Source organism: Mycobacterium simiae, assembly GCF_010727605.1.
Classification (GTDB): domain Bacteria; phylum Actinomycetota; class Actinomycetes; order Mycobacteriales; family Mycobacteriaceae; genus Mycobacterium; species Mycobacterium simiae.
This window is the reverse complement of record NZ_AP022568.1, coordinates 2,239,305-2,296,181: the sequence shown is the minus strand read 5'-3', so window position 1 is coordinate 2,296,181 and position 56,877 is coordinate 2,239,305. Positions and strand designations below refer to the sequence as shown.

Genomic DNA, 56,877 nt, shown 5'->3' with positions numbered 1-56,877 from the left:
CGCCGTCATCGACTCGGTGGACAAACTCGCCGACGGCGTCGACGATCTGCGGCGCCGCTGCGATGCGGCGGGCCGGGACTGGTCGGCAATCGACGTCACCTTCACCAACTTCGAGGGCGGCAGCCCGACCGAGGACGGGTTCAACGCCGACGCCTATCTCGACGGCCTGGACCGGTTGGCGAAACTCGGGGTCAGCTGGGTCAGCGTCCATCTGCCCGGCGACAGCATGGCCCACGCGCTGGAGACCCTGGACCGCTTCCGCACCCTGGTGATCGACGTGGTCTGATGGACTTCTCCCGCGTCGCGCTCTCGCTCGAAGAACAGGAGTTCTTCGACCAGACCCGGGCGTTCATCGCCGAACACGTCACCGACGAGGTGCGTCGGCGGGACCGCGAGACGGGTGAGAACTTCAGCGAGCCAGTACATTTGGCGCTCGGCGAGGCCGGCTATCTGACCTCGGATTTCCTGCTGGAGTCCGAAGGCGGATTCGATCCGGTGCGCCGGCGAATCTTTCACCTCGAGATCGGCAGGGCCCACACCCCCTGGTACCACTGGGGCACCACCGCCGTCGTTGCGCGGCTGGTCAAGCAGTTCGGGGCACCCGAGCTCGTCGACGCGGTGCTGCCGGGGGTGCTAGCCGGCGAGATCCGGCTGTGCCTGGGCTACACCGAGCCGGAGGGCGGCTCCGACGTCGCGACGTGCAAGACCCGGGCTGTCCGGGACGGTGACGGCTGGGTTATCAACGGCTCCAAGATGTTCACCTCCAACGCGCAGAACGCCCAGTATGTCTTCCTGCTCACCAACACCGACCCGCAGGGACGCAAGCACAAAAACCTGACCATGTTCCTGGTGCCGCTGGATGCGCCCGGTATCGAGATCCAGGCCATCCGCACGCTCGACGGCGACCGCACCAACATCGTCTACTACAGCGACGTGCGGGTGGACGACTGCTACCGGATCGGCGACGTCAACGGCGGCTGGTCGGTGATGCGGTTCGCCCTTGACGCCGAGCACGGTATTGTCGAACCGCAAACGCATGGGCTGCAGAACATTTCGATGATGTCCGAGCACGGCCAGCTGATGGCCGAGGCGGCCGACGGGGTCGCCGCGGCGCTGTCGGTACCCGACCACGACGGGCGACGCCCGATCGACGACGGGTCGACGAAGTACCGGCTGGGGCGCAGCCTGGCCCGCATCGAGGCGGCCCTGTCGACGCCCGGCGTGTACGGCCGGGTGGCGCTGATCCAGACGATGCGCGAGGCGTCCCTGGAATTGATGGATATGCTAGGCCCGACGTCGGTATTGCCTACCGGCACAACGGGTTCGGCCGATAATGGCACCATCGAGTTCATCTTCCGGCACGGCGTGCCTGCCGGGATCTACGGCGGCACCATGGAGGTGTTCCGCAACATGATCGCCCAGCACGAGCTGAAGCTCGGCCGCCCTAGTTACGGGGGCTAGCGGATTTCTGCCGCGAGACTGTAACTACTGACGGTGTTACTCGCGAAATGCGTCGCCAGTTGCAGCCTCGCGGTGTCAAGAAGCGGGTAGCTGCGCGATCACCTCGGCCTTGGACTCGTCGAAGCTCAGAAACCCTTTGATGGGAAGGCTTTCCGGCGGCGGGTCCGGGTAGCTCCAGGCGATGTCGGCAACCTCGCCCGCCGACCAGTACGTCGCGTAACCCTTGTAGTTGCAGTAGGTCGACGTCTGCGAGCGGCGCAGCAGGTCGGTGCGCACGCGGGACGGGTCGACATAGAGTCGCGGGGCCAGCGCGGTCTCGAACACGATGACGGTGTCGTCGGTATCGACCAGCGTGATGTCCCCGAGCCGGACCCGCAGGCGCCGCTTGGTCGGACGGCAGTCCACGCGGTGGTAGGGATTTGGCGGGTAGTGCACGAGCTCGCGGCCTTCCTCCAGCCAGGTGTCGACGGCATCCCACGGGACGTGAACAAAACCCGGTGCCGCCGGCTCGGGTTCGGCAGGGAGGTCGCCGATGTCCTCGGCGCGGAACAGGTAGGACAGGGGGCGGCCCTGTCGATGCACCATCAACACTCGCTCGGTATCGATCACCGGCTGACCGTCCCGCAGCGCCTGCACGCGCCGCGGGTGTGGCTCTATGTAGACCACCTCGCCGGGCAGCGGGGGAAAGAACCGCCCGGCCGGTTCGCGGCTGAGCGGGCCGCGTCCGGCCACCAAAGTCATGGTGCCCAGGTTAAGGCGTCACCCGCAGCCGCATCGGGGCCGCCCGCAAAATTTTCGAAAAATAAGGCCTCAAACGACATCCGCCGTTGCCGCCTCCTCGGTATTGGCAATGCGCAAATGCAACGTGGGCGCGCCATGGGTGAATGGGGCACATATTAACGGCTTGCAGCAAATAACAAAGCAACGCAATGCATTTGAGACAACGATAAGGAAACAGGCAGATCACAAAGCTTGACCTAAACGTGTCGTAAACGTGACAAACGACCCCCATTGTTATCGAAGCGAAATGAATGCAGTTAGCAATTCTTGACAATTACCCGGGGGGACGAATGACAGCACTGACCAGGCGCCGCCGCGCCGCCGTTGCGGCGACGGTGCCCGCGCTCGCGATGACACTGGGACTATCCGCGGTCGGGCTGGCCGGGCCGGCGCACGCCGACCCGCCCACCGGCTCGCTCACCGCGATCGGACAGTCGATCTGTCCGATGCTGGTGAAGCCGGGCGCCACCCTGGCGTCCATCGCCTCGCAGTTGTCGGGCAGCTCCGGTCTTCCGCCCGGCATCGTCAGCATGGTCGCCGGCATGGCGATTCAGTCGCAGTGCCCGGGGATGATCGCCTCACTCGCCAACGGCCAGATGCCGTTTGGGTTGCAGGGCCTGGGCGGCGCGCCGGGTCTCGGGGGCGTCCCGGGCTTGGGTGGTGCGCCGGGCCTGGGCGGCGCCCCGGGTCTGGGTGGCGTGCCGGGTCTGGGTGGCGCTCCGGGCTTCGGTGGCGCTCCCGGCCTGGGTGGTGCGCCGGGCTTCGGTGGCGCTCCCGGCCTGCCCGTCCTGAACCAGGCGCCGGCGCCGCTCGGGCCGTGGCCGGGCCTCTAGTCACCCCACTGGCCGCGCTGCACTGACCCGCAGCGCGGCGGCGGGGACGCCACGGGGTAGGAACGTAGCCATGGCAGGACCGGTAGCAGGCCTCAAGGTCGTCGAACTCGGAGTGTGGGTGGCCGGTCCGGCCGCCAGCGGCATCCTGGCCGACTGGGGTGCCGACGTCATCAAGATCGAGCCGCCGGCCGGGGATCCGGGGCGGATGTTCGGCCGGATGCTGGGCTGCGACCTCGGCGTCAATCCGCCGTTCGAAATGGACAACCGCAACAAGCGCAGCATCGTGCTGGACCTCACCGCCGACGAAGGCCGCGGCATCGCCCTCGAATTACTCGCCGAGGCGGACGTTTTCGTGACCAACGTCCGTCCCGGCGCGTTGCACCGCCTCGGCCTGGACTACGAATCACTGTCCGCGCACCACCCCCGCCTGGTCTACGGCCTGATCACCGGGTACGGCGAGACCGGCCCCGACGCCGAGCGCGCCGCGTATGACGTCGCTGCGTTCTGGTCGCGCGCCGGGCTAGCCCACCTGCTCACTCGGCCCGGCCAGCCGCCGCCGTTCCAGCGCGGCGGCATGGGCGACCACTCGGCCGGGATGACACTGGCGGCGGCGATCTGCGCGGCGCTGCTCGCCCGGGAACGCACCGGAACGGGGCAGCTGGTCACCACCTCCCTGTACCGCCAGGGCGCCTACACCGTGAGCTTCGACCTGAACACCTATCTGCTGACCGGCCAACCGATCGCGGTCGGAGAACGCGAGACGATGGGCAATCCATGCATGAACAACTATGCGGCGGGCGATGGTCGGCGATTCTGGATCGTCGGCCTGGAAGGTGACCGGCACTGGCCACCGCTGTGCCGCGTTGTCGGCCGGTCCGACTGGATCGACGACCCGCGATTCAGCGACGCGCGAGCCCGGTTTGCCAACGGCCCCGAGTTGATCGCCGAGTTGGATGCGATCTTTGCGACCCGGACCCTGGACGAATGGGCCGAGGCCTTCGCGGCAGAGCCGGATTTCTTCTGGTCGCCGATCAACTCGCTCGAAGACGTGGTGGCCGATGAGCAGTTTCACGCCGCGGGCGGCATCGTCGATGTGCCCGACGGTGCGGCCGGTGTCGCGATGGTCGCGACGCCGGCGGATTTCCACGGCACGCCATGGACGCCTCGCGCCGTGGCCCCGGAGTTGGGCCAGCACACCGCGGAAATATTGGCCGAACTCAAGGCTCGCCGGGGCCCCTGACCATTCGGCAGGACCTTTACAAAATACAGCGGGAGTGTCACGCTGTGCGATGAGCCGCGTTACCCGGTGTGTGAGGCGGCGCCTGCCCTTGAGAGCCATAACAAGCGCTGCAGCTGCCTTGGAGCCCACGCACTCCTCGGTGTGGCGGTGAGGAACGGATTCGATGGTCACTCCGACGTTCGACATCAGCCCGAGCAGACACCTCGGTGCCGCGCCGGCCGGCCGCGGTGAGTGTCTGCGCTATCGCCTGGACGTGGTCGCGGCCAGCGCCGTCGACGTCGCGCACTCGGCCGGGGGATGGCTCTACGACCGCAGCATGGCGGGCTGGGAGGTGACTGTGCTGTTGCCGGGCAGCTGCGACACCCGGCCGCTGCGCATCCTTGGGCTCGGGGTGGCCAACACCGAATCCGAGGACGAGGCGGCCGAGTCGGGCCGCGCGAGTCAGACCCTGGCCGTCAGTGCCGAGGCGTTCGCCGCGGACCCACGGGTACGCGACCGGGTTTTCGCTGCGCTGGACGACCGCCTTACCGAAGTCGCGCTGTGGGGTGACGGGTGGCCGTTGGGCGTCAATCGTGGCATGATCCGGGCCCCGCACGTGCTCAGCGCCGCGGCACAGAAATTCAAGAGCTACGCTCTCGCGGCGGCCGGGATCCCTTGCGCCCTGGTCGAACCCACCGAGACGCTGCTGTGTGAGGCGAGCTGCGCCGGCCCCGAGTCGGAGCCGTTCCGGCTGGACTGATGAAGAAGTACTATCGCCACACCCTGCTCTATCTGCACGAGACGATCTCCCTGGGCTCCGGGTCCAGCGACCGTTTCAGCGAGGTCTTCACCGACACTTACCAACCGATGATGGCTCAGCTCGGCGCGCGGCTGTTCGCGATCTGGGAAGCCACGGCGTACAACGGGCACTGGCCGCAGGTGACGATCATCTGGGAGATCGACGGGTTCGCCGACTACGCCAGGATCGGCGCGGCCCAGTCCCGCGGCGGGAGCCACGAATCCGCGGCCGGCAAATGGTCAACCTATCTGGCCGAGATCGGCGCCTCGGGTGAGGGACGGATCATGTACCCCGGCCCCAGCAACAAGACGCTGGCGCAGCTGCGCGAGACCAAATTCAGCGCGCCACTGGTCATTCAGGAGATCATGCAGACCAAGCCCGGCCGCCAAGACGACTACATCCGCGAACTGGAGCGGCTCTACGTACCGTGGTCGGAACGCACCGGGAAACGCTGGCTGGGTTCGTTCACCACCACGTTTCGCTATAACGAGGTCATCCACTACTGGGCGTTGGACGGCGGCTGGGATTGCTTCGCTGAGCACTACCCGTCGTGGAAGGAGAGCCCACCGGCCGAGATCGTCACCTGGATGAGCATGGCCCCCGCCCTGCGCGACGGCTGGGAAGACTCGATCCTGCAGGCCCTACCGCCTTCGCCGCTGCAGTGACCGCATCAACCTCGGAGGACCCGGCCTTCACCTACGATCCCTTCGACGCGGACGTGATGGCAAACCCGTTGCGGTACTACCGAATTCTGCGCGATCGGCATCCCGTCTACTACATGCCCCAGTGGGACACCTTCGCCGTGTCCCGGTTCGACGACATCTGGCAGGTGCTCGAGGTCAACGACGGAACCTTTGTGGCCTCGGAGGGAACGCTGCCACCGGCGGCGGTGCTGGCCAACCACAACAGCGGACCCGTCGAGGATCCACCCTTGCACCCCTTGCCATTTCACGCCGTGTTCGACACCGACCTGTACAGCGAGATCCGCCGATCACACTCGGCGCCGCTGCGGCCCCGCTCGGTGGCCGGACTGGAGGCCAGGATCCGGGAGCTGGCCAACGAGCGTCTCGATGAGTTGTTGCCCCGAGGGTCGTTCGACCTAACCCAGGACTACGGCGGCATCGTGGCGGCCTCCATGGTGTGCGACCTATTGGGCATCGCAACCGAACTCGCGCCGCAGGTGCTGGCCGCCGTCAACGCCGGGAGTCTGGCCGCGCCCGGCGAGGGCGTCGACACCGCGCAGGCCCGGCCGAATTACTTGGAATACCTGGTCCCGGTGGTACAGCGGCGCCGGGCCGACCAGTCCGGCCACCCGGTGCCGGTGGTGGACGGACTGCTGGGCTACCGATTGCCCGACGGCAGCACCCTGTCCGACGTCGAAGCCGCGACGCAGATGCTGTGCATCTTCATCGGCGGCACCGAAACGGTGCCCAAGATCGTCGCCCACGGGTTGTGGGAACTCAGTCAGCGGCCCGACCAGTTGACGACGGTGCGTGCCGATTCCGCCGCCAACGTGCCGGTGGCCCGCGAGGAGATGTTGCGATACTGCGCGCCCGCGCAGTGGTTCGCTCGAACGGCGCGACGGCCCTTCACCCTGCACGGTCAGACCATCCACCCGGGCCAACGCGTGATCACCCTGCTGGCCTCGGCCAACAGGGACGAGCGGGAGTACGAAAACCCCGACGAGTTCGTGTGGAATCGGCGCATCACTCGCTCGCTGGTCTTCGGCCGCGGCCAGCACTTCTGCATCGGCTTTCATTTGGCTCGACTGGAAGTGACTGTGTTGGTACAAGAATGGCTCAGACGGGTGCCCGACTTCGCGATCAACGGCGAGGCCGCCACTCGGCTGCCCTCCAGCTTCCAATGGGGATGGAACAACATCCCGGTGGAGGTCTGAGGTGTGGTCCTATCGGCTCATCGCGCCCTATCAGTTCGAGCGGACCTGCATCGCGGCCAAGACCGCCGAGCAGCTGGCCGACGGCCAGGTCCTGCTGCGGTTCTTGGCCGCCGGCGTGTGCGGCAGCGACCTGCCGGCCTTTCGCGGCGCCAAGGGCCGGCTGCCGGGCGACGACGGCCTGAGCGCCGCGGAGAAGGACGGCTTCCCCATCCACGAAGTGGCCGGCGAGGTAATCGCCAGCCGGCACCCCGAACACCGGCCCGGCGATCGCGTGGTGGGCTGGGCCTCCGGCTTCGACGGCCTGATGGAGCGGGTGATCAGCCACGGCGACGGCTTGGCCGGGTACGACCCGGCGCTCACGCCCGCGCGGGCGGTCGGGCTGCAGCCGCTGGCCTGCGCGCTCTTCGCCTGTGAGCAACTGCCCGATCTAGCCGGCCGGCACGTCGCCATCATCGGACTGGGCTCGATCGGACTGCTGTTCTCCTACCTGGCCAAGGCCGCCGGCGCCCGCCGCGTCACCGGGGTGGACCCCGTCGACCGGCAAAGCCTGGCAACAACATTCGGCGTCGACGAGATCATCCGGGCCAGCAGCGATCGATGGGTCAGTCAACTCTCGCCCAGCGACCGCGCCGATGTCGTCATTGAAGCCGTCGGACATCAGGTGGCCACGTTGGGTCATGCCATCAGTGCCGCCGCGCCGGGCGGCACCGTGTTCTACTTCGGGGTCGCCGACGACGAGGCGTATCCGATTAACATGCGTCTCATGCTGCGCAACAACTTGACCCTGAAATCCGGTGTGACACTTGACCGGCGACGGGTGCTCGCGGACGCCGGCAAATTCGCCGCCGACCATCCCGAGTTACTTGGCCGCTACCTCACTCACACCTTCGATGTCCACGATGTCCACGACGTCCAGGGCGCCTTCGAGCTGGCCTGCCGGCCGGTTCCCGAGCGGGTGAAGATCGCGATCGCGCAGTGAGCACCTTGCACGAAGCGCTGCACGCGGCCACCCCGATCTGGGGTGGCTGGATCACCGGGCCGGCGCTGATCGGGCCGGAGGAATTCGCCCGCGCCGGATACCATTACGTGGGATTCGATGCCCAGCACGGCTACCTCGACGACGCCGACATCGCCGGCCTGCTGCGGCGTCTCGAGCACATTCGGATCGCCACCGCGGTGCGCTTGCCCAACGCCGACTCCGCCCCGATCGGCCGGGTGCTCGACGCCGGCGCCGACGCGGTCTTCATCGCGATGATCGAATCGGCCGAACAGGCCGCGGCGGCCGTGGCCGCCACCCGCTACCCGCCGCGGGGCGTCCGCAGTTTCGGTCCGCTGCGCGCCGGCCTCGGCCTCGACCCTGCCGTCCACGAAACGACGGTGAGCGTGTTCGCGATGATCGAGACCGCGGCGGCATTCGACCAGCTCGCCGAGATCTGCGCGGTCGACGGCCTCGCCGGAATTTACGTCGGGCCTGCCGATTTGGCGATCTCGATGGGTCACCCGCCCGTCGGGTCCACCCGACACCCCGACGTGCTGGACGCCATCGTGGGTATCCATCGGGTCGCCACACAAGCCGGCCTGGTCACTGGCATTCACGCCAATGATGGCGAAACCGGCCACGCCATGGCGCAGCTGGGCTTCCAGATGATCACCCTGGCCGCGGAGTCGCAGGCCCTGCGTCGCGGGGCGATCGAGCACCTGCGCGAGGCAACCGGACAATGACCGACGACCACGCCGCGATCCGCGAACTGATCGCCGGCTACGCCCTCGCTCTCGATGCCGGCGACATCGACGAATGCCTGCAGCTGTTCACCGACGACGGTGAATTCGTGGTGTACGGACGCTCTTTCGCAGGCCACGAGGCTCTGGCCAAGATGTTCGGGGATGCACCCCGCGGGTTGCACATGACGGGAGTGTCGCGCATCGAGGTCGGCGGCGACACCGCGACCGCACGCACCCAGGTGCTGTTCGTCCGGGCCGGTGATCAGCAGCTGCGGCCGGCGCGGTACGACGATCGCCTCGTCCGCCGCGACGGGCGGTGGCGCTTTGCGCGCCGATGCTGCGAATTCATCACCAGCCACGGCCTGGCCGATAGTCCCGAGGTGTCGTCGTCATGAGCCAGCGCGTCGCACTCGTCACCGGCGCAGCGGGCGGGCAGGGCTGGGCCATCGCCAAACGCCTTCGCGCGGAAGGGTATTCCGTGACCGCTTGCGATGTGCGGGCTGACGACATCGCGGCCAAGGTCGTCGAGTTGGGCGATGACGAGGTCGTTGCGGCTGAACTCGACGTGACCGATCCCCAACAGTGGCAGCTCGTGGTCGACGAAACTGTGCACCGATTCGGTGTGCTGAGCGTGCTGGTCAACAACGCCGGAGTGTTGCACCGCGCCGCGCTCGCCGACGAGACGCCGGAAGACTTCGAAAGCGCTTGGCGGGTCAACTGTCTGGGTGCGTTCCTCGGTATGCGGGCCGCGCTCGCCGCGTTGCGAGCGGCCGAGAATCCCGCCATCGTCAACATCTGCAGCACCGGCGCGATCCGTCCCTTCCCCACGCACTGTGCCTACGGTTCCTCGAAGTGGGCGCTGCGCGGACTGAGCCAAACCGCGGCGGCCGAGCTGGGCCCGTCCGGTATCCGGGTCAACGCGGTGTTCCCTGGGCCGATTGCGACCTCGATGCTCGATGCGGCCACACAAGGCCGCCTGACCGCGACGGCGATGTTCGGGCGGCTGGGGCGGCCAGCCGAAATCGCCGACGCGGTCGCATTTTTGGTTTCCGAGGCGGCATCGTTCATTACCGGCTCGGAGCTGGTTGTCGACGGTGGGCAATGCCTACAGATTCGGTGAGGCCGGGATGAAAACGGACTTGTCCGTCGGCATCATCGGCGCCGGGCCCGGCGGCCTGGCGTTGGGAATCCTGTTGCGCAGAGCGGGGTTTCACGATTTCACTATCTTCGATCGGGAAGACGACGTCGGCGGAACATGGCGGATCAACACCTACCCCGGGCTGGCCTGCGACGTGAAGTCGCATCTGTATTCGTTCTCCTTCGACCTGAATCCGCATTGGTCGCGGCTGTGGTCGGGGCAGCCGGAAATCCTCGCCTATTTCGCGCGCTGCGCCGATAAACACGGGCTGCGTCCCCACCTGAAGATGCGGACCGAAATCCGGTCGGCGTGTTGGGAAGAACAGGCCCAGCGGTGGTGTCTGACTACGAGCGGCGGTGACGAACACCGTTTCGATGTCGTGGTGTCCGCCGTCGGTCTGTTCACCCGGCCGCTGTTCCCTGACCTCGTCGAGCAGGAGCCATTCACCGGTACCGTGATGCACTCGTCGCGCTGGGATCACTCGATCGACCTCACGGGCGCGCGGGTGGCCGTGTTGGGCACGGGATCTACCGCCTCGCAGCTTATTCCGGAGTTGGCGAAGGTGGCCGAGCGGGTGTACTCGGTGCAACGCTCGCCGACCTGGATCCTGCCCAAGCCGGACCGACGTTACACGCGGCGCGAGCGGTGGGTCTTCGCTCATTTGCCGCTGGCCAAGAAGCTGTACCGGACCCGACTGTGGTTGCGCAGCGAAGCGAACATCTCGGTGATCGAGCACGGCAGCCCGAAAACCCAAGATTTCACGGCGATCGCACTCGGCCTGCTGGAGCGGACTGTCGCCGACGAGGACCTGCGACAGAAACTGACGCCGGATCACCCGATGGGCTGCAAGCGGCTGGTGTTCTCTTCCGACTACCTGCCGGCACTGACCCGCCCCAACGTCGAGGTGGTGAGCAGTCCGGCTCGGTACCTGCGGGCCCGGTCCCTGGTAACCGAGGATGGCACCGAGCGCGAGGTCGACGTCGTGGTGTGCGCCACCGGCTACGCCGCGGCCGACTACCTCGGCCAGTTGGACGTCACCGGAGAGGGCGGCACCACACTGCGCGCGGTGTGGCAGCAGGGAGCACACGCCTACCTCGGGATGGCCGTACCCGGATTCCCTAACTTCTTCATGCTGTACGGGCCCAACACGAACGTCGGCTCCAACAGCGTGATCTTCATGCTCGAAGCCCAAGCGCGCTACATCGTGCGCGTGCTGAAATACCTGCGGCGCAAGGGGCAAACCTATGTCGCGGTGCGCCCGTCGGCGCTGGCGAGGTTCATCGCCAAAATCGACCAGTGGATGGTCGGGACCGTATGGACCACCCAATGCAGCAACTACTTTCGCGCCGCAAACGGCCGTGTGGTGACGCAGTGGCCGCGCAGCGCACGCAGCTTCTGGAAGCTGACCCGCCGGTTTGAGCCCGGCGACTTCATGTTCGGCAGCCGCCCGGCCCCGCTGGAATCCGCCGCCGCTGCCGACGGGCCGGCCCGATGAGCGAACTCGACGGCGCCGAACGTCTCCATCCGGCCCTGCGCGCGATCGCGACCACGCGCACCTTGTTTACCCGGGAAGCCATCGCGGTCATGCGCGCGCCGTTCGACCAACGCCGCGGCGACGCCGCCCATCCCATGCCGGGCGTGCGCATCAGCGACGACGACCTCGGCGGCGTGCCGGTCCGCAGCTATCGGGGTGGACGGTCGCTGGCACCGGTGGTGATTTATTGCCACGCAGGCGGATTCGCGCTGGGCAACCTCGACACCGATCACCGCCAGTGCGCCGAACTTGCGCGCCGCGGCCGCTGCACCGTGATATCGGTCGACTACCGGCTGGCGCCCGAACATCCGTATCCGGCTGCGCTGGACGACGCGATCGCGGTGCTGAGGTGGGTGGTCGACCACGCCGCCGCACTGGACGTCGATGCGACGCGGCTGGCCGTCGCGGGCAGCAGCGCGGGCGCCACGCTGGCGGCGTGCCTGGCCCAGCGCGCGACCGACGGCTCGGTGCCACCCGTGCTGTTTCAACTGCTGCACCAACCGGTGCTCGACGATCGCGCCACCGCATCGAAGGCCGAGTTTCGCACCAGCGCGGCATTCGATGGTGAGGCCGCCGAACTGATGTGGCGCCACTACCTGGCTGGCACGCCCGCGACCCCGGCCGCCGTGCCGGCGCGGCGCGGCGAATTAAGCGGTCTGCCAAGCGCGTTGATCACCTGCGCGGAGATCGATCCGTTTCGCGACGAGGCCGTCGGCTACGCGCTGCGGCTGCTGCATGCCGGGGTCGCCACCGAGCTGCATGTCTTTGCCGGCACCTGTCACGGCTTCGATTCGCTGCTGCCCGACTGGTCGACCGCCGAGCAATTGTTCGCGATGCAGGGCCGCGCCCTGGCGAGCGCCTTCTACAGCCACTAGTCCGCGGCGCCGGACGCCAGCCCTGCGAAACATGCTGGAATACCAGCATGGCTTCCGGCCCGTCGATCCCGCCCGCCCCCGACCAGCTCACCAGCCGCGACTTCCCGGTGCTGTGGCCGGTCAGCACCCGCTGGGCCGACAACGATATGTTCGGCCATCTCAACAACGCGGTGTACTACCAGCTGTTCGACACCGCCATCAATGCCTGGATCACGCTGGGCACCGGGCTCGACCCGACCACGATGGCGGCGCTGGGCGTCGTCGCCGAGTCGGGCTGCCGCTACTTCTCCGAACTGCAGTTTCCGCAGCGGCTCGAGGTCGGCCTGGCCGTGACGCGGCTGGGCCGCAGCAGCGTCACCTATCGCCTCGGTGTGTTCGCGGCCCAAGCCGAGGCGCAGGACGGCGCACCCGGTGCCCGAGCCAGACCGGTCACCGCGCTGGGGCATTGGGTGCACGTCTACGTCGACCGGACCAGTCGTAAATCGGTCCCGATCCCGGACCCCATCCGTTCGCTGCTGTCGACGGCCACCGTCGGCGAATCGGCCTAGCGGGCCCAGTTAGCGCCCTGCGCTGGGGCTTTCGCGTTCCCCGTTATGCTTTCGCGCATGCCCGTTTTGAGTAAGACCGTCGAGGTGGACGCGGACGCCAGCGCGGTCATGGCCATCGTCGCGGATTTCGAGCGGTATCCGGAGTGGAGTGACGGGGTGACGGGCTGCTGGGTGCTTGCTCGGTACGACGACGGCCGCCCCAGCCAACTGCGGCTGGACGCCGCCTACCAAGGATTCCAGGGCGTCTACATCCAGGCCGTCTACTACCCGGGCCCGAACCAGATTCAGACCGTCATGCAGCAAGGCGAGCTGTTCAAGAAACAGGAGCAGCTGTTCAGCGTCGTCGAACTCGGCGCCTCGAGCCTGTTGACCGTCGACATCGACGTCGAACCGTCGATGCCCGTCCCCGCACCGCTGGTCAAACAGATGCTCAACAACGTGCTGGACCACCTCGCCGACAACCTCAAACAACGCGCCGAGCAGCTGGCCGCAAGCTAAGGGCGGAGGTCGGGGTCAGCCGAATATCCCGGCCCCGTCCAGCATTTCGGTCAGCCGCCGGGCCGCGTCGGTGAACTGCCAAACCGTGTGCTCGATCACCGCCGGCGTATCCCGGCGGCGCAGCGCGTCGATCAGCTGCCGGTGATTGTCGACCGCGGCCACCCCCCATTGCGGATCGCCCGCGTAGACCAGCACCGGCATGTATCGCGCCGCGTTCAGCAGGAACCAGGCCAGCTTGATCCGCCCGCTGGCCTGGTTGAAGACCCGGTGGAAGGAGAACTCGAGGCCAGCGATCGTCTCGGGGTCACCGGACCCGACGGCCGCCGCCAGCGACTCGTTGATGCGTTCCAGCTCGTCGATCTCGGCCTCGGCGATGTGGTCGGTGGCCGCCTCGGCGAGCTCCCTGGCGATGGTCGCCTGCAGCCAGAAGATGTCCTCGATGTCCTGCCGGGTCAACGGCAGCACCACGTGGCCGCGGTGCGGCTCGAGCTGCACCATGCCCTCGCCGCGCAGCTTGAGCAATGCCTCCCGCACCGGTGTCACGCTGACGCCGAGCTCGGCCGCGGTCTCATCGAGGCGGATGAAGGTGCCCGGCCGCAACCTCCCCGACATGATCGCCGCCCGCAGGTGGCCCGCGACCTCGTCGGACAGCTGCGCCCGGCGCAGCTGTCGCCGCCGACCCGGCGTTCGTGTAGATAGCGGTGTGTTCACGTGGGTGGCCAGGGCTTTCGCAGGAGTTGGTGGGGCGATTTCAGGTCGTTTTCAAGTTTTGCCGGGGCTTGTCTTCACGGCGGCAAAGCCATAGTGTGACCCACACAACACGATGTTTTATCAAATATCAAGCTGTCGCAAGCGGTGCGCGAGTGAAGGGAAGGTATTAGTTGACCGCGCAACTTGCTAGCCATGAGCCTCACGCATCACAGGCGTCACACCCGAGAGAGCAGCCGTACCTGGCCCGGCGGCAAAACTGGGTCAACCAGCTCGAGCGGCACGCACTGATGCAGCCGCAGGCCGTCGCGCTGCGATTCATGGGACGCACGCTGACATGGGCCGACCTGCAGCGTCGGGTCAGTGCGCTGGCCGGTGCCCTGAGCAGACGAGGGGTCGGCTTCGGGGACCGGGTGATGATCCTGATGCTCAACCGCCCCGAGTTCGTCGAGGCAATGCTTGCGACCAACATGCTCGGGGCCATCGCGGTTCCGCTGAACTTCCGGTTCACCCCATCCGAAATCGGTTTCCTGGTCGAAGACTGCGAAGCGCGGGTCGTGGTCACCGAGGAGGTGCTGGCTCCGGTGGCCACCGGAGTCCGTCAGATCCGGCCGCTGCTGGACACGATCGTCGTGGCCGGCGGTGCTACCGACGACCAGGTCCTGGGTTATGAAGACTTGATCAACGAACCCGCCGGTGCGCGCGAGCCCGTCGACGTGCCGAACGACTCGCCGGCCTTGATCATGTACACCTCCGGCACCACTGGGCGTCCCAAAGGTGCGGTGCTCACCCATACCAACCTGACTGGGCAGACGATGACCGGCTTGTACACCAACGGCGCCGACATCAATAACGACGTCGGCTTCATCGGTGTCCCGCTGTTCCACATCGCCGGCGTCGGCAACCTGCTCGGCGGGCTGCTGCTGGGCCTGCCCACGGTCATCTATCCCCTCGGCGCTTTCGAACCCGGGCAGCTGCTCGACGTGCTGGCGGCGGAAAAGGTCACCGGGATCTTTTTGGTGCCGGCCCAATGGCAGGCGGTCTGCGCTGAGCAGCACGCCCGTCCCCGCGACCTGAGGTTGCGCGTCATGTCATGGGGCGCCGCGCCGGCACCGGATGCGCTGCTGCGGGAGATGTCGGCGATCTTCCCCGGAACCCAGATCCTTGCTGCCTTCGGGCAAACCGAGATGTCTCCGGTGACCTGCATGCTGCTTGGCGAGGACGCGATCCGAAAGCGGGGATCGGTCGGCAAGGTGATTCCGACCGTCTCCGCCCGGGTGGTCGACGAGAACATGAACGACGTGCCGATCGGAGAGGTCGGCGAGATCGTCTACCGCGCACCCACTTTGATGGCCGGCTACTGGAACAATCCCGCTGCCACCGCGGAGGCCTTCGCGGGGGGCTGGTTCCACTCCGGCGACCTCGTCCGGATGGACGAGGACGGCTACGTCTGGGTGGTGGACCGCAAGAAGGACATGATCATTTCCGGCGGCGAGAACATCTACTGCGCCGAAGTGGAGAACGTGCTCGCCAGCCATCCCGGCATCGTCGAAGTCGCCGTCATCGGTCGTGCGCACGAAAAGTGGGGTGAAGTCCCGATCGCGGTCGCGGCCGTGCGCACCGACGGGCTGCGGCTGGATGACTTGGACGAGTTTCTCAACGAACGCCTCGCGCGCTACAAGCACCCCAAGTCACTCGAGATCGTCGACGCGTTGCCCCGCAACCCGGCCGGCAAGGTGCTCAAAACCGAGCTGCGGATTCGCTACGGGAACGCCGTCGGACCTCAAAGCGAGGCCACTGCAAGGGATTTCACCACGAGAGAGGGAAGCTGAACGATAGTGTAACGTTTGCCCGCTGTTGACGAAGGGTTAATTGTGCAGATGCGGTTCACACCTGGTTGGCCATCGGGTACATTCCTGTGGTCTCCGTTACTACTTGCCAGTAGGGAGTCGGAGGTCACACAGGTGAATCCAGGGCAAGGCGGGGCTTTTCCCGGCCGCCTGAGGGCGAGGGGGCGACGCGTGCGACATGAGCCGCGCAGTCGCATGGCGCGCGGTTTCGGCGTGAGGGGGCGGTGATGACGTCGACCTCGACGAACTCGCGGGGGCCCTACCTCGTCGGCTATCTGCGGGATCAACTGGAGTCGCCGCTGACCCTGATCGGCGGCTTCTTCCGGATGTGTGTGCTGACCGGCCGGGCGTTGTTCCGTCGGCCCTTCCAGTGGGGCGAGTTCGTGTTGCAGTGCTGGTTCATCATGCGAGTCGCGTTCCTGCCGACCGTCTTCGTCTCCATCCCGCTGACGGTGCTACTCATCTTCACCCTCAACGTGCTGCTGGCCCAGTTCGGTGCCGCTGACCTCTCCGGGGCGGGCGCGGCGATCGGCGCCGTCACCCAGCTCGGTCCGCTGACCACGGTGCTGGTGGTGGCCGGCGCCGGGTCGACCGCGATCTGCGCCGACCTCGGTGCGCGCACCATCCGCGAGGAGATCGACGCGATGGAGGTGCTCGGCATCGACCCGATCCACCGGCTGGTGGTCCCGCGGGTGATCGCCGCCACCCTGGTCGCCACCCTGCTCAACGGTCTGGTCATCACCGTCGGGCTGGTCGGCGGCTACCTGTTCGGGGTCTACCTGCAGAACGTGTCGGGCGGCGCCTACCTGGCGACCCTGACCACGATCACCGGCCTGCCCGAAGTTGTCATCGCGACCATCAAGGCGGCGACCTTCGGCCTGATCGCCGGACTCGTCGGGTGCTTCCGCGGGCTGACCGTGCGGGGTGGTTCCAAGGGGCTGGGCACCGCCGTCAACGAAACCGTCGTGCTCTGCGTGGTTGCGCTGTACGCGGTGAACGTGGTGCTGACCACCATCGGCGTGCGATTCGGGACGGGACGCTGACATGTCGACTGCCGCGGTGTTGCGTGCCCGATTTCCCCGGGCGGCGGAGAATCTCAACCGCTACGGCGGTGCCGCAGGCCGGGGGCTCGACGACCTCGGCCAGATGGCTTGGTTCGGGCTGGTCTGCATCGGACAGGTGCCGCACGCGCTGCGCAACTACCGCAAGGAGACGCTGCGACTGATTGCCCAAATCGGCATGGGCACCGGCGCCATGGCCGTCGTCGGCGGCACGGTCGCGATCGTCGGTTTCGTGACGCTGTCGGGCAGCTCGCTCGTCGCGATCCAGGGCTTCGCGTCGCTGGGCAACATCGGGGTCGAGGCGTTCACCGGCTTCTTCGCCGCGCTGATCAACGTGCGCATCGCCGCTCCCGTCGTCACCGGGATCGCGATGGCCGCCACTGTCGGCGCGGGAGCCACCGCCGAACTCGGCGCCATGCGCATCAGCGAGGAGATCGACGCGCTGGAAGTGATGGGCATCAAGTCGATCTCGTTTTTGGCAACCACCCGCTTCATGGCCGGCCTGGTCGTCATCATCCCGATCTACGCGCTGGCGATGATCATGTGCTTCCTGTCGCCACAGATCACCACGACGGTGCTGTACGGGCAGTCCAACGGCACCTACGACCACTACTTCCGAACGTTCCTGCGACCCGACGACGTGTTTTGGTCGTTCGTGGAGGCCATCCTCATCACGGCGGTCGTGATGATCACCCACTGCTTCTACGGGTACAACGCGGGCGGCGGACCCGTCGGCGTGGGCGAGGCGGTGGGACGTTCGATGCGCTTCTCGCTGGTCTCGGTGCAGGTGGTCGTGCTGTCCGCCGCGTTGGCGCTCTACGGCGTCAACCCCAACTTCGCGTTGACGGTGTAGCGCCATGGCCCGACCCGGAAAAGTCAACGCCTCGCGGACCCCGCCCTACAAGTTGGCGGGCATCGGCATGCTGGTCATCGCCGCGATCGTCTTCGTCCTGGTCTACGGGCAATTCCGGGGTGACTTCACCCCCAAGACCAAGCTGACCATGCTGGCCTCCCGAGCCGGTCTGGTGATGGACCCCGGATCCAAGGTCACCTACAACGGCGTCGAGATCGGCCGGGTCGACACCATCACCGAAATCGTGCGCGACGGCAAGCCGGCGGCAAAGTTCACCCTGGACGTCTTCCCCCGATACCTCGCGCTGATCCCGGCCAACGTGAACGCCGACATCAAGGCCACCACCGTGTTCGGTGGCAAGTACGTGTCGTTGACGACGCCGCAGAACCCTTCGCAGCAAAAGCTTTCCGCGCAGTCGGTGATCGACGCCCGGTCGGTGACGACCGAGATCAACACGCTGTTCCAGACCATCACATCGATTTCGGAGAAGGTGGATCCGGTCAAGCTGAATTTGACGCTGAGCGCGGCCGCGCAATCGCTGGCCGGGCTGGGTGACAAGTTCGGCCAGTCGATCGTCAACGGCAACGCCGTCCTCGACGACGTCAACCCGCAGATGCCGCAGATCCGCCACGACATCCAGCAACTGGCTGGGCTCGGCGACACTTACGCCAACGCCTCGCCCGATCTGTTCGACTTCCTCAACAACGCGGTCGTCACCTCCCGCACCATCAACCAGCAGCAAAAGGACCTGGATCAGGCGCTCTTGGCGGCGGCCGGCTTCGGCAACACCGGCGCGGAGATCTTCGAGAAGGGCGGGCCGTATCTGGCGCGTGGCGCGGCCGACCTGGTGCCGTCGGCGCAACTGCTGGACACCTACAGCCCGGCCATCTACTGCACGCTGCGCAACTACCACGACATCGAGCCCAAGGCCGCCTCGTTCCTGGCCGGCAACGGATACTCGCTGAACGCCCACACCGAGGCGCTGTCGGGTCTGGGACTGCTGGCCAACCCCGTGTCGGCGGTGGCCACGATTGCCAGCCTGGTCGGCGGACTGGCCGGCGTCGTCGGCGGCGCGCCCAACCCCTACATCTATCCGGAGAACCTGCCGCGAGTGAATGCCCGCGGCGGCCCGGGTGGTGCGCCAGGTTGCTGGCAGCACATCACGCGTGACCTCTGGCCCGCACCCGAGTTGGTGATGGACACCGGCAACAGCATCGCGCCGTACAACCACCTCGACACCGGTTCGCCCTACGCAATCGAATACGTCTGGGGCCGTCAGGTAGGGGATAACACGATCAACCCATGAAAATCACCGGCACGCTAATCCGACTCAGCATCTTCTCGCTGGTGCTGCTGCTGTTCACCGCGATGATCGTCGTGGTGTTCGGGCAAATGCGGTTTGACCGCACCTACGCGTACTCGGCTGAGTTCAGCAACATCAGTGGGTTACGTCAGGGCCAGTTCGTTCGCGCGTCCGGTGTGGAGATCGGCAAGGTGGACTCGGTTGAGCTGGTCGACGGTGGCAAGCGGGCCAGAGTGAAGTTCAACGTCGACCGCTCGATTCCGCTATACCAGTCGACGACGGCGCAGATCCGCTACCTGGACCTGATCGGTAACCGGTATCTGGAGCTCAAGCGCGGCGAGGGTGAGGGCGTCGACAAGGTGCTGCCCCCGGGTGGTTTCATCCCGCTGTCGCGCACCTCGCCGGCGCTCGACCTCGACGCGTTGATCGGCGGGTTCAAGCCGCTGTTCCGGGCGCTGGACCCGGAGAAGGTCAACACCATCGCCACCGCGCTGGTCACCGTGTTCCAGGGGCAGAGCGGCACGATCAACGACATCCTCGACAACACCGCACAGCTGACCTCCCAGATCGGGGAGCGTGACCAGGCGATCGGCGAGGTGATCAAGAACCTCAACATCGTGTTGGACACCACGGTTCGGCATCGCCAGCAGTTCGACCAGACCGTCAACAACCTCGAGGTGCTGATCACCGGGCTCAAGGACCACAAGGACCAGCTGGCCGGCGGCACCGCGCACATCAGTAACGCCGCCGGCACGGTGGCCGACCTGCTGAGCGAGGACCGCGCCCTGCTGCACAAGACGATCAACTATCTGGACGGGATTCAGCAGCCACTGATCGACCAGCAGGATCAACTTCAGGACTACCTGAAGAAGGTGCCGACCGCGCTGAACATGATCGGGCGGGCCATCGGGTCCTACGGAGACTTCGTCAACTTCTACGCCTGCGACATCACCCTGAAGATAAACGGCTTGCAAGCCGGTGGCCCGGTCCGCACGGTCCGGCTCTTCCAGCAGCCGACGGGTAGGTGCACGCCGCAATGAGAACGCTGGAACCCCCGAACCGACTCCGGCTCGGCCTGATGGGCATCGTGGTCACGATTCTCGTGATCGGCGTCGGGCAGAGCTTCACCAGTGTCCCGGTGCTGTTCGCCAAGCCCGCCTATTACGGGCAGTTCACCGACACCGGCGGCATCAGCACCGGTGACAAGGTGCGGATCGCTGGCATGGACGTCGGCAAAGTCGAGGGCCTCAAGATCGACGGCGACCACGTCCTGATGAAGTTCTCGATCGGTACCAACACGATCGGCACCGAGAGTCGGCTGGCCATCCGCACCGACACCATCCTCGGTAAGAAGGTCATGGAGATCGAGGCGCGGGGGTCCCAACCGCTGCGGCCCGGGGCCACCCTGCCGATCGGCCAGAGCACGACGCCGTATCAGATCTATGACGCCTTCTTCGACGTCACCAAGGCCGCGTCCGGCTGGGACATCGACACCGTCAAAGAGTCGCTGCACGTGCTCTCGCAGACCATCGACCAGACCTACCCGCACCTGAGCGCCGCCCTGGAGGGCGTCGCCAAGTTCTCCGACACGGTCGGCAAGCGGGACGCGGAGGTCAAGCATCTGCTTGCCCAGGCCAACCAGGTGGCCAGCATCCTCGGCGACCGCAGCGAGCAGGTGGACCGACTGCTGGTCAACGCCAAGACACTGCTGGCCGCCTTCAACGAGCGTGGGCAGGCCATCAACGCGCTGCTGAGTAATGTTGCCGCGTTCTCCGAGCAGGTCAAGGGCCTGATCAACGACAACCCGAACCTGAACCACGTGCTGGAGCAGTTGCGCACGATCAGCCAGATTCTGGTGGATCGCCGGAATGACGTCGCGGACGGGCTGACCGAGGTTGGCAGGTTCCTGCCGTCCCTGAACGAGGCCATCGCGTCGGGACCGTTCTTCAAGGTGGTGCTGCACAACCTGGCGCTCTACCAAATCATCCAGCCCTGGGTGGACGCGGCGTTCAAAAAGCGCGGCATCGACCCGGAGAACTTCTGGCGCAGCGCGGGTCTGCCGGAATACCGGTGGCCCGACCCGAATGGCACCCGCTTCCCCAATGGTGCGCCGCCGCCGGCGCCGCCGGTGTTGGAGGGCACGCCCGACCATCCTGGTCCGGCCATCCCGCCCGGCTCGCCGTGCTCGTACACGCCGGCCAACCCCGGTGGCAACATCACCGTCGGCGACGAGGGTCTGCCGCGGCCGTGGAACCCGCTGCCGTGCGCGGGCGCCACCGTCGGACCGTTCGGCGGGCCCGGGTTCCCGGCGCCGATCGACGTCGCGACGTCGCCGCCGAACCCCGACGGACTGCCGCCCACACCCGGCATGCCGATCGCGGGTCGTCCGGGCGACCCACCGCCGAACGTTCCGGGCACACCGGTGCCGTTGCCGGCGCAGGCGCCGCCGGGTGCGCGCACCGAGAACCTGGGGCCCGCCGGCCCGACGCCGCCGCCGTCGACGTTCGCGCCGGGATTGCCGCCGGGTCCGCCGGCCCCGCCCGGGCCGGGGAACCAGCTGCCGGCGCCGTTCATCAACCCCGGTGGATCGGGTGGCAGTGGTGTCACGGGAGGTAGCCAGAATTGAGCACCATCTTTGACATCCGCAATGTGCGTCTGCCCAAGTTCTCTCGGACGACGGTGATTGTCGGATCGCTGATCGTGGTGGTGGCCCTGGTGGTCGGCTACGTCGGCTACCGGCTGTTCGAGAAGCTGACGAACAACACCGTGGTCGCTTACTTCCCCGCGGCCAATGCGCTCTACAAGGGGGACAAGGTCCAGATCATGGGCCTGCGGGTCGGCTCCATCGACAGCATCGAGCCGGTCGGCGACAAGATGAAGGTGACGTTCCACTACGCGAACAAATACAAGGTCCCCGCCAATGCCTCCGCGGTGATCCTCAACCCCACCCTGGTGGCGTCCCGCGCGATTCAGCTGGAGCCGCCCTACAAGGGCGGGCCGGTGCTGGGCGACAACGCGGTGATCCCCGAAGAGCGCACCCAGGTGCCGGTGGAATGGGACGAGCTGCGTAACAGCATCACCAACATCATCTCCAAGCTGGGTCCGACCAAGGAGCAGCCGACAGGACCGTTCGGTGAGGTCATCACGTCCTTCGCGGACGGCCTGGCCGGTAAAAGCAAGCAGATCAACACCGCGCTGAACAGCCTGTCGTCGGCGTTGACCGCGCTTAACGAGGGCCGCGGCGACTTCTTCGCGGTGGTGCGCAGTCTGGCGTTGTTCGTCAACGCGCTGCATCAGGACGATGCGCAGTTCGTCGCGTTGAACCAGAACCTGGCCGACGTCACCGGCCGGCTCGCCTCGTCCGACGGGGACCTGTCGAATGCCATTCAGCAGTTCGACAGTCTGTTGACGACGGTGCGCCCATGGCTGGACAAGAACCACGAGGTGCTGGCCACCGACGTCAACAACCTGGCCACGGCCACCAACACGCTGCTGCAACCCGACCCGCTGAACGGGCTGGAGACCGCCCTGCACATCTTGCCGACGGCGGCGTCGAACATCAACCAGATCTATCACCCGACGCACGGTTCGGTGGTCGCCATTCCGGCTATCACGAACTTCGCCAATCCCATGCAGTTCATCTGTAGCTCGATCCAGGCCGGCAGCCGGCTCGGGTATCAGGAATCGGCGGAGTTATGCGCGCAATACTTGGCGCCGATCCTCGACGCGATCAAGTTCAACTACCTGCCGTTCGGCTTGAACCTGTTCAGTACGGCCGAGACGTTGCCCAAGCAGGTCGCGTACTCCGAGCCGCGGCTGCAGCCGCCCAACGGTTATAAGGACACGACGGTCCCCGGCATTTGGGTGCCGGACACCCCGTTGTCGCACCGCAACACCCAGCACGGCTGGATCGTGGCGCCAGGTATGCAGGGTCAGCAGGTAGGACCGATCACCGCGGGCCTGATGACCCCGGAATCGCTGTCTGAATTGATGGGCGGTCCCAACATCGAGCCCGTGGAATCGAACCTGCAGACGCCGCCGGGTCCGCCGAACGCGTACGACGAGAATCCGATCCTGCCGCCCATCGGGCTGCGGGCTCCGACGCCGGTCCAACCGCCGGCGCCGGGTCCGGAGGTGCGCCCCGGTCCGGTCGCTCCGACACCCGCGCCGGTGGTGGCCCCGGCACCCAATGCCGGGGGACCGCCGGCACCGGTTGATGCGGGGTTGGGGCAGTGAGGCGCGCGATGAGCGGCGTCGCCGCGAGGAGCGGCGTCGCCGCGCCGCTTCGCCGCCAGGCCTGGCGCGGGCTGGTGCTGCTGGTGATTGCCATGGTGCTGAGCTCGTGCGGCTGGCGGGGCATCTCCAACGTGGCGATCCCCGGCGGGCCGGGTAGCGGTCCGGATTCGATGACGATCTACGTCCAGGTACCTGACACCCTGGCCATCAACGGCAACAGCAAGGTGATGGTCGCCGACGTCTTCGTCGGATCGATCAAGGCCATCAACCTGAAGAACTGGGTGGCGACCCTGACTTTGGGGGTAAAGAAAAGCGTCAAGCTGCCGAAGAACGCCATCGCCAGGATCGGCCAGACGTCGCTGCTGGGTTCCCAGCACGTGGAACTCGCCGCGCCGCCGAACCCGTCGCAGGACCTGCTGCGCAACGGCGACACCATTCCGCTGAAGAACTCATCGTCGTATCCCACCACCGAGCAAACGTTGGCCAGCCTGTCGTTGATCTTGCGCGGCGGCGGCATCCCCAACCTGGAGGTGCTGCAGAACGAGGTCTACAACATCTTCAACGGCCGGGGCGAGCAGATCCGGTCCTTCCTCGGCAAGCTGGACACCTTCACCTCCCAGCTCAACCAGCAGCGCGACGACATCACGCATGCGATCGACTCCACCAACCGGCTGCTGACCTATGTGGGTGGTCGGGCCGACGTCCTGGACCGGGTGCTGACCGACCTCCCGCCGCTGATCAAGCACTTCGCCGACACCAAGAACCTGCTGATCAACGCCACCGACTCGGTGGGCCGGCTCAGCCAGGCCGCCGACCAGTATCTGTCGGAGGCCCGGGCGCCGCTGCACACCGATCTGCAGGCACTGCAGTGCCCGCTGAAGGAACTCGGTCGCGCCTCGCCGTACCTGATCGGCGCGCTCAAGCTCATCCTGACGCAGCCCTTCGACATCGACACCGTGCCGAAGATGTTCCGCGGTGACTACGTCAACATCTCGCTGACGCTGGACGTCACCTACAGCGCCGTCGACAACGCCTTCCTGACGGGCACCGGATTGTCGGGCGCGCTGCGCGCACTTGAGCAGTCGTTCGGCCGCGACCCGGCGACGATGATCCCCGATGTCCGCTACACGTCGAACCCGAATGACGCGCCCGGCGGGCCGCTGGTGGAAAGGGGGGACCGGAATTGCTGACTCCGTTCATCCGACGTCAGCTGTGGTTGTTCCTTGTCCTGACGGTGGTTTCGCTGCTGGTGCTGGGCATCTACTACCTACAGGTGCCCAGCCTGATGGGAATCGGCCGGTACACGCTCAAGGCGGATCTGCCGGCGTCGGGCGGGTTGTATCCGACCGCTAACGTCACCTATCGGGGCATCACGATCGGCAAGGTCACCGCCGTCGAGCCGACCACCCATGGTGCCGAGGCCACGATGAGTATCGACAGCCAGTACAAGATCCCGGTCGACGCGGTGGCCAATGTGCACTCGGTGTCGGCCGTCGGTGAGCAGTACCTGGACCTGGTTTCGGCGGGCAACCCCGGGAAGTACCTCGCCGCCGGGCAAACCATCACCAAGGGCACGGTGCCCGCCGAGATCGGGCCGGCCCTCGACACCGCCAATCGGGGGCTGGCGGTGTTGCCCAAGGACAAAATCGCCACGCTGCTCGACGAGACCGCCGAGTCCGTGGGTGGGTTGGGGCCCGCGCTGCAGCGTCTGGTCGACTCGACGCAGGCGATCGTCGGTGATTTCCGGACCAACATCACCAACGTCAACGACATCATCCAGAACTCCGGTCCGGTCCTGGATAGTCAGGTCAATTCGAGCGGCAACATCGAACGCTGGGCGCGCAACCTGAACACGCTGGCGGCGCAGGCCGCGGCGCGGGACCAGAACGTGCGCAGCGTCCTGTCCCAGGCGGCACCGACCGCCGACCAGGTCAGCGCGGTGTTCAGCGATGTGCGCGAATCGCTGCCGCAGACGTTGGCGAACCTGGAGGTGGTGTTCGACCTGCTCAAGCGGTACCACAGCGGCCTCGAGCAGGTGCTGGTGTTCCTGCCGCAGGGCGCCTCGATCGCGCAGACGGTGGCCGCGCCGTTCCCGAACCAGGCCGCCCTGGACCTGGCGTTGTCGATCAACCAGCCGCCGCCGTGTCTGACCGGCTTCATCCCGGCTCCGGAGTGGCGGTCGCCGGCCGACACCAGCCTGCAGCCGTTGCCGACCGGAACGTACTGCAAGATTCCGATGGATACGCCGGCCAACAGCGTGCGGGGTTCCCGGAACATTCCGTGCACTGACGTCCCGGGGAAGCGGGCGGCCACGCCGCGCGAGTGCCGCGACCCCCGGCCGTACGTGCCGGCCGGGACGAACCCCTGGTTCGGCGACCCGAATCAGATCCTGACCTGCCCGGCACCGGGCGCGCGCTGTGATCAGTCGGTGCGTCCCGGCATGGTGATCCCGGCGCCATCGATCAACAACGGCATGAACCCGGCTCCCTCGGACCGAGTGGCCGGGACGCCGCCGCCGACCAGCGACCCGTTGACGCGGCCGGGGTCGGGTAGCGTGCAGTGCAACGGACAGCAGCCCAACCCGTGTGTCTACACCCCCGCCGGACCTCCCTCAGCGGTATACAGTCCCCAGAGCGGTGAACTGGTGGGCCCCGACGGGGTCAAATACTCCGTCGAAAACTCGACCAAAACAGGAGACGACGGATGGAAGGAGATGCTGGCGCCCGCCGGCTGAACCCACCACCGATGTCGATGCTTAGCCGTATGCGTCGGAGACGGCCGAAGACCCGCGAGGAATCGGACGACGTCGCCGACGACAGCAACTCCCCGCTGACGTCCGAGGATTCGCCGGATTCCCAGGTCGAAGCCGAGGCCGCCGCGGACGCGGCGGCCCAGCCCGAGGACGCAGCCGAGGCCGACGTCGCTGTAAGTGACACTGACGCGGATCCTGAGCTGGACGCCACGATCGGGGCCGACGATCCGGCGGCGGTCGACGACGACGCGACCGAGCGCCGCCCGTCGCGGCTGACCCGCGGCTGGTTGGCCGGCATCGCCGCGGCTCTGCTGCTGTTCGCCGCGGCCGTCGGCACGGGTGGTTACTTCGCGTTGCGGTACCACCACCAGACCCAGGAGATCGCGCGCAACAACGCCGCGGCGCTCAAGGCCGCGATCGACTGCGTTGCGGCCACGCAGGCGCCCGACACCAACGCGATGATCGCCAGCGAACAGAAGATCATCGACTGCGGCACGGATGCGTTCCGCGCCCAGGCGCTGCTGTACACCGGCATGCTGGTGCAGGCATATAAGGAGTCGAACGTCCACGTTCAGGTTTCCGACGTCCGGGCGGCCGTCGAGCGCACCAACAATGACGGTTCGGTCGACGTGCTGGTGGCAATGCGCGTCAAGGTGGCCAGCGATCAATCGCAGAACGAGACCGGCTACCGGCTCCGGGTGAAGATGGCGCTCGACGAAGGCCAGTACCGGATCGCCAAGCTCGACCAGGTGACGAAGTGACGGTGGTGGTCGAGGAAACTCCCATCACGGCCAACCAAGTGTCATCACAGAACGCCTTGGCGTCCTGGCATATTCGTCTGTGTGCCTTAACTGTCGACGTGCTGCCGCCCGTCGCCGTGGCGACGACCATGGCGTTGGTGTCGTTTACGGTGCCGGCAGGCGGCGCGTGGTGGTGGGTCTCGATTTGCGTGTTGGCCCTGGCTGTCTTGGCGCTGTTGGTCAACCGCTTGCTGTTGCCGCCGACGATCGGCTGGAGCCTGGGCCGCGCCCTGTGCGGCATCGCGGTAACCCGACGCGACGGTGGAGGCGTCGGCGCCTGGGGTCTGTTGCTGCGCGACGTGGCTCACCTGCTCGACACCCTATCGGTGGTGGGATGGCTTTGGCCGCTGTGGGATTCGGGTCATCGGACCTTCGCCGACATGCTGTTGCGCACGGAGGTGCGGTTCTCCCAAATCGCACGGCCGGACGTCCGACGGTGGACCACCGTCGCGGTGCTTGCCGCCGCCGGGCTGTGCCTGGCCGGCGTCGTCATGAGCTACGCGGTGGTGTACTCCCGTGACCGGGCTACCGATCAGACCCAGGCGCAGATCGCGATTCAGGGACCGAAGATCGTCGCGCAGATGCTGACCTACGACCCGAAGACGTTGCGCGACGACTTCACCCGGGCACAGTCGTTGGCCACCGACAAATACCGCGGCCAGCTCAAGGCCCAGCAGGACATCGTCGAAAAGGGAAACCCGGTCATCAACGAGTATTGGGTGACCGACAGCTCGATCGAATCGGCCTCGCCGGATCGGGCGACGATGTTGTTGTTCATGCAGGGACGCCGGGGGGTGGCGCCCGACGAGCGCTACATCACCGCGACCGTGCGGGTCAACTTCGCCAAGGAGGGCGACGGTCGGTGGCGCGTCGACGATCTCGCCGTGCTGACGAAGCCGAAGCCGCCGGGGAATGGGAAATGAGTCCCCGCCGCAAGTTTGCACCCGGCGAAGAGTCGCTGCTTGTCGCGACAGGGCCGGAGACGCTGCGACGGCGGTGGGGTCTACCCGTCGCCAGTGCTGCCGCGGGGGTGCTGATGGTGGTGGCGATCACGCTGACCACCTTGATGCTGGTCTCGCATGAATCCCGGGTACGAGACGCTTCGAAGAACCGCGAAGTGCTCAACTATGTGACGGGCTTCATGACCCAGTTCACCTCTATTGACCCCTACCACGCGAACGACTACGTGATGCGGGTCATGGACCAGGCGACAGGCGATTTCGCGAAGGAATACCACGACAAAGCCAACGAGATTCTGTTGCAGGTCGCCCGGGCGGAACCGGCCAAAGGCGCCATCCTCGGTGCGGCCGTGGAGCGATGGAATGACGATGGCAGCGCGATCGTGATGGTGGCGACCGAAGTGACGTCCAAGTCGCCCGACCAGAAGCAGGTCTTCGAGAACACCAACCGTTGGACGGCAACTGCTACGCGGGAAGGGAATCAGTGGAAGATAAGCAGCCTGCAGCAGGTGATCTGACCGTCGACGAGTCAGCCGATACGGCCTCCGATGAGGCCAGTGAGGGCCAAACCAGCTCGGCGCCAACAGAAGTCGATGCGGAGCAGCCGGGCTCCGAGGGTCAAAATGCGGAGGAATCCGCGGCACCGCCCGAGCAGGGTGGCCGCCGGCGGCGGTGGCTGGCCGGAAAGTGGGCGGCAGTCGCCATCGTGGTGGCCGCGGTGCTGTTCGTCGGCTCCGCGGCGTTCGCGGGCGCGGCCATGCAGCCCTACCTGTCTGATCGGGCCGCGGCGGCCACCAAGCTGAACGTGGCGCGCACGGCCGCCAATGCGATCACGACGCTGTGGACCTACACGCCGGAGAACATGGACAGCCTGGCCGACCGCGCGGCGAACTACCTCAGCGGCGACTTCGAGGCGCAGTACCGCAAATTCGTCGATGCCATCGTCGCCCCGAACAAGCAAGCCAAGATCACCAACACCACCCAGGTCACCGGCGCCGCGGTCGAATCGCTGGACGGCCAGAACGCGGTTGTGATCGTCTACACCAACACCACCTCCACCAGCCCGCTGACCAAGAACATCCCGGCGCTGAAGTATTTGTCCTACCGGCTATTCATGAAACGCGTGCAGGGGCGCTGGCTGGTGACCCGGATGACGACCGTCACCTCGTTGGATCTGACACCGCATCCGTAGCCGGCGCGGCATCGAAATATACTGCCCCGGTGGCTACGTCGCCGGTGTCTGAGCGGTTGACCGTTGCGGCGTTGCTGTTGTTGACCTTCGCCACCGGTCTGGCCGATTCGATCAGCATCTTGGTTCTCGGCCACGTGTTCGTCGCCAACATGACCGGCAACGTGATCTTCCTCGGCTTCTGGCTGGCCCCGCGCACCAACATCGACCTGACGGCGGTGTCGGTCGCGCTGCCCACCTTCGTCGTCACGACCATCTTCAGCGGTCGACTATCCAGGTTTTTCGGCGAGCGGGCCCGCGCCTGGATCACCACCGTGCTGGCCACCGAAATCGTGTTGCTGCTTACCTTGTCGGTGCTGGCCGGCACGGGTGTGCTGCACTATCACGACAACTCCAAACTGATCATGATCGGCTTCCTGGCGGTGACGTTCGGCCTGCAGCACTCGAGCGCGCGCCAGTTCGGAATCCCGGAATTGTCCACCACGGTGTTGACGTCGACGATCGTCAGCCTCGGTCTGGACAGCCGGCTGGCCGGTGGCACGGGCGAGCGCCAAACGTTGCGCTTCGCCGTCGTCGTCACCATGTGTGCCGGTGCGTTTCTCGGCGCGACCCTGTCCCGATTCTTCATCGCTCCGGTGTTCATTCTGGTGGCGGCCGTGGTGGCGGTCAGCCTGGTGATCTTCCGATGCGGCGCTTCCGACGTGAAAGTATCTGCGCCAGAGGGTTTTTAGTTGAAGGCCAGCCAGCTGGGCAGGCCTCGCTCGTGGGAGTCGCACAGCACCTGACGGGTATCGCAGGACCCCCGCGGTGAACCCGCGCCGGCCCACATGCCACCGGTATCGCGGCGCAGTACGATCGCCGACGATCCGCCGCCATCCAGCAACACTGCGGTGTCGCTGCCCAGGCCGCGGAACAGGTCCTGCATGTTGTCCGGGGTGTAGCTGCCGCCCTCGAAGATGTACATCTCGTCGCGCTGCTTGACGTAGGCCAGCGCCGTGCGCGCTGCGCTGGGACCGCCATCGCGCAGCTGTTGGGTCTGGCCGGGGCCGAGCAGCCCGATGCCGGATACCGCGACGAACTTCTCGTTCTTGTTGAGCAGGTCCTCCACCACCGGGGTGGCGGCGTCATAGTCATTCTTGCTGCGGGGCCACACCACGTAGGGGGCGCCGCCGGTGGGCAGGATCATCGTCGTCAACGAGGACCAGCTCTCGCCGCCGCCGGAGAGTCCTTGTTTGCCGGGGTAGGCCACGGTGCCGGTGACGGCCTGATTGGCGCGGCCCTGCCCGTTGGTGTTGTCCACGAACGCGCCCAACGGCGAGCTGCAGCCGGTCTGACGCCACGAGCCGGCCTTCTGTCCGCGCACGTCGAAGAAGTTGGCGTTGATGGCGATGGTCGGCTGCCCCATTCGTTGCCAGGCTTGCAGCGGCGTGTAGAGCTCGGAGGCCTGCCACAGACCCTCGCCGGTGCGGGCGCCGGGGTTGTGCTCGCAGCGGGCCTGATCACCCCGATGCGTGTCGACCAGTAGGTGGGGCGCCAAGCGGGTCGACGCGTTCTTGATGATCATCAGGTGGCCGCCGTTGTTCATCTCATACCAGCGACCGCCGGCATCCAGCAACGGTGTGGGATGGCCCGGCCCGAAGTTGTACACCAGATACGAGCCCTTGGTGGCACCGATCGCGTTTGCGAGCATCTCGCGACCGTCCGCGGCGTGGGCGACCGGAGGCGCGACCGTACTCGTCAGCACGCCGCAGGCGAACATGGCCGCCACGCTGGCCGCCAAGCGGCGCAAGCTGGCGCGTCGTGTCAGCACGGCAGCCCTTTCGGCCCTGATGAATTACAACACGAACATCATCAGTCACACGTGTCACACTGTCAACATACATAACGAACGTGTGACGCTTTGGGCGCGCGCGAATTACGTTTGCTCGCTTGAGCTTTCGGGATCCTTGTCGGTCGGGTCGGCGTCCGCGGGTGCACCTGCGGCCTGGTGTTTGCCGGAGCGGGCTTTCTGTTGGGCTTTCTGTTGGGCTTGGTGTTGGGCCTGGTGTGCTTCGGCGATCGCCAGCTCGACGGCGCCCGGGATCCGGTGGAAGCCGCTGCGGTCATAGCTGCGCGTGACGATGCCACCGATCAGCAGCCCGATCACCAGTCCGATCGCGGTCATCCACAACGCCTGCGATAGTCCCGCCGCGCCGGCGCCGTTGAGATACACCAGCGACCGCACCCCTAAGAACACCTGGTGCATCGGCTCGAATTTGGCCAGCCAGCCGAAGAACGGCGGCACAGCCTGCAGCGGAACGGTGGCGCCGGCCGACGGCAATCCGAAGATCACGAACACCAGCATGCTGAACAGCAAGCCCATCGAACCCAGCACGGCGATAAGCGAACTCGAGGTGACACCGACGGCGACGATCGCGAAAACGCCGAAAGCCCACAGCTGCCAGGCGTGCTGGATCGGCATGCCGAGGCCATGGGCGATAGCAAGGTAAACCCCCGACGTGAGCAGCGCCAGGATCGCCATGATCAACCATTTGATCAACAACGTTCGGAAGCGAGAGATGTTGGCCTGCTCGGCAAATCGGTACACCGGACCCCACTCTGCCGGTACGTATCCGAGCAGCGAGTCGACCAGGGTGGAGACCACGATGCTGCCGGTGAATCCGGCCAGTAGCAACAACAACGCGTAGTAAAACGCCGACAGTCCGTTGCCGGTACCGTTGGGAAGCGCGTTGTACACAGACGACTTGATGTCGATGGGGCTGGCCAGTCCCAACTGTGCCGCTCCGGTCAGCGGCGCCCCGTCCGTCTGCTGCGCAACCTCCGACGAAAGATACTGTCCCACTTTGGTATTGGCCGAAGCCATGGCTTGGCTCAGGGTTTGTCCGGCGATGCTGGAGCCCAACGTGCCCGCGCGCGGATTGGTGAAGATCGTTACCGAGGGGCGCTCTGCTTTTTGGGGCGTGACGGCGCTTGCGCCGAATTCACGCAGATTCGACGAGAACGTGGGTGGGATCACCAGTTCGCCGTAGACCTGCGCTCGGTCCAGTAATTGCTTGGCCTCGTCGTGCGACACGACCCGCACGTCGAACTTGTTCTTGTCCAACGCGGAGACCAGGCCGTCGACGATCTTGGCGCCGGCGGTTCCAGCGTCTTCGTTGACCACCGCGATGGGGAAATGGCGCAGGTTGGTGGCCGGATTCAGGATGCCCCCGAGATACAGCGCACACAGCGCCGACATCAGGGCCAATGTGGCGCCGATCGGCAACGCCCAGAACTTGACCGTCCCCAGTGCTTTCACATTGTGATTCGGGTTTGGCACCGCGTGCCGCGGCTGCGCTTTCGACATGCCAGCTCCTGTCTGTCATGGCCACTCTATTTGCGCTAGCCACCCAGCTTTGCGTGCATCTCCCAGACCAGCAGGTCCGTCGCTTCGCCCGCGGTTAGCCGCAGGCCGTCGGTTTCGGTGAGCCGGACCGCGTCGCCGTCGGCGATCTCGCCTGCCCCCTCGACGGTGAGCCGGCCCCGCGGTACGTAGACGTGCACGAAGGGCGCGGTGGGCGTACTGATGCTGTCGCCGGGGCGCAATCGCGCGCCGTGCAACGCCGCGTTGCGGTTGTGCAGAAAGATGGCGGCATCGCAGCCCGGCCGGCCCGCGGCGATGGGCACAAGTTCGGTGCCCATCTCGCCGATCTCATGTTGTTGGTAGCCGGGGGAGATCGCGGTTTCGTCGGGCACCACCCACATCTGCACGAAATGCACCGGCCGCGTTGCGGAGTCGTTCTTCTCCGAATGCAAGATGCCGTTGCCCGCCGACATGCGTTGGGCCAGGCCGGGATAGATCACGCCGCGATTGCCGGCCGAATCCTGGTGTGTCAGTTGCCCGTCCAGCACCCAGGTGACGATCTCCATGTCGCGGTGCGAGTGCGTGTCAAATCCCGATGCCGGGGCCACCAGGTCGTCATTGTTCACCACCAGCAGCCCGAAATGGGTGTTCTGCGGGTCGTAGTGGTCGCCGAAAGAAAACGAATGCCTGGACGTCAGCCAGGGCGTGGTGGTGACGGCCCGGTCGGCGGCGCGCCGAATCTCGCAGTGGGCAGGCATGACATCAGCGTAGTCATGCTCGGCCCAGCCCGGTGCCGAGCAGTTCCTGCGCATGCGCGAGTGCGGCGTCCAGCTCGGCCAGGGTCAATCCGGCCGGACCGCCCAGGTGGATCTCGATCTGGTATTCCGGCTGGCCGTCCCGGCCGAAGATCGGCAGAACCACGAATTCCGTTGAGATTAAATCTGTTTCGAGGGTAGCGGTGACCGACTGCAGGGTGACCATGGTCATCAGCGTGGTGAGCTGGCGGGCAACCTGTGCGGTCGACTCCAGCGACGCGAGCAGCCCGGCGAGCCGATGGTGCAGCGACTGGTGAGTGTCGTCGAACCGCCACGCGCCGTAGCCGCGGGTTCGGATGTCGGCGAGTACCCGTCGCTGCTGTGCGATCTCGGGTCGACTCAACCGCGGCGTCACGCCCTCTAGCCAGGTCGCGACGAAATCATCGTCGCGCCAGGCCATTGCGACCAGACCGAATGGCGGGTCGATCGGGAAACGCTGGCCCACGGCTTGCTGACCGTCGCTGCCGTGCCCGACCGCGTCGACAGTGGTCAGGTGGCGGCCGCCGATCTTCGACATCGAGCAGCCCGCGCCCAGGGCGTCGTGCAAGAAGGTGAGGGCCTCGCGCCCGCGGTCGAGCAGGGGGAACTGCGCCCGCAGCCCGTGCACGAGGCCGAACAAGCCGCTGCCCAGGCAGAAGCGACGGTCTCCGCGCCGAGCCACCCAGGATCGACGTTCCAGTTCGGCCAGCACCAGTGCGCAGGTCGAGGTGCTGATGCCGCAGCTCCTGGCGAGCTCTGCCGAGGTCCGGCCGTCGGGGGCCTGGGCCAGCGTGGCCAGCACGTCCATCACCCGGGCGGTGGGCGGTGACTTGGCGGTTGACGTGCCCATGCCAACTCCCTACCATCCGTCCTAAATTTCAGAATAAGCATCCTAATAATAGGAGATAGTTGTGCTGAAGGTGGGAGTCTGGGGGCCGGGGTCGATGGGCGTGATCGCGCTGCGGGGAGTGATCGACCACCCCGAGCTGCAACTGACCGATCTCGTCGTCCACAGCGACACCAAAGCGGGCCGTGACGCCGGGGAGCTGTGTGGCATCGCGCCGGTCGGGGTGCTGGCGACCCAGGACCCCGGCCCGATGCTCGCCGGGGATGCCGACGTGGTGGTGTACGCCGCCGCGGCCAATCTGCGCCCGCTGGAGGCCGTGGCCGACATGGCGTCGATCCTGCGTGCGGGAAAGAACGTCGTTTCGTGTTCGGTGGTCCCGCTGGTGTATCCCGACGCGCCCGGGCTGGATCGCGGGGCGTTCACCGATCCGCTGCGCACGGCCGCGCTGGACGGCGGGGTGTCGTTCTTCACCACCGGTATCGACTCGGGGTTCGCCAATGATGTGCTGCCGCTGGTGCTTACCGGCGTCTCCCGGGCCATCGACTCGGTGCGGGTGACGGAGATGTTCAACTACGCCACCTACCCGGACCGGGCGGCGGTTTACGAGATCCTCGGATTCGGCAAGCCGCCAGAATATGCGGCGTTCGCCGCCCAGCCGGGCATATTTACCTTCGGCTGGGGGCCGGTCCTGCACCAGCTCGCCGCGGGGCTGGGCGTCAAGATCGACAACATCAAGGAGAGTAACGAACGCATCCCCGCCACCGAATCGTTCGACACCCCCACCGGGCACGTCGCGCCCGGCACGATCGCGGCCATGCGTTCGACCCTGACCGGTTACGTCGCGGGCAAGCCGACGTTCGTCGTCGACCACGTCACCCGTATGCGCGACGACATCGCGCCGGACTGGCCGCAACCGCAGGTCAGGATCCCACCAAAAGACCTGGGGTACGGTCCGGCGAGCGGGCGCGGCGTCTATCGCGTCGAGATCGACGGCTCCCCGACCATGCGCTGCGAGTTCGAAATGGCCGAGGACCACGACCACGACCTGGGTGCGCGCATTGCGGGCGCGTCGCGGATGGTCAACGTCATCCCGGCGGTATGCGCGGCCGCCCCCGGCTTGTTGTCGGCACTCGATCTGCCACTGATCACTGGGGCCGGCCTGGTGCGGCCGGTCGACGGGCCGGTGCCGGACAGCCGGCTAGTCGGACGCTGAGCACGACGCCAGGCTGGGCGGGGCTGGCATGCCGGCCGGCGTCGAGTTGGCCTGGTCCCGGGTCGCACGCTGGCGCGCGGACGCCCTGCTGTTCAACCAGCAGGCGAGGGCGCCCACGACTAGGCCGATGCCGACGCCGATGTCGGGCCGCTCGCCGAGAATGAGCCACGACAGCACGGCCGCGCCCGCGGGGATGATGGCGAACAACATCGCCACCGCCGCCGCGCCGTGCAGAGTGACTGCTCGCAGGTAAATGCTGACCGCAACCGAGGCGTTGAGCAGCACCATAGCGGTGATTGCGATGATGGCCCGGTGCGCGTCGTGCACGGCGAACGGGGTGACGAGCGCGAACGCCGCCGCGGGAATGAACGCGACGCCGTTCTGTACCGCGCTCATGGTGCGAAAGTCGATGCCCGTGCAGTACCGCTGCTGGTAGACGCCGCCGGCCGAAAGGCCAAGCAGCCCAAGCACAAGCAGTACCAGGACCGGGTCCAGGCCGTGGGTGCCCAGCAAGCGCCGGGCGCAGGCGGCAAGCACCGCGACGACCCCGAGTACCAGCGCGCCGATCCGCAGCCAGCCGAGCGGCTCACGCAGGAACACCGCGGCCAAAATCGCCGTGGTCACCGGATTCATCGCGACCACCACCGCGCACAGCACCGCGGAGGCGCCCAGCAACACCGCCTCGTAGAGGCAACAGAATTGGACCGCCTGGATCAGCAGGCCCGCGACGAGGACGTGTCCGAATTGTGCTCCTCGTGGCCAGGGCGCGCGGGCCAGCAGCGCCCATACCGTGAGAACCAGTGCAGCCAGGCTGAATCGCAACACCAAGACGGCCATCGGGGTCATCCCTGCGACCGCAAGGACACCGATCGGATATCCGAGCGCATAAGTGAATGTCACCGCCGAAGCGGTGCTCAGCGGCATGCGACGCAGTGGCATGGCTTCCATAGTTCGTGAGTTCCTGCCATGCCGTCCAACGATTTTTGCCGATCGCTATCGATCACGATTTGTAATCGAGCAGGCCTTCCTTCAAGAAGTCCCAGCTCGTAGGCCATGGCAATTGATCATGGATGCTGATCGAACTAAGGTTGTGAGGTATGCCTCAGGTGCTTGATATCGCGCCGCTACGAAGCCTGGTCGCGGTCGCCGACTGTGGCGGATTCCACCGGGCGGCCGCCGCGCTGCATCTGAGTCAGTCCGCGGTTAGCCAACACTTACGCAAGGTCGAAAGTGTGGTCGGCGGACCGGTGGTCGAGCGCTCCGGGCGTGGCGTGTTGTTCACCGATATGGGCCAGAAGGTGTTGCGGCATGCGCGCACGATCTTGGCGGCCCACGACGCGGCGCTCGACGACCTCGGCGCCACCGAACATCGGGTGCTGACCGTCGGTGCTACCGAGCACGGTGCGGACGTGATGTTGCCCGCGTTGACCAGCGTGCTGCGCGAGCGGCTCCCCGACCGGCGGCCGCGGTTCCGGCTCGACCGCAACGTATCCCTCGCGGATGCGATCGACCGGGGACTTGTGGACTTGGCGATCATGTTGGACGGATCGGGGCTGGATCGCGCCAATGCTTCGGGAATCGTTCAACTGCAGTGGGTTTCGGCGCGCACGTTCAATATCCGGCGAAACGAGCCGTTGCCGCTGGTCATCTATGCCGAACCGTGCACGCTGCGCGAGCCCGCATTCGCGATTTTGGAGAAGCACGCGATCGGCTACGAGGTCGCGGCAGAGTCGGCCGACCTCGCCGGGCTGTACGCGGCGGTACGGGCCGGTCTCGGGTTGGCTCTGCTGCCGAAGATCGGGAAGCTGCCCGATGGGTTGTGCGCGGCGGAGGGGCTGCCCACGCCGAACTGTGCCTCGATATTGGTGCGCGGCCGCTCCGGAGTTGATCCCGACGTGCTGAGCACCGTCGATGCCGCGGTCCGCGACGTGTTGTCACTCGAAAACTGAACTCGCCGTTGCGGAGTCAACGCAGCGGGTACATCGCTGTGGCCAGTTCCAGAATCTCGGGACGGTCCGCCGGCAGGATGAAGCCAGCGTCGATGGCCCTGTCCAGTGCGGCGGTGAAGCGATCCAGGTATTGCGCTGCGCCGCCCGGGTAGAGCCGGCGCAGAGTCGCCTCGTCGAAGGGTTCACCGCTGCCGAAGATCGCCGACATCACGTTCTCGGTGGTGTCGTCCCAGGCGCCGTCACCGGAGGTCCGGGCAATGGGCACCTCCACCCACGGTGTCCTGACACCGCCGCAGGCGAGACCGTTCGAGTCTAGAACGGGTTGCGGCACTTGGTTTTCCTCCATCTGGATGGGTGGGGCAGCCGGCGCGGGCGCGCCGGTACGAAGCCAGGTACTCAGCGCCGCGATCGCGGCCTGCACCACATAGTGGTGCTGCGGCGCGAAGTTGATGAAATGCCCCAGTTGCTGACCCATCAGCATGTTGGTGGGCGCGTAGGCGGCCACCAGATCCTCGAGCGCCGTGGCGCCGGTGTCGATCGCGGCCACTTGGATCGTGTAGTTGTCGGCATGCGCGGCCCCGGGAACCTCCCAAACTCGTAACCGATCGTTGTCGGGCTGACGGGCGAAGTAGTAGCCATTCCGGACGGCGCCGAAAAGATCCGTTTCGGTGATGAGCGCGACCAGGGGAACGCGCAGGTCGGGCCGGAACGCGACCGCTTGCGGTGTGCTGGACTGCAGGTCGTCGAAGATGGAACCACCGTCGAGCGGTGCCGCGGCGGCGAATCGGGAGTGCACCAAGAAGCCGTCGTAAACCCGGGCGAGCGGATCGACGGCGTTGACGTAGCTCGTCAAAAACATCGCCGACTGCGACTCGCCCAGCGCGACAACGTGGTCGGCACGCAGCCCGCCCAACACGTCCGCGGTCCGGACCAGCTGGGCGGTCTGGGAGAAGATGTCATAGCAAAACGCGTCACCCGGGTGGTGCAGCGCCGCGTACCGGGCCGGGTCTTGGCTTTTCAGTGACATGTCCATGCCGAGCAAGCTGTTTCCGCCCTGGATGCCGACCTGCTGCGCCGAGACCGCCACGTAGGCGTAGCCCGCGCGGACGATCTCGCGGTGCGCCATCATCCACACCGCCGGAGCATCTATGCCGCCGCTGACGTTGAGCCACTCGACCAGCACCGTCCCGTTGAACCTGGCCTGGTCGGCCGGGGTCAGCACCACGATGCGAGTGGTGTATTCAGCGGTTCCGCACGGGGTTACGTCCCATCTTCCATCTGCCGTCAGCTCCGATGCGGGGCAGTAGGAGGCGGCGGTTCCGGAGACCAGGAATTCCGCGGCGACGTAGCCGACCTCGCGAATGTCGAACGCGCCCAACAACAACAGGGGTTTACCGGCTATCGGCGTGACGCTGGGGGACTCCGCCATGGCAACACCCTTCGGGATCGGCAACTACCCCGTCACAGCGAGCGGGGCAGCCCAAACTTCGCGAACAACGCGTCGTCCAAGAAGGCAACCACATGCGATACCCCGTCGGGGCCGATATCCAGCACATGCAGCTGAAATGCTGCGTGCCGCGGGCCGGTCCGCATGTACATCGCCGCGGCCGGTTGCCCGTTGGCAACCAGCGGGATCATCCGCATATCGCCCGCAGCTTCGGCCGGGCATTGCTGGTGAATCAGGGCGATGATGTCTTGCGGACCCCGATACCAGCCGGTGTACGGCGGCATTTCCCAGACCGCCTCGGTGGTGAACAGCTCCACCAGCCGGTCGATGTCGTAGGTTTCGAACGCCGTGATGTAGCGCGCCAGCAGGTCCTGCGCTTCGGCCGAATCGGGGGCCGCCAGCCGATCATTCGGGCTGGGCCGCACGCTCTCGAGTTGGGACCGGGCGCGCTGCAACAGGCTGTTGACCGCGGTCGTGGTGGTGCCGATCGCGTCCGCCACTTCTGCCGAACGCCATTGCAGCACGTCACGCAGCAGCAACACCGCCCGCTGCCGGGGTGGGAGATGCTGCAGCGCAGCGACAAAGGCCAGTCGCACCGACTCCCGGGAGGCCACGATGACCGACGGATCGGCCGCGTCCTCGGTCAGATCGGGTAGCGGCTCGAGCCACGGCACCTCGCGGCGTTCCACCAGCTCGGCCGCCGGGTCCGAACTGGGAGCACCCAGGCCGGTCGGCAGTGGGCGGCGCTGCCGACCCTGCAATGCGCTCAGGCAGGTGTTGGTGGCGATGCGGTGCAGCCAGGTACGCAGCGACGACTGGCCTTCGAACTGGTCGTAGGCCTTCCACGCTCGCAACAACGTCTCCTGCACCAGGTCTTCCGCGTCGTGCAGTGACCCAGTCATCCGGTAACAGTGCGCGAGCAGTTCGCGACGATAGGGCTCGGCACGGGCCGAGAAGTCACCCGTGCCGCGGCTTCCTGCGTCGCCGGAATCCTCCGCGAGCAAGCTCACCCGGCTGAGCCTACGCAGAGTCTCGGACAACGGCGTCCCGGGAGCCATTACGCTGCCCCTAATGATGAGGACGTCCCATGACCCGCACTGAACGGAACTTCGATGGCCTGGGCGGCGTGCGCATCGTGTACGACGTCTGGGCCCCGGACGCGATCGTGGGAATGCACCAGCACACCCCCGCGCGCGCCGTCGTGGTGCTTTCTCACGGTCTCGGGGAGTACGCCCGACGCTACGACCACGTGGCCCAGTGCTTCGCGGCGGCCGGGCTGGTCACCTACGCGCTGGATCACCGTGGGCACGGCCGCTCCGGCGGCAAACGCATGCTGGTCCGCGACATCTCCGAATACACGGCCGACTTCGACACCCTGGTCGGCCTTGCGACCAGGGAACATCCCGGCCTCAAGACCATCGTGGTCGGGCACAGCATGGGCGGCGCCATCGTCTTCGCCTACGGCGTCGAGCGCCCGGACAATTACGACCTCATGGTGCTGTCCGGCCCCGCGGTGGCGGCCCAGGACCAGGTGTCGCCGCTGCTGGCCGTCGCGGGCAAGGTATTGGGTGTGGTGCTGCCCGGGCTGCCAGTGCAAGACCTCGACGTCCAGGCCATCTCCCGCGACCCCGAGGTGGTCGCGGCCTACCAGGCCGACCCGCTGGTCTATCACGGCAAGGTCCCGGCCGGTGTCGGACGGGCGATGCTGCAGGTCGGCGAGACCATGCCGCAGCGCGCGCCGGCGCTCACCGCGCCGCTGCTGGTGGTGCACGGCGAGCAGGACCGGCTGGTGTCCGTCGCCGGCAGTCGCCGGCTGGTCGAGTGTGTGGGCTCCACCGATGTCACGCTGAAGGTCTACCCGGGGCTCTACCACGAGGTGTTCAACGAGCCGGAGCGCGACCAAGTACTCGGCGACGTGGTCACCTGGATCACCGACCGGCTGTAGGGCTCCCGTTGTCGGACCGCTCCCGTACTTTGGCGCTAATGAGTCGCGCCGGCGACGATGCACAGCGCACTGATCAGGAGGAGTAGCGCTAATGAAGGACGATAAGATGTTGGCGCGCATCGCTGCGCTGCTGCGTCAGGCTGAAGGCACGGACAACGCCCACGAGGCCGACGCCTTCATGAGCGCCGCGCAGCGGCTGGCAACGGCGGCATCGATCGACTTGGCCGTGGCGCGGTCCCATTCATCCAATCGTTCTGCGGCGCAGGCGCCGACGCAGCGGACCATCACAATCGGCGAGGCCGGTACCAAGGGCCTGCGCACCTATGTGCAGCTCTTCGTGCTGATCGCCGCCGCTAACGACGTCAAGTGTGACGTCGCCTCGAATTCGACGTTCTGTTATGCCTACGGGTTTCCCGAGGACATCGACGCCAGCCACGCCCTGTACGCCAGCTTGGTGGTTCAGATGGTCCGGGCCTCCGACGCCTATCTCGCCTCCGGTGCACACCGGCCGACGCCCACGATCACGGCCCGCCTCAACTTTCAGCTGGCCTTCGGCGCCCGCGTGGGTCAGCGGCTCAGCGAAGCGCGCGAGCAGGCCCGGCGGGAAGCCACCGAGGATCGCAGCCGCCGGCCCGGTACCGCTATCGCCTTGCGGGACAAGGACATTGAGCTGCACGACTACTACCGCAAGGCATCCAAGGCGCGCGGCACCTGGCAGGCCAGCCGGGCCTCGGCCGGGTATTCGTCGGCGGCGCGCCGCGCCGGCGACCGGGCCGGGCGGCGGGCCCGGCTCGGCAACAGCACCGAGTTGCCGGGAGCGCGGAGCGCGCTGGGCAGGTGACCCCGCGGGATTCTCAACGCGCCAAGGTGTATGCGGCCGAGGAGTTCGTCCGGACGGTGCTAGACCGTGTCGCCGAACATGGTTCGCCGGCCGTCGAGTTCTTCGGGACACAGTTGACCTTGCCGCCGGAGGCGCGATTCGGCTCCGTCGCGTCGGTGCAGCGTTATGTTGACCGAGTGCTTGGGCTACCGGCAGTGCGGCAACGCTGGCCCGACGTGGCGCCGCTGAGCGTGCGTGCCCGCCGGGCGGCCACCGCTGCCCACTACGAAAACCGGGACGGCATCGGGATTATCGCGGTTCCGGACCGCGATACCGCGGACTGGGCGCTGCGCGAGCTGGTGGTGTTGCACGAAGTGGCACACCACCTGTCTCAGGCGCAGCCGCCGCATGGCCCGCAGTTCGTCGAAACAATCACCGCGCTGGCCGAGCTGGTGATGGGACCCGAGGTTGGCTACGTGCTGCGGGTCGTCTACGCCAAAGAGGGCGTCCGGTGACCGTCGATGATGCGGGCCGCGCCGCAGCCGGACGCTCGGGTGCGAGTGATCCCGACACCCGGGCGCGCGACGTCGAGAGCCAACTGACCGACGACGAACGATTCACGCTATTGGTTTCGGTGATGGGGCAATCCGACCTGTGGCCGCTGCGCGACGACCGCATCCCGCCGGGGACGCCGATGAGCGCCGGATACGTGCCGGGCATTCCGCGGCTGGGCGTACCGGCGTTGCGGATGAGCGACGCCGGCCTCGGGGTGACCAACCCGGGTTACCGCCCGGGCGACACCGCCACCGCACTGCCGGCCGGATTGGCGCTGGCGGCCGGATTCGACCCGGTACTTGCACGCGCGGCCGGTCGCCTGATCGGGCGTGAGGCACATAGCCGTGGGTTCAACGTGCAACTGGCCGGCGCAATGAATCTCGCGCGCGACCCGCGGAACGGCCGTAACTTCGAATACCTCTCTGAGGACCCGCTTTTGACGGCGACGATGGCCGCGGAGTCGGTCACCGGAATACAGCAACAGGGCGTCATCTCGACCGTCAAACATTATTCGCTGAATTGCAACGAAACCAATCGGCATTGGTTGAACGCGGTGATCGATCCCGACGCCCATCGCGAATCCGACCTGCTGGCCTTCGAGATCGCCATCGAGCGGTCCCAGCCCGGGGCGGTGATGACGGCCTACAACAAAGTCAACGGCCACTATGCTTCATCGAACAGCGTACTGATCAACGAAGTTCTCAAAGACGCGTGGGCATACCGCGGTTGGGTCATGTCCGACTGGGGCGCCACGCCAAGCTGGGAGTGCGCGCTGCACGGCTTGGACCAAGAATGCGGCGCCCAGATCGACACCGTGCTCTGGCGAGCTGAGGCGTTCTCTCAACCGCTGCGCGCCGCGTATGTCGAAGGCCGGTTGCCCAAAGAGCGGCTCTCGGACATGGTGCGCCGTATCCTGCGCTCGATCTTCGCGATCGGAATCGATGACGGCCCAGCAGCACCCATCGGTGAGCCGGATATGGCCGCCCACAACGATGTTGCGCTGCAAATCGCGCGGCAGGGCCTGGTGCTGCTGCAAAACCGCGGGGTGCTGCCACTGGCTGCCCCGGCGCGGATCGCCGTCATCGGCGGTTACGCGCAACTCGGTGTGCCTACCGGGTACGGGTCGAGTGCCGTTGTGCCGCCGGGAGGGTATGCGGCAACCATCCCAATCGGCGGCCCCGGCTTGACGGGCGGCACCCGCAACCTTTACCTCTTGCCGTCGAGCCCCATGGCGGAACTGAGCAAACGCTTCCCGAAGGCGCAGCTCGAATTCGATCCCGGCCTCAGCCCCGCGGAGGCCGCGCAGGTTGCACGTCGATCCGATGTGGCGATCGTCTTCGGAATCCGGGTGGAGGGCGAAGGTTTCGACAGCGCCGACCTATCGCTGCCCTGGGGTCAGGACGCGGTCATCGCCGCCGTCGCGGCGGTCAACCCGAACACGGTGGTGGTGCTGGAAACCGGCAACCCGGTGGTCATGCCGTGGCAGGAGGCCGCCAATGCGATTCTGCAGGCCTGGTACCCAGGCCAGGAGGGTGGCCGTGCGATCGCGGAAATTATTGCCGGCCAGGTCAACCCGTCCGGTCGGCTACCGATCACCTTTCCGGCAGACCTCGACCAGACACCTCGCCCAAGGCTGCCCGGCGCGGGTGCCGCAGTGGGCACACCGACCACCATCGACTATTCCGAGGGGGCTGAGGTGGGGTACCGCTGGTTCGCCGGCCGCGGCCACGCGCCGCTGTTCGCGTTCGGACATGGCCTGTCTTACACCAGCTTTGACCATCGAGAGCTAACCGTCGTCGGCGGCGACACCATCACGGCCAGCCTCGACGTCACCAACACCGGCACGGTTCCTGGGGCAGATGTCCCACAGCTGTATCTGACCCACGCGGCCGGTGTGCAGCGGATGCGGTTGCTGGGATTCGAACGAATAGAGCTGGACCCGGGGCAGACGCGCCGAGTGAATATCGTTGCCGATCCGCGGTTGCTGGCCCGCTATGACGGGCAGCGTGGCAACTGGCGGATCGCGCCGGGCCGCTACCGGGTGGCGGTCGGCGCCTCGGCGGTTGCATTACGACTGACGGCCGAGGTTGAGCTGACCGGCCGCGCGTTCGGGCGCTGAGGGGCGAGTGAGAAGGTGTAGCTCGAACGCGCGACCGGCCGCGAGTACTTACTTGACCGGCACGAGCGGTGAGCCGCAGGTGCAGCGGTAGTCTTCGCCCGATCCCGAGCAATGGCAGCCGACTTCGATACGGACGCGACAACCGCAGCCCTCGTGACCGCAGGTCAGCAGGGTTCCCTCTTCGTAGTTCGCCATGTGAATCACCCTCACTTGCTTAGGGATTCCGCGATTCACCGGAATCCGTTCGATCAATCTGTAAACAGCGGACCCGTCGACCGGACCACCACCCTCACCATATACCCCATACGGGTATCCGGTAAAGACGGTGCGCGTCCTTTATTCCTTGTGGACGCGTGACCAGCGGCTACTGTGCGGCGCATCGACCCCGGCTAGCGTTGATGAATGACCGAAAAACCCACTCCCAAAGACGTCGACGCCTTCTTGGACAGCACCGTGATCGGCGAGGATCCAGCGTTATCAGCGGCGCTGGCGGTCAGCGACGCGGCCGGGCTTCCGCAGATCGCCGTGTCGCCGCAGCAGGGCAAGTTCTTGTCCGTGCTGGCCGCTGCCATTGGGGCGCGCCGCATCCTCGAGATCGGGACGCTCGGCGGATTCAGCACCATCTGGCTGGCCCGCGGTGCCGGCCCGCAGGCGCAGGTGGTGACCCTCGAATACGAACCCCGGCATGCCGAGGTCGCCCGGGCCAACCTGCAACAAGCCGGTGTCGCCGACCGGGTGCAGGTGATGGTCGGTCCTGCACTGGAAACTTTGCCGACCGTGTCGGGTGCACCCTTCGACATGGTCTTCGTCGACGCGGACAAAGAGAATTACGTCGCCTACCTCGAGTGGGCCGTCAAACTGGCCCGGCCCGGGGCACTCATCGTGCTGGACAACGTTATTCGTGAAGGTGCGATCCTCACTCCCGAAACCGCGGATGCCAGGGCCCAAGCGACGCGCCGCACACTACAGGTGATGGGCGAGCACCCAAGGCTGGACACCGCGGTGCTGCAAACCGTCGGCGCCAAGCGCTGGGACGGCTTCGCGATCGCGCTGGTGAAGTAGCTGCGGGACGGTAATTTTCGTTGCTGACGCCGTGTGGCCAGGCGTAATCTTGGAAAAGATGGATGGTTTGCAGACGGTCCAAAAGACTTGCTGCATAACAGAAAGGTCACAAAATGAGTACAGTCCATTCATCAATCGATCACCACCCCGATCTGATGGCACTACGTGCCAACTATGAGCGGGTTGCCGAGTCGATGACGGCACATGTCACGTTCGGCCTCACCCTGCTGGCGGGGTTGTATGTGGCGGCCTCACCGTGGATCGTCGGTTTCAGTGGGATGGGGGCACTCGCCACGTGCGACCTTGTGGTCGGGATCGCGGTGGCGTTCTTGGCCTATGGATTTGCGACGGCACTGGACCGGGCACACGGGATGACGTGGACCATTCCGGTACTAGGCCTGTGGGTCATCGTCTCGCCGTGGGTCGTACCCGGCCTCACGCTGACCGGCGGCGTGATCTGGTCGCACGTCGTCGCCGGTGCGCTGCTGACGTTCTTGGGTCTCAACGCCACCTACTTCGGCATGCGCACGCGCGACGCAACCACGCACGCATAGGTTCCTAGCTCCCGTCGGGCCGGGTTGGGACCGGGCCCGACGGGATCGCGCGGTCGCCCCAGGCGGCTAGCCGCAGACCGCGCCGCCCGCGGCCGAGCCGACCAATTTGACGTACTTGGCCAGCACCCCGGTCTTGTAGCGCGGCGGAGGAGGTGTGAAACCTTCTCGGCGGGAAGCGAATTCGTCATCGTCGACCAGCACGTCGAGGGTTCCGGCGGCAACGTCGAGCCGGATCCGGTCGCCATCGCGCACGAATGCGATCGGTCCGGCGTCGACCGCCTCCGGCGCGATGTGGCCGACGCACAGGCCGGTCGTCCCGCCGGAGAACCGGCCATCGGTGAGGAGCAGCACGTCCTTGCCGAGCCCAGCACCCTTGATCGCGCCGGTGATGGCCAGCATTTCGCGCATGCCGGGCCCGCCCTTGGGGCCCTCGTAGCGGATCACCACCGCGTCGCCGTTGGTGATGGTGCCGTCCTCGAGTGCGTCCAGGGCGGCTCGCTCACCGTCGAAAACCCTTGCGGTGCCTTCGATCACCTCGGAATCGAACCCGGCCGACTTCACCACCGCCCCCTCCGGGGCCAGGCTGCCGCGCAGGATGGTGATCCCCCCGGTCGGGTGGATCGGATTGTTCAGAGCGCGCAACACCTTGCCATCCGGGTCCGGGGGGTCGATGGCGGCAAGGTTCTCGGCCACCGTCTTGCCGGTCACTGTCAGGCAATCGCCGTGCAGCAGACCGGCATCCAACAACGCCCGCATCATCACCGGAACACCGCCGATGTGGTCGACATGCGTCATCACGTGCCGCCCAAATGGTTTGACGTCGGCCAGGTGCGGCACCTTGGAACCGATCCGGCTGAAATCGTCCAGTGAGAGCTCGACCTCGGCCTCGCGGGCGATGGCCAGCAGGTGCAGCACCGCGTTGGTCGAGCCGCCGAAGGCCATTACGACTGCGATCGCGTTCTCGAACGCCTCCTTGGTCAGGATGTCGCGCGCGGTAATGCCGCGCCGCAGCAGCCCAATGACCGCCTCGCCGCTGCGGCGCGCGAATCCGTCCCGGCGCCGATCGGTCGCCGGCGGCGCCGCGCTGCCGGGCAGCGACATACCCATCGCCTCGGCGGCGCTAGCCATCGTGTTGGCGGTGTACATGCCACCGCACGCACCCTCGCCCGGACAAATCGCGCGTTCGATGGCGTCGACGTCGTCGCGCGACATCAACCCGCGTGCGCATGCCCCCACGGCCTCGAACGCGTCGATAATCGTCACCTCGCGCTCGCTGCCGTCGGACAACTTGGCAACCCCCGGCAGAATGGAACCCGCGTAGAGAAACACCGAGGCCAGGTTCAGGCGCGCAGCGGCCATCAGCATGCCCGGCAGCGACTTGTCGCATCCGGCCAGCAGCACCGAACCGTCGAGCCGCTCGGCCTGCATCACGGTCTCGACGCTGTCCGCGATCACCTCGCGAGACACCAGCGAGAAATGCATGCCCTCGTGGCCCATCGAGATGCCGTCGGACACCGAGATGGTGCCGAACTCCAGCGGATATCCACCGGCGGCAAACACGCCTTCCTTGACCGCCTTGGCCAGCCGGTCCAGGGACAGGTTGCACGGGGTGATCTCGTTCCACGACGAACCGACACCGATCTGGGGCTTGGCGAAGTCGTCGTCGTCCATACCTATCGCACGCAGCATGCCGCGCGCGGCGGTCTTTTCCAGACCGTCGGTGACGTCACGACTGCGGGGTTTGATGTCGGCGGTTGCCGCGTCGGTGCTCAGGGCCATTGGTCAAGTATGCGCGGCCAGGACAAGCCAATTATCACTGCCCATACCCCGGCGGGGTATGGGGTATCGTAGACGGTGACACGCCACCTGACGTCGCGTACCTAACCGGGAGAGTTTGAGGCCGAGATGACGAGTCCATATGGATATTCGCAGCAAAAGGACAATTACGCCAAGCGGCTGCGGCGCATCGAGGGGCAGGTGCGGGGCATCGCCCGCATGATCGACGAGGACAAGTACTGCATCGACATCCTCACCCAGATCAGCGCCGTCAACAGCGCGCTCCGATCCGTGGCGCTCAATTTGCTGGATGAGCACCTCGGCCACTGCGTCACTCACGCGGTTGCCGAAGGTGGCAGCGACGCCGGCGACAAGCTGGCCGAAGCCTCCGCAGCAATCGCGCGGCTGGTTCGTTCCTGATCGGTGACCCAGTTGAGACGGTGTTGCTGAGCTAAGTTGGGCGAATCCGTTGTTGCGGTGCGTACGGTAAGGCAGTGTGATCGCATTAGGCACGACAACCCAGGAACTTGGGTACCCGGCCGATACCGACGCCATGACAGCCGAAACCGGAACTACCGCCGTTACCGCGCGAACGTGGACGCCACGTATCGCTGCGCAACTGGCGGTGCTCGCGGCGGCGGCCTTCATCTATGTCACGGCCGAACTGCTGCCGGTGGGGGCGCTCTCCGCGATCTCCCGTGATTTGCACGTCAGCGTCGTCTTCGTCGGAACCCTGCTGACCTGGTACGCCCTGGTCGCGGCGCTGACCACGGTGCCGCTGGTGCGCTGGACCGCACACTGGCCGCGGCGGCGCGCACTGATGCTCAGCCTGACCTGCCTGACCGCCTCGCAAGTGATCTCGGCGCTGGCGCCCAGCTTCGCGGTCCTGGCCGCCGGCCGGGTGCTGTGCGCCGTGACGCACGGATTGCTGTGGGCCGTGATCGCGCCGATCGCCACCCGCCTGGTGCCACCCAGCCATGCCGGGCGCGCGACCATGTCAATCTACGTCGGCACCAGCCTGGCGCTGGTGATCGGGAGCCCGCTGACGGCGGCGCTGAGCCTGATGTGGGGTTGGCGGCTGGCGGTGGTCTGCGTGACCGCCGCGGCGGCCATCGTCACGGTCGCCGCGCGGGCGATGCTGCCCGAGATGGTGCTCACCGAGGACCAGTTGGCCTGCGTCGGGCCCCGCTCGCGCCATCACCGCAACCCGCGGCTGATCATCGTCAGCCTGCTGGCAATGGTCGCGGTGACCGGCCACTTCGTGTCCTACACCTACATATCGGTGGTCATTCGCGACGTCGTAGGCGTCCGCGGGCCGAATCAGGCCTGGCTGCTGGCCGCCTACGGACTGGCCGGCCTGCTGTCGGTGCCCCTGGTGGCGCGCCCGCTGGACCGCCGGCCGCGCAGCGCCGTCATCCTGTGTATGACCGGGCTGACCGGAGCCTTCGTGGTGCTGACCGCGCTGGCTTTCGGCGACCGCACCACCGCGGCCACCGCGTTGATCGGCACTGCCGCGATCGTGCTGTGGGGCGCCATGGCCACCGCGGTGTCGCCGATGATGCAATCCGCGGCGATGCGCAACGGCGCCGACGACCCCGACGGGGCCTCCGGACTGTATGTGACGGCGTTCCAGGTGGGCATCATGGCGGGCTCGCTGTCCGGCGGTCTGCTCTACGAGCAGAGCGTCGCGCTGATGCTGACCGCCTCGGCCGGACTGATGGGCGTCGCGCTGGTCGGCATTGCCGCCAACCGGCGGATGCTCGACGTTGCTCCGTGAAGCTCACTGGACTCATAATTCGGCAGGTCAGCGCCGCGAATTGAGGCCCTGGCGGGTGTCGCGCCCGGCGCGAATTAGGTAGCTCGTAACGCCGCTATGCCACACTGGGGCCAGCAACTGACTGGAGGTATGCATATGTCGGGCTGGACGAGGGCAAGCCTCTTCGCGGCTCTGAACGCGGCCGCAACAGCCGCGGTGCTGGTGCTCAGCGCCGGCCCCGCCTCGGCGGATCCGGACCCCGGCGACCCGGGTGTGGTCGCCGCACCGCCGGCTCCGGCTCCACCGCCCTTCCAGCTGCCCCCGCTGCCGGGCTTGCCGCCCCCACCGGGTGACCCGTCGGCTCCGCCGCCCGGCGATCCGGCGGCCCCGCCGCCGCTCGCGCCGTGGGCACCGCCCGGCGTGGTGCCGGCCGCCGCGGGTACCGCCGAGGGACAGGACCCCACCCCGTTCACGGGCACGGCGCCGTTCGGGACCCCGACGTTCGTACCCAAGACCGGCTCAACGGTGGGGGTCGGCCAGCCGATCATCATCAACTTCCCGGGCCGCGTCGACGACGCCGGAGCGGCGCAGGCTGCCGTGCATGTGTCGTCCATCCCGCCGGTGCCCGGCAAGTTCTACTGGATGACCCCCACGCAGTTGCGTTGGCGCCCGCTCAACTTCTGGCCCGCCAACACGACGGTGAACATCGACGCTGGCGGCACCAAATCGAGCTTCCGGACTGGGGACCAGCTGATCGCCACGGCCGACGACGCCACCCACCAGCTCACGGTCACCCGTAACGGGGCGGTGGAGAAGACCATCCCGATGTCGATGGGCATGACCGCCGGTAACCACCAAACCCCGAACGGCACGTACTACGTGCAGGAGAAGATGCCCTCGGTGGTGATGGACTCCTCCACCTACGGCGTCCCGGTCAACTCGACGTACGGGTACAAGGTGACCGTCACCGACGCCGTCCGATTCGACAACGTCGGCGACTTCGTGCACAGCGCACCGTGGTCGGTTGATGACCAGGGCAAGCGCGATGTCAGCCACGGCTGCATCAACATCAGCCCCAGCAACGCACGGTGGTTCTTCGACAACTTCGGGCCGGGTGACCCCATTATCGTGAAGAACTCGAGCGGTGGCTCCTACAAGAAGAACGACGGCTCCAGCGACTGGATCACCAACTAGACCGTTCCCTGGACCGTCACGCCGTCGGCGAGCCGACGTGGTTCGTCACCACGAGACGGTCCTCGGCGGTCGGTGTCGGAGCGCCGGCCCGGCCCGCCGACCGCTGGCCGTCGAGCGAGCCCTGATTCGGTTCGCTCCCATCGTGATTCGTACGCAGGATCGCGGGCCGGCTCATGTCGACGGACAGGCTGAAGATATCCGCGCGGTTGTAGGTCCCGACGATGTCGTGCGCCTGCTTGGCGACGACCTCGGTCTGCAGGTCGACCTCGGCGTGCAGGATCCCGTCCGGCTGGGTCAGCGGCCCGGCGACCACCTGGCCGTTGGGCCCGATCACCATTGCGGCCGGAGGCGTTGCGGTCAAAGCCTTTTCGATGCGGGCGTCGCCGCCAGAGACCGCGCGCAGTGCCGTCTCGTCCAGGGCGGTCGCCGCGACCACGACGAACACCTTGCCCTCGAACGCGTGACTGGCGCTGCGTAGCCGGATCAGCTCGGCGAGGTCGTAATCGAAGTTCTCCGACCGGCCGTCGAATGGCCACGCCGGTGGATAGGTCGCGATGTGCAGCCGTTCTCCCTGCGCGAGCAAGGTGAACCGCGCGAGCGTATTGGTGTTCTCGCCACAGATCAGCGCGCCCAGGCGCCAGCCGCCGAGTTCGACTGGCCGCAGATCGTGGGCGTCGCCGTGTGACCAGGTCAGCCGCTCGTAGTAGGTGGCCACCAGCTTGCGACGATGATTCACCAATCGGCCGGTCGGGTCGAATATCAGATTCGAGTTCCACAGTTGCCCAAGGCTGTTCGGGTTGCGCTCGTTGATCCCCACGGACAACGTCACCCCATGGGTGCGGGCAATCCGGCCGAGTCGCTCGGTGTGTGGGCTGGGGACGACGATCGACTGGGCGACGAGGCGTTCGTGCCATTCGTGTTGATCGATCGGAGGCAGCACAGCAGTCCAGATCGGGAATCCGGCGAGAAACGCCTCACCGAATACGACCAACTGCGCGCCGTCTCGAGCGGCGGACGCGACCAGGTCCTCCACCTTGTCGAGACTGGCCGGCAGATCGAGAAAGACAGGCGCAGCGTTAACTGCGGCAACGGCCACCTTCGGGAGGTCGAGTGCTGACATGGCATTGCCCTTTCTCGAGAATGTTCTGATTCATCGACATTGCCTGGAATTTTGCTCGATTCGCGAAACCCACTCTATCCGCAGGCAAGAGGCTGTCAAACGAATTGTGCGGCCGTGGATCCGGGCTCGATTGTCGACATTTCTCGACAACGATCGACGGCGGGAAACGCTATGGTGATTGGCCAATCACGTAATAGGTAAAAGCTTTCACTGGAAAGTTGCCGATGGTGTGGTGCCGCTTATAGTGATGCACAACACGATTCAGGGCACGGCTCATCTACCACGTCTCCACTACGTCGACGTCTCTCGACATCCCTACTCTTCGTTGAATTCGGAGGTTCACGTGTCACAGCCAAAAACGAGTGGCGCACCGCAACCGGGCGCTGGTGCGCCTGCTACGTCGCTGTTGACACCGAATAATGGCCACTCAGTGAACAATTCGACAACAATAGGGTCTGATTCTGATCCGACGGTGCAAGCAACACCGAGCCTTGACGACTTCGTCCGGATGCAGTCCGACCCGGCGTTCCAGGATCTGCGACACCGGCTGCGCCGGTTCGTGTTTCCGATGACGGCGTTCTTCCTCGTCTGGTACCTGAGCTACATGCTGCTCGCCACGTACGTCCCTGGGTTCATGGCGACGAGGGTGTTCGGCGACATCAATATCGGTGTGGTGCTTGGCTTCGGCCAATTCGCCAGCACCTTTGTGATCACCTTCTGCTACGTGAAGTTCGCCGGCCGCACTCTCGATCCGCGGGCTGCCGCCATCCGCGCCGAGCTCGAAGGTGCCGGCGAGTGACGACGACCTTGGCGGCTGCTGCCAGCGTCGGAAACCCATTGGTCAACATCGCTGTCTTCGCGGTCTTCGTCGCCGGGTCGATGGCTTTGGTGATCCGCGCTGGTCGAACGACTAAGCGGGCCACCGACTTTTACACCGGAGGCGGTGAATTTTCCGGCGCGCAAAATGGATTCGCGATCGCCGGTGACTACCTGTCGGCCGCGTCCTTCCTCGGTGTGTCCGGTGCCATCGCGATCTACGGGTACGACGGATTCCTCTACTCGATCGGCTTTTTGGTGGCCTGGCTATTGGCCCTGTTGCTGGTCGCGGAGTTGCTACGCAACACCGGTCGCTTCACGATGGCCGACGTGCTGAGCTTCCGGCTCAAGCAACGCCCCGTCCGCATGGCTGCCGCCCTGTCGACACTGATGGTCTCGCTGTTCTACCTACTGGCGCAGATGGCCGGTGCCGGCGGTTTGGTCGCGCTACTGCTTGACGTCCGGAGCCGCACCGGCCAGTCGATCGTGGTCGCATTGGTCGGTGTATTGATGATCGCCTACGTGCTCATCGGCGGGATGAAGGGCACCACCTATGTGCAGATGGTGAAAGCCGTTCTACTGGTCACCGGGGCGGCGATCATGTTCCTGCTGGTGGTGCTCGCGGTCCGCGGCAATTTCTCCCAGCTGCTCGCCAATGCCCAAGCGGTGGTTGATCATTCGACCAACGACGCCGTCGCCGGTCACAACGTGTTGGCGCCCGGCGCCAAGTACGGCGCAAATCACGTCACCAAACTGGACTTCCTGTCACTGGGAGTCGCGCTGGTGCTGGGAACGGCTGGCCTGCCGCATGTGCTGATGCGCTTTTACACCGTTCCCACCGCCAAGGAGGCCCGCCGCTCGGTCAGCTGGGCGATCAGCTTGATTGGGGTGTTCTATCTGTTTTCGTTGGCCATCGGCTACGGTGCGGCCTGGTTGGTCGGCCCGGACGTGATTCTGGCGACCGCCGGCAAAGAGAACTCCGCCGCGCCGCTACTGGCCTTCAAGCTGGGCGGAACGATTTTCCTGGGCGTGATCTCGGCCGTCGCGTTCGCGACGATCCTGGCGGTGGTAGCCGGCCTGGCGATCACCGCGGCCACCTCATTCGCCCACGACATCTACGCCGGTGTGATCAAACGGGGGGCCGCCTCCGAGGAGCAACAGGTGCGCGTGTCGCGGATGATGGTCGTCGTGATCGGCGTGCTAGCCATCGTTCTCGGAATCCTTGCGCTGGGCCAGAATGTAGCGTTCTTGGTGGCCCTGGCGTTTGCCGTCGCCGCCTCGGCGAACCTGCCCACGCTGCTGTACTCGTTGTTCTGGAAGAAGTTCAACACCGTGGGCGCCCTGTTCAGCATCTACGGCGGGCTGCTCAGTTGCCTGGTACTCATCGTCTTCTCGCCGGCGGTCTCCGGGAATCGCTCCGCGATGTTCCCGCACGCCAACTTCGCCTGGTTCCCGCTGGCGAACCCGGGCATCGTCAGCATTCCGCTGGCATTCCTGCTGGGCATCATCGGTACCTACGTCGGGCGTGGTATGTCGGAAGACCCCGCCAAGCAAGCCGAGATGGAGGTTCGCTCCCTCACCGGCGTCGGTGTGGAAAAGGTGCTCGTCCATTGACCCGGAGCCAACCGGAGCACTTGATGGGACAGTTTCGCGATGTGGGCCGAACTCGTTGAGGCCGGGTTGGAACCGAAAGAGGCTCGGTTCTACCTGTCCGCGCTCAATATGGATTCGGCCACCATTGCCCAACTCGCCGAGGCGTCGCGGATCAGCCGCACCAACGCCTACGACATCGCCAAGCGCCTGGCTCAGCGGGGCCTGATCTCACTGATCGAAGGCGGCAGCCACCGCGACGACCCAAATGCCAGTGGACGCCCCAGAACCATTGTGCGAGCTGAGGATCCGCAACGGTTGCTGGACGAATGGAGTCAGCGACGTCGGGTACTGGAATCGGTGGTGCCCCAGCTGCGTGCCTTCCACGCCAAGGCCGGCACGGCTCCACGGGTGCGATATCTGGAGGGCGCGAGCGGCATCAGGACGGCGCTGTTCGAGACGCTGGACTGGCCCTCGCCGCTGCGCGGCGTGTTGTCGATGCGCGACCTGTTGAGCGTGCCCGGCGTCGAGGCGATGGAGGAGTACATTGCCGGCCGCCGCGAGCGTCAGTTGTGGCTGCACGTGCTGCGCTCGCCCGAGAAGGACCTGCCGGGTGGGTGGCCCAGCAGCGTCGAGGACTATCGCCGTACCCGGTATGTGCCCGCCGAATACGTCTTCACGATGTCGACAATCATCGGCGACGTGTCGGCGGCGATGCTCTCGTCCCGGCGTGAGAACTTCGCCCTGGTGGTGGAGAGCCTCGAGTACGTCGAGATGCAACGCAATCTGCACGAGGTGTTGTGGGCGGTGGCCGCCCACGATACGGCGCCGAGCGGTCGCACCGCCTGACTCCCACTGACTCGCGCCGGGGCTTTCGCCGCCACGAGTTACGTTGATTTCCAGAAACATTACGGCGCCGGACGCGAGATCGTGCCTGCAATACACCTGGTGGTGTGCCATGCCGTGGGGTCGAAACCACCCCTAACAAGGGTGAGCGGTACGACGCCGTGGCCGGCGACGCCGAAATTCAGTAGCACACCAGCTCCATCGGTGAGATTCACTGGTTGGCTGGGCGTTCCGAATAGGTCGGCTGGAAATCTGCTGTGCATAGGCAATCTACGGTTGTCGAACGCTTCCGTTCCGGCTTGACTGTCGTGAAGTGGACGTGCGTTGTCAGAATCGATTCACCAGGGTCTGTCAGCGGCCCATCGTCTCGGGGCGCACCACACGGTGCGCTGCTGGTGGCGCGCGAACGGTTTCCTGCAGAGCAGACAGGCCTGACTTGGCCAATCGTGCGGCGGGAAGTGACGGCTGGGGAGGACTGTACGTGACCGTCGGCCGCCGGGCGTGATCGTTGAGTCGACCGGAGCTAATCTGAAAATGTCTGTACGCCTGGGTAATTAGCTTTATAGACACCGAATCGCTCAAGAATTTCAACGAACACTGAGTCGTTATGCGTGCCGCGTGGCTCGACTGTCATGCCACATCGCCGGGAAAGGTAGATATCGCGTGGCGTCTTCGCATCGGATCGCGGTATGGGACCCGGAAGACGCCGCTGCCTGGCACGCGGGCAACAAGGTCATCGCTCGCCGAAACTTGATCTGGCAAGTCGTGAACGTCCACGTCGCATTTTCGATCTGGTACCTGTGGTCGGTGCTGGTGCTGTTCATGCCGCAGTCCGTCTACGGCTTCTCGACTGGTGACAAACTGCTGGTGGGTGCTACCGCATCCCTCGTGGGAGCCCTTGTCCGTATCCCGTATTCGATCGCTGCCAACTGGTTCGGCGGCCGCAACTGGACGATCTTTTCGTCGCTGGTGCTGCTGATCCCCACCGTCGGGGCGATGGTGCTGCTGGCTCATCCCGGGTTACCGCTGTGGCCGTACCTGGTGTGCGCCGCATTCACGGGTTTGGGGGGCGGCAATTACTCGGCCTCCCTGGCCAAGGTCGACGGACTATTCCCTCAGCGGCTCAAAGGTTTTACCCTCGGCCTGACTGGGGGGATGGCCAATCTGGGGTCGGCCGGCATCCAAGCCGTTGGACTCGTAGTGCTGGCCATCGCGGGGCATCGGGCGCCGTACTGGGTATGCGCGACATATCTTGTCCTGCTGGCCTTCGGTGGCGTCGGCGCGGTGCTGTTCATGGACAATGTAGTCGCGCATCGCGCCGGCATCTCGCTAGCCAACTTGCGATCGATTCTCGTAGTGCCCGACACGTGGGCTATCTCATACTTCTACATGTGCGCCTCGGGGTCGTTCCTCGGATTTGCCTTCGCCTTTGGGCAAGTGCTGATGCGCAGCTTTTCCGCCAGCGGCGAAACCCATTGGCAGGCATCGCTGCACGCCGCCGAGGTTGCCTTCATCGGGCCCTTGTTGGGGTCGCTGGCACGGATCGCCGGCGGCAAACTGAGCGACCGTTTCGGAGGCGCCCGGATAACGCTCGTGGTTTTCAGCGGCGCCATCCTGGCGGGATCCTTCCTCGTCGGAGTCAGCGCCCACGACGACCTTGCGCGCAATCACGGTCGTGCCGTTGCGGTCGACACGACAATCGGCTACATCATCGGATTTGTTACGTTGTTTGTCTGTTGTGGCGCGGCGAAGGGGTCGGTGTACAAGTTGATTCCCTCGGTTTTCGAAGCGCGTAGCCGCGCGCTGAATATCGGCGACGCCGAGCGCCGCGATTGGTCGCGGGTCAGGTCTTCGGCTCTGATTGGAGTCGCAGGTGCGTTTGGCGCGCTCGGCGGCGTGGGGATCGACTTGGCGCTCCGGCAGTCCTATGACGCGGCGGGCACGGAAACGCCGGCGTTCTGGGCCTTCCTGGTGTGCTATGCCTTCGCGGCCGTGTCCGTCTGGGTCGGTTATGTGCGGCCCGAGCGGACCCGTGCGGCCAAGGACCAGCAAAGTGCAGGCGCATACCGCGACGACGAGGAATTGACGCTGCGAGGCCGCTAAAAGTCAATCAAGG

55 protein-coding genes and 1 pseudogene (1 of these 56 cut by a window edge) are annotated in these 56,877 nt (G+C 66.2%); 44 read left to right on the top strand and 12 right to left on the bottom strand.

Annotated features, from left to right (window positions below; genetic code table 11):
* On the top strand, positions 1-286 hold the final stretch of the coding sequence (locus G6N33_RS10650; RefSeq protein WP_044509363.1) for an LLM class F420-dependent oxidoreductase. It extends 635 nt beyond the left edge of the window; only the last 286 of its 921 coding nucleotides appear in the window; its start codon lies off the left edge, out of view; its stop codon occupies positions 284-286.
* Positions 286-1,461: an acyl-CoA dehydrogenase family protein gene (locus tag G6N33_RS10645; protein ID WP_044509364.1), complete on the top strand. Its 1,176-nt coding sequence runs from the start codon at positions 286-288 to the stop codon at positions 1,459-1,461. Before G6N33_RS10650 ends, G6N33_RS10645 begins: the two co-directional genes overlap by 1 nt.
* A 75-nt stretch (positions 1,462-1,536) precedes the next feature.
* Here the strand turns inward: G6N33_RS10645 and G6N33_RS10640 are convergent, their stop codons facing one another.
* Positions 1,537-2,202 carry a DUF427 domain-containing protein gene (locus G6N33_RS10640; protein ID WP_044509365.1) on the bottom strand — a complete coding sequence of 222 codons (666 nt, stop codon included), beginning with the start codon at positions 2,200-2,202 and terminating at the stop codon, positions 1,537-1,539.
* 329 nt (positions 2,203-2,531) lie between these two features.
* On the opposite strand from G6N33_RS10640, the gene G6N33_RS10635 reads away from it, so the two are divergent.
* From G6N33_RS10635 to G6N33_RS10575, 13 genes are all read left to right on the top strand, one after another.
* Positions 2,532-3,074: a DUF732 domain-containing protein gene (locus tag G6N33_RS10635; protein ID WP_049919111.1), complete on the top strand. Its 543-nt coding sequence runs from the start codon at positions 2,532-2,534 to the stop codon at positions 3,072-3,074.
* Positions 3,075-3,144: 70 nt separating this feature from the next.
* Positions 3,145-4,314 carry a CaiB/BaiF CoA transferase family protein gene (locus G6N33_RS10630; RefSeq protein WP_044509366.1) on the top strand — a complete coding sequence of 390 codons (1,170 nt, stop codon included), beginning with the start codon at positions 3,145-3,147 and terminating at the stop codon, positions 4,312-4,314.
* Between the two features lie 163 nt (positions 4,315-4,477).
* Positions 4,478-5,053, top strand: a complete 576-nt coding sequence (locus G6N33_RS10625) for a hypothetical protein (RefSeq protein ID WP_044509367.1) — start codon at positions 4,478-4,480, stop codon at positions 5,051-5,053.
* On the top strand, positions 5,053-5,757 hold the full coding sequence (locus G6N33_RS10620) for a hypothetical protein (protein WP_044509369.1): 705 nt from the start codon (positions 5,053-5,055) through the stop codon (positions 5,755-5,757). The genes G6N33_RS10625 and G6N33_RS10620 overlap by 1 nt, the downstream gene beginning before the upstream one ends.
* 56 nt (positions 5,758-5,813) lie before the next feature.
* Entirely contained in the window at positions 5,814-6,989 is a 1,176-nt protein-coding gene (locus G6N33_RS10615; RefSeq protein ID WP_044512699.1) for a cytochrome P450, read from the top strand.
* Between the two features lies 1 nt (position 6,990).
* Positions 6,991-7,968 carry a zinc-binding dehydrogenase gene (locus G6N33_RS10610; protein ID WP_101528395.1) on the top strand — a complete coding sequence of 326 codons (978 nt, stop codon included), beginning with the start codon at positions 6,991-6,993 and terminating at the stop codon, positions 7,966-7,968.
* Positions 7,965-8,711 (top strand): HpcH/HpaI aldolase family protein, encoded by a 747-nt coding sequence (locus G6N33_RS10605; protein ID WP_101528396.1) that lies wholly within the window; start codon positions 7,965-7,967, stop codon positions 8,709-8,711. Before G6N33_RS10610 ends, G6N33_RS10605 begins: the two co-directional genes overlap by 4 nt.
* Positions 8,708-9,106: a nuclear transport factor 2 family protein gene (locus G6N33_RS10600; RefSeq protein ID WP_044509373.1), complete on the top strand. Its 399-nt coding sequence runs from the start codon at positions 8,708-8,710 to the stop codon at positions 9,104-9,106. The genes G6N33_RS10605 and G6N33_RS10600 overlap by 4 nt, the downstream gene beginning before the upstream one ends.
* Positions 9,103-9,831 carry an SDR family NAD(P)-dependent oxidoreductase gene (locus G6N33_RS10595; RefSeq protein WP_044509374.1) on the top strand — a complete coding sequence of 243 codons (729 nt, stop codon included), beginning with the start codon at positions 9,103-9,105 and terminating at the stop codon, positions 9,829-9,831. The genes G6N33_RS10600 and G6N33_RS10595 overlap by 4 nt, the downstream gene beginning before the upstream one ends.
* Positions 9,832-9,838: 7 nt before the next feature.
* The gene (locus G6N33_RS10590; RefSeq protein WP_044509375.1) at positions 9,839-11,344 is read left to right on the top strand and encodes a flavin-containing monooxygenase; all 1,506 of its coding nucleotides are present in this window, start codon (positions 9,839-9,841) and stop codon (positions 11,342-11,344) included.
* Positions 11,341-12,258 (top strand): alpha/beta hydrolase, encoded by a 918-nt coding sequence (locus G6N33_RS10585; protein WP_044509377.1) that lies wholly within the window; start codon positions 11,341-11,343, stop codon positions 12,256-12,258. Before G6N33_RS10590 ends, G6N33_RS10585 begins: the two co-directional genes overlap by 4 nt.
* A 47-nt stretch (positions 12,259-12,305) precedes the next feature.
* Positions 12,306-12,806: an acyl-CoA thioesterase gene (locus G6N33_RS10580; RefSeq protein WP_044509378.1), complete on the top strand. Its 501-nt coding sequence runs from the start codon at positions 12,306-12,308 to the stop codon at positions 12,804-12,806.
* Positions 12,807-12,863: 57 nt separating this feature from the next.
* Positions 12,864-13,304, top strand: coding sequence for an SRPBCC family protein (locus tag G6N33_RS10575; RefSeq protein WP_044512700.1), 441 nt, complete (start codon positions 12,864-12,866; stop codon positions 13,302-13,304).
* A gap of 15 nt (positions 13,305-13,319) precedes the next feature.
* Here the strand turns inward: G6N33_RS10575 and G6N33_RS10570 are convergent, their stop codons facing one another.
* Positions 13,320-14,015 carry a GntR family transcriptional regulator gene (locus G6N33_RS10570; protein ID WP_044509379.1) on the bottom strand — a complete coding sequence of 232 codons (696 nt, stop codon included), beginning with the start codon at positions 14,013-14,015 and terminating at the stop codon, positions 13,320-13,322.
* A 170-nt stretch (positions 14,016-14,185) separates the two neighbouring features.
* Here G6N33_RS10570 and fadD5 point away from each other — a divergent pair, with 170 nt between their 5' ends.
* From fadD5 to G6N33_RS10500, 14 genes are all read left to right on the top strand, one after another.
* Positions 14,186-15,844: a fatty-acid--CoA ligase FadD5 gene (fadD5, locus tag G6N33_RS10565; protein WP_044509380.1), complete on the top strand. Its 1,659-nt coding sequence runs from the start codon at positions 14,186-14,188 to the stop codon at positions 15,842-15,844.
* 245 nt (positions 15,845-16,089) lie between these two features.
* Positions 16,090-16,905: an MlaE family ABC transporter permease gene (locus G6N33_RS10560; protein ID WP_044509381.1), complete on the top strand. Its 816-nt coding sequence runs from the start codon at positions 16,090-16,092 to the stop codon at positions 16,903-16,905.
* 1 nt (position 16,906) lies between these two features.
* Positions 16,907-17,776: an MlaE family ABC transporter permease gene (locus tag G6N33_RS10555; RefSeq protein ID WP_044509382.1), complete on the top strand. Its 870-nt coding sequence runs from the start codon at positions 16,907-16,909 to the stop codon at positions 17,774-17,776.
* 4 nt (positions 17,777-17,780) lie between these two features.
* Entirely contained in the window at positions 17,781-19,082 is a 1,302-nt protein-coding gene (locus G6N33_RS10550; protein WP_044509383.1) for an MCE family protein, read from the top strand.
* Complete coding sequence (locus G6N33_RS10545; RefSeq protein ID WP_044509384.1) at positions 19,079-20,119, top strand: virulence factor Mce family protein; 1,041 nt, start codon at positions 19,079-19,081, stop codon at positions 20,117-20,119. Before G6N33_RS10550 ends, G6N33_RS10545 begins: the two co-directional genes overlap by 4 nt.
* Positions 20,116-21,705 carry a virulence factor Mce family protein gene (locus G6N33_RS10540; protein WP_101528397.1) on the top strand — a complete coding sequence of 530 codons (1,590 nt, stop codon included), beginning with the start codon at positions 20,116-20,118 and terminating at the stop codon, positions 21,703-21,705. The genes G6N33_RS10545 and G6N33_RS10540 overlap by 4 nt, the downstream gene beginning before the upstream one ends.
* Positions 21,702-23,315, top strand: coding sequence for an MCE family protein (locus G6N33_RS10535; RefSeq protein WP_044509387.1), 1,614 nt, complete (start codon positions 21,702-21,704; stop codon positions 23,313-23,315). Before G6N33_RS10540 ends, G6N33_RS10535 begins: the two co-directional genes overlap by 4 nt.
* Before the next feature lie 8 nt (positions 23,316-23,323).
* The gene (locus G6N33_RS10530) at positions 23,324-24,505 is read left to right on the top strand and encodes a virulence factor Mce family protein (RefSeq protein ID WP_101528398.1); all 1,182 of its coding nucleotides are present in this window, start codon (positions 23,324-23,326) and stop codon (positions 24,503-24,505) included.
* A complete protein-coding gene (locus G6N33_RS10525; protein ID WP_044509388.1) occupies positions 24,499-26,049 on the top strand; it encodes an MCE family protein in 1,551 nt (516 codons plus the stop codon). The genes G6N33_RS10530 and G6N33_RS10525 overlap by 7 nt, the downstream gene beginning before the upstream one ends.
* Entirely contained in the window at positions 26,019-26,828 is an 810-nt protein-coding gene (locus tag G6N33_RS10520; protein ID WP_044509390.1) for a hypothetical protein, read from the top strand. Before G6N33_RS10525 ends, G6N33_RS10520 begins: the two co-directional genes overlap by 31 nt.
* Complete coding sequence (locus G6N33_RS10515; protein ID WP_101528399.1) at positions 26,825-27,790, top strand: RDD family protein; 966 nt, start codon at positions 26,825-26,827, stop codon at positions 27,788-27,790. Before G6N33_RS10520 ends, G6N33_RS10515 begins: the two co-directional genes overlap by 4 nt.
* On the top strand, positions 27,787-28,344 hold the full coding sequence (locus G6N33_RS10510) for a mammalian cell entry protein (RefSeq protein WP_044509392.1): 558 nt from the start codon (positions 27,787-27,789) through the stop codon (positions 28,342-28,344). The genes G6N33_RS10515 and G6N33_RS10510 overlap by 4 nt, the downstream gene beginning before the upstream one ends.
* Entirely contained in the window at positions 28,311-29,018 is a 708-nt protein-coding gene (locus G6N33_RS10505; RefSeq protein ID WP_044509393.1) for a hypothetical protein, read from the top strand. The genes G6N33_RS10510 and G6N33_RS10505 overlap by 34 nt, the downstream gene beginning before the upstream one ends.
* A gap of 29 nt (positions 29,019-29,047) precedes the next feature.
* A complete protein-coding gene (locus tag G6N33_RS10500) occupies positions 29,048-29,746 on the top strand; it encodes a YoaK family protein (RefSeq protein WP_044509394.1) in 699 nt (232 codons plus the stop codon).
* On the opposite strand, the gene G6N33_RS10495 is transcribed toward G6N33_RS10500, so the two are convergent.
* From G6N33_RS10495 to G6N33_RS10480, 4 genes are all read right to left on the bottom strand, one after another.
* Positions 29,743-30,825 (bottom strand): phosphodiester glycosidase family protein, encoded by a 1,083-nt coding sequence (locus G6N33_RS10495; protein ID WP_044509395.1) that lies wholly within the window; start codon positions 30,823-30,825, stop codon positions 29,743-29,745. The genes G6N33_RS10500 and G6N33_RS10495 overlap by 4 nt on opposite strands.
* Positions 30,826-30,930: 105 nt before the next feature.
* Positions 30,931-32,361: a YhgE/Pip domain-containing protein gene (locus G6N33_RS10490; protein ID WP_044509396.1), complete on the bottom strand. Its 1,431-nt coding sequence runs from the start codon at positions 32,359-32,361 to the stop codon at positions 30,931-30,933.
* Positions 32,362-32,396: 35 nt separating this feature from the next.
* Positions 32,397-33,116, bottom strand: a complete 720-nt coding sequence (locus tag G6N33_RS10485) for a pirin family protein (protein ID WP_044512701.1) — start codon at positions 33,114-33,116, stop codon at positions 32,397-32,399.
* 13 nt (positions 33,117-33,129) lie between these two features.
* Complete coding sequence (locus G6N33_RS10480; RefSeq protein ID WP_044509397.1) at positions 33,130-34,002, bottom strand: MarR family transcriptional regulator; 873 nt, start codon at positions 34,000-34,002, stop codon at positions 33,130-33,132.
* Between the two features lie 61 nt (positions 34,003-34,063).
* On the opposite strand from G6N33_RS10480, the gene G6N33_RS10475 reads away from it, so the two are divergent.
* Entirely contained in the window at positions 34,064-35,212 is a 1,149-nt protein-coding gene (locus G6N33_RS10475) for an NAD(P)H-dependent amine dehydrogenase family protein (RefSeq protein ID WP_081662147.1), read from the top strand.
* Here the strand turns inward: G6N33_RS10475 and G6N33_RS10470 are convergent.
* Positions 35,198-36,136, bottom strand: a complete 939-nt coding sequence (locus G6N33_RS10470; protein WP_044512702.1) for a DMT family transporter — start codon at positions 36,134-36,136, stop codon at positions 35,198-35,200. The two genes, G6N33_RS10475 and G6N33_RS10470, sit on opposite strands and share 15 nt — an antisense overlap.
* A gap of 173 nt (positions 36,137-36,309) precedes the next feature.
* Here G6N33_RS10470 and G6N33_RS10465 point away from each other — a divergent pair, with 173 nt between their 5' ends.
* Positions 36,310-37,161, top strand: a complete 852-nt coding sequence (locus tag G6N33_RS10465) for a LysR family transcriptional regulator (protein WP_044509399.1) — start codon at positions 36,310-36,312, stop codon at positions 37,159-37,161.
* Between the two features lie 16 nt (positions 37,162-37,177).
* Here G6N33_RS10465 and G6N33_RS10460 read toward each other — a convergent pair whose 3' ends face one another.
* On the bottom strand, positions 37,178-38,590 hold the full coding sequence (locus G6N33_RS10460; protein ID WP_044509400.1) for an alpha/beta hydrolase domain-containing protein: 1,413 nt from the start codon (positions 38,588-38,590) through the stop codon (positions 37,178-37,180).
* Between the two features lie 32 nt (positions 38,591-38,622).
* Positions 38,623-39,742 (bottom strand): annotated as a pseudogene (locus tag G6N33_RS10455) (sigma-70 family RNA polymerase sigma factor).
* Between G6N33_RS10455 and G6N33_RS10450 the strand changes: the two are divergent.
* From G6N33_RS10450 to G6N33_RS10435, 4 genes are all read left to right on the top strand, one after another.
* Positions 39,735-40,553, top strand: coding sequence for an alpha/beta hydrolase (locus tag G6N33_RS10450; protein WP_232069477.1), 819 nt, complete (start codon positions 39,735-39,737; stop codon positions 40,551-40,553). The pseudogene G6N33_RS10455 and the gene G6N33_RS10450 sit on opposite strands and share 8 nt — an antisense overlap.
* A gap of 91 nt (positions 40,554-40,644) precedes the next feature.
* Positions 40,645-41,394: a DUF2786 domain-containing protein gene (locus G6N33_RS10445; protein ID WP_044509403.1), complete on the top strand. Its 750-nt coding sequence runs from the start codon at positions 40,645-40,647 to the stop codon at positions 41,392-41,394.
* A complete protein-coding gene (locus tag G6N33_RS10440) occupies positions 41,391-41,888 on the top strand; it encodes a TIGR04338 family metallohydrolase (RefSeq protein WP_044509404.1) in 498 nt (165 codons plus the stop codon). The genes G6N33_RS10445 and G6N33_RS10440 overlap by 4 nt, the downstream gene beginning before the upstream one ends.
* The gene (locus G6N33_RS10435; protein WP_231382536.1) at positions 41,885-44,047 is read left to right on the top strand and encodes a beta-glucosidase; all 2,163 of its coding nucleotides are present in this window, start codon (positions 41,885-41,887) and stop codon (positions 44,045-44,047) included. Before G6N33_RS10440 ends, G6N33_RS10435 begins: the two co-directional genes overlap by 4 nt.
* A 48-nt stretch (positions 44,048-44,095) precedes the next feature.
* Here the strand turns inward: G6N33_RS10435 and mymT are convergent, their stop codons facing one another.
* On the bottom strand, positions 44,096-44,257 hold the full coding sequence (gene mymT / locus G6N33_RS10430; protein ID WP_101528410.1) for a copper-binding metallothionein MymT: 162 nt from the start codon (positions 44,255-44,257) through the stop codon (positions 44,096-44,098).
* Positions 44,258-44,449: 192 nt separating this feature from the next.
* Here mymT and G6N33_RS10425 point away from each other — a divergent pair, with 192 nt between their 5' ends.
* Entirely contained in the window at positions 44,450-45,109 is a 660-nt protein-coding gene (locus G6N33_RS10425) for an O-methyltransferase (RefSeq protein WP_044509405.1), read from the top strand.
* A 113-nt stretch (positions 45,110-45,222) separates the two neighbouring features.
* Entirely contained in the window at positions 45,223-45,663 is a 441-nt protein-coding gene (locus G6N33_RS10420; RefSeq protein WP_044509406.1) for an SPW repeat protein, read from the top strand.
* 66 nt (positions 45,664-45,729) lie between these two features.
* Here the strand turns inward: G6N33_RS10420 and ilvD are convergent, their stop codons facing one another.
* Positions 45,730-47,442, bottom strand: coding sequence for a dihydroxy-acid dehydratase (ilvD, locus tag G6N33_RS10415; protein WP_044509407.1), 1,713 nt, complete (start codon positions 47,440-47,442; stop codon positions 45,730-45,732).
* A gap of 126 nt (positions 47,443-47,568) precedes the next feature.
* Here ilvD and ricR point away from each other — a divergent pair, with 126 nt between their 5' ends.
* The 3 genes from ricR to G6N33_RS10400 all read left to right on the top strand — a co-directional run bounded on the left by ricR (position 47,569) and on the right by G6N33_RS10400 (position 50,389).
* Positions 47,569-47,859 (top strand): copper-sensing transcriptional repressor RicR, encoded by a 291-nt coding sequence (gene ricR / locus G6N33_RS10410; protein WP_044509408.1) that lies wholly within the window; start codon positions 47,569-47,571, stop codon positions 47,857-47,859.
* 133 nt (positions 47,860-47,992) lie between these two features.
* Positions 47,993-49,216 (top strand): MFS transporter, encoded by a 1,224-nt coding sequence (locus G6N33_RS10405; protein WP_044509409.1) that lies wholly within the window; start codon positions 47,993-47,995, stop codon positions 49,214-49,216.
* Between the two features lie 135 nt (positions 49,217-49,351).
* Positions 49,352-50,389 carry a L,D-transpeptidase gene (locus G6N33_RS10400; protein WP_101528401.1) on the top strand — a complete coding sequence of 346 codons (1,038 nt, stop codon included), beginning with the start codon at positions 49,352-49,354 and terminating at the stop codon, positions 50,387-50,389.
* Between the two features lie 16 nt (positions 50,390-50,405).
* Here the strand turns inward: G6N33_RS10400 and G6N33_RS10395 are convergent, their stop codons facing one another.
* Positions 50,406-51,509 (bottom strand): carbon-nitrogen hydrolase family protein, encoded by a 1,104-nt coding sequence (locus G6N33_RS10395; protein ID WP_044509412.1) that lies wholly within the window; start codon positions 51,507-51,509, stop codon positions 50,406-50,408.
* 508 nt (positions 51,510-52,017) lie between these two features.
* Here G6N33_RS10395 and G6N33_RS10390 point away from each other — a divergent pair.
* The 4 genes from G6N33_RS10390 (at position 52,018) to G6N33_RS10375 (ending at position 56,864) form a co-directional block, all read left to right on the top strand.
* Positions 52,018-52,308, top strand: a complete 291-nt coding sequence (locus G6N33_RS10390; protein WP_081662149.1) for a DUF485 domain-containing protein — start codon at positions 52,018-52,020, stop codon at positions 52,306-52,308.
* Positions 52,305-53,939, top strand: coding sequence for a solute symporter family protein (locus tag G6N33_RS10385; protein ID WP_044509413.1), 1,635 nt, complete (start codon positions 52,305-52,307; stop codon positions 53,937-53,939). Before G6N33_RS10390 ends, G6N33_RS10385 begins: the two co-directional genes overlap by 4 nt.
* Before the next feature lie 39 nt (positions 53,940-53,978).
* Entirely contained in the window at positions 53,979-54,764 is a 786-nt protein-coding gene (locus tag G6N33_RS10380; RefSeq protein ID WP_044509414.1) for a TrmB family transcriptional regulator, read from the top strand.
* Positions 54,765-55,424: 660 nt separating this feature from the next.
* Entirely contained in the window at positions 55,425-56,864 is a 1,440-nt protein-coding gene (locus G6N33_RS10375; protein WP_081662150.1) for an MFS transporter, read from the top strand.
* Positions 56,865-56,877: the final 13 nt, after the last annotated feature.

What these genes read in the sequence shown, in the direction of transcription:
- G6N33_RS10645 (WP_044509364.1), top strand. Translation starts at nt 286, where the DNA reads ATGGACTTCTCCCGCGTCGCGCTCTCGCTCGAAGAACAGGAGTTCTTC.
- G6N33_RS10640 (WP_044509365.1), bottom strand. Translation starts at nt 2,202, where the DNA reads ATGACTTTGGTGGCCGGACGCGGCCCGCTCAGCCGCGAACCGGCCGGG.
- G6N33_RS10635 (WP_049919111.1), top strand. Translation starts at nt 2,532, where the DNA reads ATGACAGCACTGACCAGGCGCCGCCGCGCCGCCGTTGCGGCGACGGTG.
- G6N33_RS10630 (WP_044509366.1), top strand. Translation starts at nt 3,145, where the DNA reads ATGGCAGGACCGGTAGCAGGCCTCAAGGTCGTCGAACTCGGAGTGTGG.
- G6N33_RS10625 (WP_044509367.1), top strand. Translation starts at nt 4,478, where the DNA reads ATGGTCACTCCGACGTTCGACATCAGCCCGAGCAGACACCTCGGTGCC.
- G6N33_RS10620 (WP_044509369.1), top strand. Translation starts at nt 5,053, where the DNA reads ATGAAGAAGTACTATCGCCACACCCTGCTCTATCTGCACGAGACGATC.
- G6N33_RS10615 (WP_044512699.1), top strand. Translation starts at nt 5,814, where the DNA reads ATGGCAAACCCGTTGCGGTACTACCGAATTCTGCGCGATCGGCATCCC.
- G6N33_RS10600 (WP_044509373.1), top strand. Translation starts at nt 8,708, where the DNA reads ATGACCGACGACCACGCCGCGATCCGCGAACTGATCGCCGGCTACGCC.
- G6N33_RS10595 (WP_044509374.1), top strand. Translation starts at nt 9,103, where the DNA reads ATGAGCCAGCGCGTCGCACTCGTCACCGGCGCAGCGGGCGGGCAGGGC.
- G6N33_RS10590 (WP_044509375.1), top strand. Translation starts at nt 9,839, where the DNA reads ATGAAAACGGACTTGTCCGTCGGCATCATCGGCGCCGGGCCCGGCGGC.
- G6N33_RS10585 (WP_044509377.1), top strand. Translation starts at nt 11,341, where the DNA reads ATGAGCGAACTCGACGGCGCCGAACGTCTCCATCCGGCCCTGCGCGCG.
- G6N33_RS10580 (WP_044509378.1), top strand. Translation starts at nt 12,306, where the DNA reads ATGGCTTCCGGCCCGTCGATCCCGCCCGCCCCCGACCAGCTCACCAGC.
- G6N33_RS10575 (WP_044512700.1), top strand. Translation starts at nt 12,864, where the DNA reads ATGCCCGTTTTGAGTAAGACCGTCGAGGTGGACGCGGACGCCAGCGCG.
- G6N33_RS10560 (WP_044509381.1), top strand. Translation starts at nt 16,090, where the DNA reads ATGACGTCGACCTCGACGAACTCGCGGGGGCCCTACCTCGTCGGCTAT.
- G6N33_RS10555 (WP_044509382.1), top strand. Translation starts at nt 16,907, where the DNA reads ATGTCGACTGCCGCGGTGTTGCGTGCCCGATTTCCCCGGGCGGCGGAG.
- G6N33_RS10550 (WP_044509383.1), top strand. Translation starts at nt 17,781, where the DNA reads ATGGCCCGACCCGGAAAAGTCAACGCCTCGCGGACCCCGCCCTACAAG.
- G6N33_RS10545 (WP_044509384.1), top strand. Translation starts at nt 19,079, where the DNA reads ATGAAAATCACCGGCACGCTAATCCGACTCAGCATCTTCTCGCTGGTG.
- G6N33_RS10540 (WP_101528397.1), top strand. Translation starts at nt 20,116, where the DNA reads ATGAGAACGCTGGAACCCCCGAACCGACTCCGGCTCGGCCTGATGGGC.
- G6N33_RS10530 (WP_101528398.1), top strand. Translation starts at nt 23,324, where the DNA reads ATGAGCGGCGTCGCCGCGAGGAGCGGCGTCGCCGCGCCGCTTCGCCGC.
- G6N33_RS10520 (WP_044509390.1), top strand. Translation starts at nt 26,019, where the DNA reads ATGGAAGGAGATGCTGGCGCCCGCCGGCTGAACCCACCACCGATGTCG.
- G6N33_RS10510 (WP_044509392.1), top strand. Translation starts at nt 27,787, where the DNA reads ATGAGTCCCCGCCGCAAGTTTGCACCCGGCGAAGAGTCGCTGCTTGTC.
- G6N33_RS10490 (WP_044509396.1), bottom strand. Translation starts at nt 32,361, where the DNA reads ATGTCGAAAGCGCAGCCGCGGCACGCGGTGCCAAACCCGAATCACAAT.
- G6N33_RS10485 (WP_044512701.1), bottom strand. Translation starts at nt 33,116, where the DNA reads ATGCCTGCCCACTGCGAGATTCGGCGCGCCGCCGACCGGGCCGTCACC.
- G6N33_RS10480 (WP_044509397.1), bottom strand. Translation starts at nt 34,002, where the DNA reads ATGGGCACGTCAACCGCCAAGTCACCGCCCACCGCCCGGGTGATGGAC.
- G6N33_RS10470 (WP_044512702.1), bottom strand. Translation starts at nt 36,136, where the DNA reads ATGCCGCTGAGCACCGCTTCGGCGGTGACATTCACTTATGCGCTCGGA.
- G6N33_RS10465 (WP_044509399.1), top strand. Translation starts at nt 36,310, where the DNA reads ATGCCTCAGGTGCTTGATATCGCGCCGCTACGAAGCCTGGTCGCGGTC.
- G6N33_RS10460 (WP_044509400.1), bottom strand. Translation starts at nt 38,590, where the DNA reads ATGGCGGAGTCCCCCAGCGTCACGCCGATAGCCGGTAAACCCCTGTTG.
- G6N33_RS10445 (WP_044509403.1), top strand. Translation starts at nt 40,645, where the DNA reads ATGAAGGACGATAAGATGTTGGCGCGCATCGCTGCGCTGCTGCGTCAG.
- G6N33_RS10425 (WP_044509405.1), top strand. Translation starts at nt 44,450, where the DNA reads ATGACCGAAAAACCCACTCCCAAAGACGTCGACGCCTTCTTGGACAGC.
- G6N33_RS10420 (WP_044509406.1), top strand. Translation starts at nt 45,223, where the DNA reads ATGAGTACAGTCCATTCATCAATCGATCACCACCCCGATCTGATGGCA.
- ilvD (WP_044509407.1), bottom strand. Translation starts at nt 47,442, where the DNA reads ATGGCCCTGAGCACCGACGCGGCAACCGCCGACATCAAACCCCGCAGT.
- ricR (WP_044509408.1), top strand. Translation starts at nt 47,569, where the DNA reads ATGACGAGTCCATATGGATATTCGCAGCAAAAGGACAATTACGCCAAG.
- G6N33_RS10405 (WP_044509409.1), top strand. Translation starts at nt 47,993, where the DNA reads ATGACAGCCGAAACCGGAACTACCGCCGTTACCGCGCGAACGTGGACG.
- G6N33_RS10400 (WP_101528401.1), top strand. Translation starts at nt 49,352, where the DNA reads ATGTCGGGCTGGACGAGGGCAAGCCTCTTCGCGGCTCTGAACGCGGCC.
- G6N33_RS10395 (WP_044509412.1), bottom strand. Translation starts at nt 51,509, where the DNA reads ATGTCAGCACTCGACCTCCCGAAGGTGGCCGTTGCCGCAGTTAACGCT.
- G6N33_RS10390 (WP_081662149.1), top strand. Translation starts at nt 52,018, where the DNA reads ATGCAGTCCGACCCGGCGTTCCAGGATCTGCGACACCGGCTGCGCCGG.
- G6N33_RS10380 (WP_044509414.1), top strand. Translation starts at nt 53,979, where the DNA reads ATGTGGGCCGAACTCGTTGAGGCCGGGTTGGAACCGAAAGAGGCTCGG.